A 55,158-nucleotide genomic window follows, 5' to 3' on the forward strand; every position below is an offset into this window, starting at 1 on the left:
CGTCCGGATCGCCGCCATCGCCCTGATCATCGCCGGCGTGCTGGGTTTGCTCTACGGCAACTTCAGCTACACCAAGGAAACCCATGACGTGAAGCTGGGGCCGATCGAGCTGTCGGTGAAGGAAAAACAGACCGTAAACGTGCCGGGCTGGGCCGGCGCGGCCGCGATCGCGCTCGGCGTGGTGCTGCTGGTGATCGGCGGCCGCAAACCCTGAGGCCCGCGCCTCGCGCTCAAGCACGCGGGTTGGCAAAGAAGAAGCGCAGCATCTCGGCGCTGGCGTCCGGTCCCTGCGGGTCGGTGTAGGACCCGTCGGCACGGCCGCCCGACCAAGCATGGCCGGCGCCATGCACCACCCAGTGTTCTGCACGCGGGCGACCCTGCGAGTCGCGGTAGACGTCGCGGGTGTAGGCCCGTCCCTGAGAGCCGCGCTCACGCCGAGAAGCCGCCATGCCGGCCGCAGCGATCTGCTCACCGTTGCTCGGATGAACGGTGGCGTCCCGGTCGCCGTGAAAAACAATAATCGGTGGGCTGTCGAGCGCAGGCGCAGGAGTGTCGCCGGCGCCGCTTCGCATCGCAGCCAGCGCCGACGGCAGATCGCTCGCCGCCCCCGCCGGCAGCCCGGAATGCACGCCCACGGCGGCGAACAGCTCCGGGTAACAGGAGCCCAGGATTGCCGCCATCGCGCCCCCGGCAGACAGCCCGGCCACATAGACACGCCGAGCGTCGACACCGTACTGCTGCATCACTTGCCGGGTCATGCCGGCAAGCAGCGCCGGCTCGCCGCTGCCGCGACGCTGATGATTGCGCTTGAACCAGTTCCAGCAGCCGGAGCTGTTGGCGTGCTTCGTCTGCGCCGGGTAGAGGACCAGGAAACCCTGCGCCCGCGCGGCCTCATTCATGCCAGTGCCGCGCGCGAAATCATCCGGATCCTGGCTGCAACCATGCAGCATCAGCACCAGGGGCAAGGACTGACCCTGCTGATAGCCCGGCGGCACATAGAGCTTGTAGGCCCGGGTACCGGCCGCCCCGGTGTAGCTGCCGGGTAGAAACTGTTGGCCAAAGGCTGGCTCGGCAGGCTCGGCCGGCCGGTTCGACTCGGGCAGCGCCTCAGGCCACACCTCGCGCGCCTCGACGTCGATGACATCGCCCTGATCTGTGCGCGCAGTCGCAACGGTCGCCGACGGCACAGCAGCGCCCAGCGCCGACTGGATGAGCGCGGTGGCGGCCCGCAGATCGCCAGCCCGGGTCAGGCGCGTGGCCTCGGTCATCAGATGGCCGAACGATGGAGTCATGCGAAGAGTCTCGGTTAGGTCAGCGGATACGGCCGGCCAGCGCCGCCTTGACCGCCGGGCTAGCATGCAAAGCGCCAAGCACGGTGATGGATTCGATGGCCGCCAGCGCGAGTTCCGGGCTGACGTCCGTCGCAATGCTGGCAAGGCCGAGCACACGAATCTGCAAGGTCTGACCGGCGGCCTGCAGCGCGCGGAAATCGTCCGCGCTGAAGTGCTGGATGCCCAGCACCAGGGTCTTGCGCGCCACCGACTGCCTGACTGCCTCGGCATGCGTAGCCAGTTGGTTGCGGATCGCCGCCCGGATCAGGTCGCTGCGGTTGGCATAAAAGCCTTCCTGCACCAAAAGGTCGATCTGACCCAGGTCGACAAAGCCGAGATTGATGGTGATCTTCTCGTCAACGGGTCGGCCAGGAGCCAAGGAGGAAGCGCTGCGTGCGGGCATATACCCATACTAGCACCATCCACTTGGATGTTTATCCTGAATTTTCTAGCGCAGACGAATCTCCGCGCTTTCACCCAGCGAGGCGGGCGGCTTGCCGGTGACGACCGCCTTGGCCATGGTGTAGAGCTGGGTCAGCTTGCTTTCCTTCATGTCCCAGTAATGGGCGTGGATGATCTTGACCTCGACCAGGGCCAGATCCGGGTCATCAACCCCGCCGGGAAACCAAGCCAAGGCCAGCGGCGACCAGAGCTCGCGAGCCTTGGCCATATCGCTGACCACGCGCGCGCTGCCCGAGACCGAGACATAGCAGTCCTGATCCGGGTCGGCGTAGGCCAAGTTGACCATGGCCTCGTTGGCCAGCTCCCCAACCGGCTCGCCGCTGCGTGACATGAAGAACCACAGGCAGTCATCGTCTTCCAGCTTTTGGTTCTGCGTAGTCATCGGCCGCGAGTGCAGATGGCTGTTGTCGTGCAGGGTCGTGAACATCGCGAAGCGGATGTCCTTGATCAGGTCCCACAGCTGTTGGCGGGGTGTTAGGTCAGTGCTCATGAGCGCTCTTTCGCTGAATATCGGTGCATGGTTTTCAGTCCCAGTAGCCGGTCCGGCCATGGGCTTGGTGAAGCCGCTCCTCGAACTCGCGATTCAGCAGCACGCTGTCGTCGTATTCGGGGCTGTTCTTGATCTGCTCGCGCGTTAGCTGGGTGTAGACGGTCTTTTCACTCCACTCGATGCGGTCGATCCAGTGCGTGGCGATCAGCACCTTTTTGCCGCCAGGCCACCAGTTGCGCGTATCGACCACCAGATAGCGAATCGCCCAGGAGGCCTCATCGAAGATGAAGTCCTTGACATGGCCCAGGCTGCCGTCGAGCGCATGGATGTCGTAGCCGCTGACATTGGCACTGCTGCGCAGATGCACGTCCTCCGGGGCCAGGTCTTGCTCGGCGAGCTCGATCTCGGCCTGGGTCTGCAGGCCGGCCGGCGGCAACACCGGAAGTGCCTCCATCGCCCATAGGCCTACACCGCCCCAGTACTGCGGATAGTTGTAGTAGTCCAGATAGACCCGCTCATGGCGGCGTGAGACCGGCTTGTGGGTATCGATGCCTGGGCTTTTTTCGACCTGCTCGCGAGTGAGTCCGACTTGGATCTGCTTGACCCGGCCCAGCGGCGGTTGCACCGCATAAGGGGAGATCAGCACCTCGCGCCCGGCCAGCCAGGAGCCGGTATCGACCACCAGATAACGAATGGTCCAGGCCTGATCGTCGAAATAGGCTTCCTTGACCTCACCGACCTCTCCGTCGGCAGCGCTGAGCGTGGATCCGCTGAGTTGGCTGATGCTGTTCAACATGGCAACACTCCTTGATCGCTGTGATGCCGACAGCTTGCCGCGCATCGGCGCCGCTGCCTGTAGGACAGCCGGCCCTTGCCATGCCGGAAAACCACGCTAGGCCAGATGCGCCGCCAGATGCTCGACCAGCAGCCGCAGCCGCTGCGGCATGAAACGCTGGCTGGGCATCACCGCATGCAGCGGCAGCTCTTCACCGATCCAGTCAGGGAACAGCTCGACCAGGGCGCCGCTGGCCAGGCTGGCGCGCACATCGAGCTCGCTCTTGCAGATCACGCCGCGGCCCTCCAGCGCCCAGCGATGGGCCAACGCGCCGTCGTCGCAGCTGCGCCGCCCGCGCACCCGCACCAACAGCGGTGCCGCATCGGGCTGCTTGCGCGGGCGCAAGCGCCATTCCTGCTCGATGCGGTTACGAATCTTCATCGTCAGGCAGTCATGTGTTGCCAGCTCGCTGGGATGCTCCGGCCGGCCGGCGCGCGCCAAATAGGCCGGTGCAGCCACCACACAGCGCCGCGCCGCGCACAGGCGCCGGGCCACCAGGCGCGAGTCGGCCAGCTCGCCATAGCGTAGCGCCAAGTCGACATCGTCGCGCACCACATCGAGCAGCGAGTCGCTGACGCTGAGCTGCAGCTCCAGCCCGGGATGCTGGTCGAGGAAGTCATCCAGCAGCGGCAGCAATACCTGACGCGTCAGATCGCTCGACGCGCTCACGCGCAGCCTGCCGCGCAGAAGCGCGCGCGAGGTCGCGCCGGGGTCGCGCTCGTCCAGCAGGGCCACGCCCTCTTCCAGCAGCTCCAGCGCCCGCTGGCCGTAGTCGCGCAGCCGTTCGCCGGCGGCGCTTAGGCGCAGCGCCCGCGTGCTGCGCTCGACCAGGCGCACGCCCAGCCGGGTTTCCAGCTTCTTCAGCATCGCGCTGGCGGCCGCCGGCGTGATCTGCAGCGCCCGCGAAGCGGCAGTCAGGCTGCCGCCGCGCGCGCATTCGATGAGCAGGCGCAACTCGTCGGTATTTTCAATTTTCATTTGAAACTGAATCTCATTAAAGCGACTTTTTAAGAAAGCCGCCAAGCCTCACCATAACAGCCATCGCAACATTTTCCGAAGGAGTTCCCCATGCAAGCCATCGGCTATTTCAAGGCTCTGCCCATTGCCGCCGCCGAGTCCCTACTCGATCTCGAACTGCCCGCGCCGACGCCCGGCCCGCTCGATCTGCTGGTCGAGATCAGCGCCATCGCGGTCAACCCGGTCGACGCCAAGGTGCGCGCCAGCCGTAACAGCGCCGACGGCCACACGCCGGTGCTGCTGGGCTGGGACGCGGTGGGCATCGTGCGCGGCCTGGGCGCGGAGGTGCAGGGTTTCGCCCTCGGTGACCGCGTCTGGTATGCCGGCGACATCACGCGCGCCGGCAGCTATGCGCAGTTCCAGACGGTGGACCATCGCATCGCCGCGCTGGCCCCGCGCAGTGCCAGCGACGCCGAGGCCGCCGCGCTGCCGCTGACCGGCATCACCGCCTGGGAGCTGCTGTTTGATCGGCTTGAAGTGCAGGCCCGGCCCGAGCGACCGGTCAGCCTGCTGGTGACCGGCGCGGCCGGCGGCGTGGGCTCCATCCTCGTGCAGTTGGCGCGCGCGCTGCCGCATCTGACCGTGATCGCCACGGCTTCGCGGCCCGAGTCCGCCGCCTGGCTGCGCGAGCTGGGCGCCCATCATGTGATCGACCACAGCCAGCCACTGGCCGCGCAGGTCGCCGCGCTGGGCGCCGCGCCGCTGCGCTATGTGGCCAGCCTGACCCACACGCCGCAGCATTTCGGCCAGTTGGTCGATGCGCTGGAGCCGCAGGGCCGGCTGGCCTTGATCGACGACTTCGCGCCGGAGCAGCTCAATGTGATGGCACTGAAGGGCAAGAGCCTGTCGCTGCACTGGGAGATGATGTTCACCCGCTCGATGCACACCACCCACGACATCGCCGCGCAGGGCCGGCTGCTGGCCGAACTGGCCCGCCGCATCGACGCTGGCGAGCTGCGCAGCACGCTGGGCCAGATGGTCGGCACGATCAACGCTGAGAACCTGAAAAAGGCCCATGCGCTGATCGAGAGCCAGCGTAGCATCGGCAAGCTGGTGCTGGCCGGTTTCTAAACGCCGCTAAACCTCGCTCAGCGCCGCCACCTGATCGCGAATCAGGTGGCCGGCAATTGAGAAGCGCGGCGGGATGCCGGGCAAGGCGTCCAGCGGGAACCAGCGCGCGTCCTCAATCTCGCCGGCCTGCGGCACGATCTCGCCGTCCACCCACTCGGCCGTGTAGGCCACCATCAGGCTGTGCGGGAAGGGCCAGCTCTGGCTGCCGTAGTAGCGCAGATTCGCGACCCGCACGCCGACCTCCTCGGCCACCTCGCGGTGCACACAGTCCTCCAGCGATTCGCCGGCCTCGACAAAGCCGGCCAGCGCGCTGTAGAAGCCCGGCGCATAGCCGGGCGAGCGCGCCAACAGCAGCTCGGGGCCATCCGGCAGGCGGCGCCACACCAGACACATCATTGCCGGGCTCAGCCGCGGGTAGCAGACATGGGCGCACGCCGGGCAGCGCCGAGCCCGTTCATGCGCCATCGTTTCGGTCGCCGTGCCACAGACGCCACAGAAGCGATGAGTCCGCTCCCACTCCAGCACCTGGGCCGCACGCCCGGCCAGTTGCATTAGCGGCTCGGGCAGCGTCATCATCGCGGCGCGCAGCGGCATCGCCTCGAAGCCTGGCGGTGCCTCGGCCAGCTGCAGCACCCAGCAATCGCGATCGTCCAGCCGACCGAGGTAATGGCGGCGCCCCTGCACCGGCTCGAACAGGGCCGCCGGCTGCGGGCTCAGCATCTGCTCGCGCAGCAGCAGGCGGCCTCCAACAAAGACGAAGTACCAGGCTTCGGCGGTGCTGGCTGCGGGGTCGGCGGGCGAGGCGGCAGGAAAAACGGCGGCGTGGAATTGCATGGGAATGGACTTTATTCGCAAGTCCCGGACTCGGCAGCCCACCTGCCATGTGCTTTATGAAAATACGTCCCTGACGTACACTCATGCATGCTCACGATCGACGAAACGCCGACCTTTGTCGTCGAAGCGGCGAAGCTCTGGAGCATCGAAGAGAGATTGACGCTTTTTGCATGGATCGCGCATGAGCCTTGAGGCCGGCGTTGTCATTTCCGGCAGCGGCGGTTGCCGGAAGCTACGCTGGTCAAGACCCGGCATGGGCAAGCAGGGCGGTACTCGTGTCATCTACTTTTGTCGTCTTGAGTCGGGTGAGTTGTGCATGCTGCTCGTGTATCCCAAGGCTGCGAAAGACGATATCCCTGGCTTCATCCTGAAGCAAATTCGAAAGGAGATTGAAGATGACCGCACGTAAGACCAAGACGGCCACGCCATCTGGCGAGGAACTGGGGCTCAGGCTTTTGCAGTCGGTTCGGGAAATGAAGGCGCGCCAGTTCGCCCGCGTGACCGAGACCGAAGTCAACGAGGTCGTCCAAGCCCGGCAAAGCACCGGCCTGTCGCAGGCGGGGTTTGCTTCTGCTCTGAGCATCTCGAAGCGAACGCTGCAGGAGTGGGAGCAAGGTCGGCGGGCTCCGTCTGGCGCCGCGCAGGCGCTCATTCGCATCGCAAGAAAGCACCCCGAGGTGGTGCGCGAGGCGCTCGCCTGAGCGCCCTCGCAAACGCGGGCATCGCATAGCCGCCCCACGGCGCCGCTCCCTCACCGCATTTGGCAGATATGAAACTCTGTGCGCGCGCCGGTGACGATGAGATACACCGGGTCATGCATTTGTTCCCCGACCTGGATCGATTCGTTTTTGACCCTTCCTCGACAAGCTACGAGAAAGTGGCAATCTCCGTCTTTGACGGATGGCTTGGGCCTGACAGATTGCATATGCTCGAACGCGATAGCCGGGAGCGAGCGGAGAGAAAGCAGAAGCTCCTTTCACATTAAAGCAGGGACGACCCAAACGTGCTGTGGTTCAAATCTATGCAAAAGGCGAAACCCGTCATCGAGTGGGCTGTCGAGTGCGGATTGCAGCAGATCGCATATGACAGCCAGCTTCAGCTTTGATGTCGTCCTTCGGCCGATCGCATGCCAGGCATGCCTGGCCATCAAACCTCCGCACCCAACCCTAGCCGGCCCACCGAAATCTCGTATGCGCCGCCCTCCCCCTGCATGCAGCTGACCGGCCAAGCCCACCAACTCCCCTGCCCCCAATGTGCCGCGCCGATGGCGCATCTGAACCTGGCCGGCCATGGCAGCGCGAGCGTGCCGGTGGAGCATTGCGCACCGTGCCGGCTGGTCTGGTTCGATCGGCTGGAATCGGTGCAGCTGGCCGGCCTGGGCTGGATCGCGCTGCTGCGCGAGTTGCAGGAGCCGCAGGGATCGAGCGCGCCGCTGCCGGCGCCGCGTGCTGCCAAGCTGGCCTGCCCGCTATGCCGTGTCACGCTCAAACCGGTGCACAACAGCACCCGCTTCGGCCGCTTCCCGGCGCTGGAATGCGTGCGCTGCGGCGGCCATCTGCACAGCCATGCCGGCATGCTGGCCGAGCGCGGTCTGGTGCGGCCGCTGCTGCCGGCTGACCGCCGGGTGCTGCAGCAAGAGCGCCGCGCGCTGTGCTGCCTGAACTGCGGAGCGCCGGCCGAAGGGCGCGAAGAGGCCTGCCGTTATTGCGACAGCCCGCTGCTGATGCTAGACCTGCCGCGTCTGACCCAGGCACTGCGGCTGGGACCAGGCCGCGACCCACAGACCGGCGAGCGCCAGCGCCCTGCCGCGCTATGGGCCTGGGCCTGCCATGGCTGCGGTGCGGCGCTGGACCCGAGTCGCCACACGGCCTGCACCCAATGCGGCCATGCGGTGCTGGCGCCTTCGCTGCTGGACCTGACGCCGTTGCTGGACCGGGTGGAGGCCGAATGGCGGGCCGATATCGCGGCCAAGACGCCCCGTCCCCCACGCCAGGCAAGGCAAGTGCGTGACTGGCGCGACACCGGCCTGGCGCGGCTGCTGCACAGGCTGCAGCCGGACGAGGATGAGCGAGGCACGCTGGCCTGGCAGGCAGCGCTGTGTCTGGGCCTGCTGCTGGCCTGGTGGTGGTTTGCATCCTGACCCTCCGATGTCGATGACCCGGCGGGCCGACAGCTAGCGCAGCGGAGCCAGCACCCCCGACTTGGTCAGATCGGCGAACACCTGTTCAGCGAAATCGCCGGCATGGAAGTCATCGAGGCTCTGTTGTGTACGCGCATAGCGATAACTATGCTTGAACTCGGCGGTGGTCACGACCGTGATGGCGGCGGCCATGGCTTCATGGCCTGGCTTGGGGTCGATGCGAAACAACGCAATATCGAAGCGAAAGTGGCGGCCGGCTCCATCCTCGGCAATCTGGTGCGAGACCTGGATCAGACGATTGCAGCGCTGCTCCGCTAGCTGGGCCAGCACCAGATCCTCCGCCTTGCCCGTGCGCTGCGTCGGCACGGTGAAGCGGATCACTCGGTACTGCCTGTCCCTCAGCAAGCGCTCATGCAGCTCAGCGGTGAGCGTCGCATTGATACGGTCCCAGATGGCCGTGGCCTGCTCATCCGCGAACAGGCTGCCGATGCCGCCCCCGGCCAGCACTGCGCAGCCGGTCGGCAAAGTCAGGTAGGAGGGGATGGCCGCCGAGCCCCCGCGCGGCGCGGCGGCGCTGGTGGCGGCGTCAGGCGTCGCGCATCCTCCCAGCACAAGCCCCAGCGCAAGCATCGAAGCCGCTCGGGCGATGATCGCGCCAGAGCCATCCGCGAACCGGGTCCTCACGGCTTGTCTGTCTGGACGGACTTGAACCAGGCGTTCCAATCCTCGGGGAACAGACAGGTCTCGAAGACGAACTGCCTCAGCTGATACTCGTCGTCATCGGACTGCACCCGGTAGACCATAGGCACCAGCTTGTCGATCAAGGCCCCGGGATAGACGGCCTGTGAACTGCGGCTCAAGAGGTTCTTGATGCGGCCACCGGCCTCGTCCTGCGGCCGCGCCCCGGCCCTCTCCGCATTCACGAAGAAGACGATGTCCTGCCTAGCCAGACAGACCGGTGCGGCCTTGAGATCCTCCACGAGATCCATGCCTTCGCGCTTGGCACATTGGTAGAACTTCCGGGCCGCAAAGCCCCCGTGGTCCCTGCTGGCGGATCGATCAATCTCGGCATAGACCTCCTTGATCGTCGCTACCGAGAAGTCGCCGTTGGACTTCACATCCAGCTGTGACTGCTGGGACATGTTGAGGTGCATGGCATTGCGGGCGATCACCAGCGCCGTGAAGGCCTCCGCCTCGCAGCGCTGGAACTCTGGGCGGTCCATCAGCAGGGTTGCAGCGCCGACCGAGGCGCTGCAAAGCGCCAGCGGCAGCAGGACCAGGGATGTGAGGAAGAGTCTCATGATGAAAAAGGGCTGGGCGTCAAGGCCAAGCAGTCTCGCAGACCCGCGCGCTCAGAAATGAATGCCCTTCATCATCTGCTGCAGCGCGATCGCCTCGGCCGAGAGCTGAGGCTTGCCGCCCTTCTCGCCCTTGGCCGCATCGCTGTCCGGGAACATGCGGAAGCTGGTGTTCATCGCGATCTGCGCCACCCGCGGCGCCAGCGCATGCATCAGCTGGCCGGTGATGCCCAGCCGAGTCGCGATGCGCACTGGCTTGGCGATGCAGGCCTGGGCGATCATGTCGGCGGCCTCCTCTGGCGCCAGGGTCGGCACATTGTTGTAGATCTTGGTCGGCGCAATCATCGGCGTGCGCACCAGCGGCATATTGATGGTCGTAAAGGTGATGCCCTGGTCGGCGAACTCACTGGAGGCGCAGCGGGTCCAAGCATCGAGCGCGGCCTTGCTGGCCACATAGGCCGAGAAGCGCGGTGCATTGGTCAGCACGCCAATGCTGGAGATATTGACCACATGCCCCTTCTTCTTGGCCACCATGCCCGGAAGCAGGCCCATAGTCACGCGCAGGCAGCCGAAGTAGTTCAGCTGCATCGTGCGCTCGTAGTCGTGGAAGCGCTCGTAGCTGCCCTCGATGGCGCGGCGGATCGAGCGGCCGGCGTTGTTGATCAGAAAGTCGACACCGCCAAAATTCGTGGCAATCCAGGCCATCAGCTCGGCGCAGCTCTGCTCGTTGGCGATATCGGCCGAGAAGCTATGTACCTGGGCCTTGGGGCCGGCGAAGCTGCGGATCTCCTGCTCGGCCTCGGCCAACTTGGCCGCGTCACGCGCGCAGATCAGCGTGATCGCCCCCGCCTCGGCGAACTTCATCGCCGCGGCAAGGCCGATGCCCGAAGAGCCGCCGGTCACCAACACCACCTTGCCGGCGGTCGCCCCTTTTAGGCTGCGGTCAATGAAGAGGTCGGGGTCGAGATGACGCTCCCAGTAGTCCCACAGCCGCCAGGCATAGTCCTTCAGGTTCGGGCAGGCAATACCTGACCCCTTCAGCGCGGCGGCGGTCTCGCGGCAGTCGAAGCGGGTCGGGTAATTGATGAAAGTCAACATATCCTCGGGCAGGCCCAGATCCTTCATCACCGCATTGCGGATGCGCCGCACCGGTGCCAGCGCCATCAAGCCCTTCTTGACGCTCTTGGGGATGAAGCCCAGGAGCGCGGCGTTGACGAACAAATTCATCTTCGGCGCATGGGCAGCCTTGGAGAAGATGTCCAACACATCGCCGACGCGGTAGCCCACCGGGTCGACCAGATGGAAGCAGGCGCCGCTCTTCTTGGCCTGCTGGTGGCTGATGTGGTCCAACGCGTTGACGACGAAGTCCACCGGCACGATATTGACCCGCCCGCCCTCCAGGCCCACCGAGGGCATCCAGGGCGGCAGAATCTGGCGCAGGCGCTGGATCAGCTTGAAGAAGTAGTAGGGGCCGTCGATCTTGTCGGCCTCGCCGGTGGCCGAGTCGCCCACCACCATGGCCGGTCGGTAAACGGTCCAGGGCCTTTTGCACTCCTTGCGCACGATCTTCTCGCTCTCGTGCTTGGTCATGAAATAGGGGTGATCCAGGCCCTCGGCCTCCTCGAACATATCCTCGCGGAACACGCCCTCATACAGTCCGGCCGCCGCGATCGACGAGACGTGGTGGACATGGCCGGCCTCGATGGCCTGAGCGAACTCGACCAGCGCGCGGGTGCCGTCGATATTGGCCCTCACCTGCTCGTCCTCGGGCGCGGCCAGGTCGTAGATCGCGGCCAAGTGATAGACATGGTCGACCTTGCCCTTCAGCGCCTTGATCTGATCGGCCGCCACGCCCAGCTTCTTCGAGTTCAGATCACCGAACACCGGCAGCGCACGCGTCTTGCTGACGCCCCAGAACTCCAGCAGCGCCGGCACCTTGTCGCGGCTCTCCTCGCGCAGCAAGAAGTGGACCGTGCTGCCGCGCCGCGCCAGCAGTTTCTTGACCAGGCGTTTGCCGATGAAGCCGGTGGCGCCGGTGACGAAATACTGCATGCTGTGTCTCCATTGGGATGTTTGCGGCCATTCTTGACCAACTGCGCCGGGCCGCCGCTGCGCGCTTTCCCGAGGGTGGGCGATAGAGCGCACTCACTAGGATTGGCCGCTGCGGCCGCCTCTTGCGGCCCTATAGTGAAGCCACCCTCCACAGACATAGGACCGCAGACCATGGTCAAGAAGCTTCAGAAGATGGCCGCCAAGAACAAGGCCGGCTCCAACGGCGCTATCCCTGGCATCCCGGCCGGCCTGCTGGACAGCCAGTTGGCCCAGTCTGTCAAGGACTCGGCTCAGCAGATCTGGGCCGCCGGCCTGGGCGCGTTCGCCAAGGCCCAGGGCGAAGGCGGCAAAGTCTTCGAAGCTCTGGTCAAGGAAGGCCTTACCCTGCAGAAGAAGACCCAGAGCGCCGCGGAGGAAAAGCTCGGCGCCGTCACCAGCAAGATGAGCGGCATGGCTGGTGAGGTCGGAGCCAAGGCCGGCCAGCAATGGGACAAGCTCGAATCGATCTTCGAGGAACGGGTCGCCAGCGCGCTCAAGCGTCTGGGCGTGCCGACCGCCAAAGACATCGACGCGCTGATCGCCCGCATTGACGCATTGAGTGAAGCGACCGGTGCCAAGCCGTCGGCCCGAAAGGCCGCGGCCAAGCCGGCGGCCAAGGCCGTCGCCAAGCCCGCTCCCAAGGCTGCACCCAAGGCCGCCGCGAAGACAGCCGCCAAGAAGCCGGTTGCGAAAAAGGCCGCTGGGACCAAGGCAACACCTGCCCCCGCCCCCAAGCCCATCCCGCGCAAGCGCGCCGCCAAGCCGGCCGCTGCCGCGCAGGCCTGAGCGCGCTAGCCGCCGCTCACTGATCGCGCACTGTCCATGCCCGCATCGAAGCGCCGCGCCGCCAGGCGCGGCACCGCACGCATAGGCCTGGCCCTGGCAGGCGGTGGGCCGCTGGGCGCCATCTACGAGATCGGCGCACTGTGCGCACTCGAAGAGGCGATTGACGGGCTGGACTTCAGCGCCTGCGATGGCTATATCGGCGTCAGCGCCGGTGGCTTCATCGCGGCCGGCCTAGTCAACGGGCTGACGCCGCGCGAGCTCTGCGCCGCCTTTATCGAAAACGATGCTGACGCCCCGGTCAGCTTCGAGCCCAGCCTGCTGCTGCGCCCCGCCTGGGACGAGTACCTGGCGCGGCTGCGCAGTCTACCGGGCCTGTTGGGTCAGGCGCTGTGGCAGACCGCCGTACAGGGCCGCTCGCTGTTGGCCGCCTTCGAGCGGCTGGGCCGCGCGCTGCCGACCGGACTGCTCAGCGGCGACGTGATGGCCGAGCAGTTGCGCAGCCAGTTCAGTCGGCCAGGCCGCAGCGACGATTTCCGCCAGTTGCGGCGCCCGCTGGTGCTGGTGGCCACCGATCTGGACAGCGGCGAGGCGGTGCCCTTCGGCACGCCCGGCTACGACCACGTGCCGATCTCGCGCGCGGTGCAGGCCAGCGCGGCGTTGCCGGGGCTGTTCCCGCCGGTCGAGATCGAAGGCCGCCATTTCGTCGATGGCGCGTTGAAGAAGACCATCCATGCCTCGGTGCTGTTGGACCGTGGGCTGGACTTGCTGATCTGCCTGAACCCTTTGGTGCCATACCAGGCCGGCTTTGACGAGCACGCGCGCATCCCACGCATCGCCGATGGCGGCCTGCCCCTGGTGCTGAGCCAGACTCTGCGCGCGCTGATCCATTCGCGCCTGGAGCTGGGGCTCAAGCGCTACGAGCTGAGCCATCCGGACACCGACATCGTGCTGTTCGAGCCCGATCCACGTGACGCCGAGATGTTCTTGGCCAACACCTTCAGCTATGCACAGCGCCGCCATCTGGCCGAGCATGCCTACCAGGCCACCCGTAGCGCGCTGCTGCAACGCTATGCCAAGTTGGCCCCCAAGCTGGCCCAGCAAGGCCTGACCCTCAAGCGCTCCGTGCTGCAGGACCACCAGCGCCGCCTGCTGGCGCCGAGCCGCCTCACGCCCACCGAGGCGGCACTTCAGCGCCTGCGCGACACGCTGGGCCGGCTCGAAGAACGCACCGCGGCGTGATCTGCGTCACGGCCAGGGGCTGAACCCCCTGCGCGCAGGGGGATGGCAGGGGCCGAGCCGGCTGCAACACTGCATGCCATGCGCTGCAACAACATGCAGCAAGCCTTCAGCCCTTCGGAGAAACCATGCGCAAAGCCCTCATCGCCGCCCTGCTCGCCAGCCCCCTGCTGGCTCTGGCATCGCCGGTCAACCTGGTCAACAACGGCAGCTTCGAAACTGAGGTCAAGTCCAACGGCCAATGGTCGAACTACAGCAGCCTGACCGGCTGGAACGCTGGCGCCCGTGGCGTGGAGCTGCGCAACAATGTCGCCGGGAGCGCGCTGGACGGCAGCAATTTTGTCGAGCTCGACACCACCGGCAATAGCTGGATCAGCCAGACCATCGCCACAGTGGCCGGCCAGTGGTACGCGCTGGAGTTTGCCTACTCGAACCGCGCTGGCGTAGCCGCCGCCAGCAATGGCCTGGCCTGGAGCTTCGGCGACGCCTCGGGTATCGCCGACCCGCAAGCCCAGATCAGTGGCAGCCATCAATGGCAGGCCTTCAGCACCCTGGTGCAAGCCAGCGGCTCCAGCATGGTGCTGCGTTTTGATGCACTGGGCAGCAGCGACTCGCTAGGCAGCTCGCTGGACCGCGTCTCGGTCACCAGCGCCGTGCCCGAGCCCGAAAGCTATGCACTGATGCTGGCCGGCCTGGGCGCGATGGCCCTGGTGGCACGCCGCCGCCGCGCACAGCAATAACACCCTATTGACCAGACGCGCTGCGGGGTAGAGACCGTTGCGCTCAAGCACAAGGGCGCCTCGGCGCCCTTGTTGGTTTGCGCTCGGACTTCAGCCCAGATAGCGGGACTCGAGATGCGCCTTGAAATGGGCCGGGTTCAAGGTTTCGCCGCTGGCGCGCCGCACCAGCTCCGGCGTCTCCCAGCGGCTGCCTTGGCTCCAGATATTGGTTTTGAGCCAGTCGAACACCGGCACCAAGTCGCCGGCGGCGACACGGGCGTCGAGCTCGGGCATGGTGCGGCGCATGGTCGCGAACCACTGCGCCGCATACATCGCGCCTAGCGTGTAGCAGGGGAAGTAGCCAAACAGACCGGCACCCCAATGCACATCCTGCATTGGCCCGTTGCGGTAGTTGCCGCGCGTGTCCAGACCCAGCAGCTCCATCATCTTGGCGTCCCACATCGCCGGGATGTCCTCGCACTCGATCTGCCCTTCGATCAGTGCGCGCTCGATTTCGTAGCGCAGGATGATGTGGGCCGGATAGGTCACCTCGTCGGCATCGACGCGGATGAAGCCCGGCGCGACGCGCGTCAGCAGGCGGTTCAGATTCTGCGGCGCAAATGCCGGCTGCTCGCCCAGATGGCGGCTCACCAGCGGGCTCAACAGGCCGGCAAAAGCCGGATGGCTGCCCAGTTGCATCTCAAAGGACAGGCTCTGGCTCTCATGCAAGCCCATCGAGCGCGCCCGCGCCACGGGTTGGCCCAGCCACTCGCGCGGCAGGTTCTGCTCGTAGCGGCCGTGGCCGGTCTCGTGGATGGTGCCGGTCAGGCTGGGCAGAAAGCTGTCCTCGCGATAGCGCGTAGTCATCCGTACATCCTCGGGCACACCGCCGCAGAAGGGATGAGCGCTTTCGTCGAGCCGGCCGGCCTCGAAGTCAAAACCCATCAGCCGCATTGCGTCCTGGCCCAGCGCACGTTGGGCCGCTGTCGGGAACGGCCCCTGCGGCTGCAGCACCGTTTCGCCAGCCTGCTTGACCTGCACGGCGCGGATCAGGCCCGGCAGCCACTGGCGCAGCTCGCCGAACACACGATCCACCTCGGACGAACGCATGCCCGGCTCATACTGGTCCATCAAGGCGTCATAGCGACCCATCCCGGTGCTGTCGGCCAGCAGCTGCGCTTCCTGGCGGGCCAGGCGCACGACCTCTCGCAAATTCTCCAGATAGCCTGCCCAATCGTTGGCCGGGCGCTGGCTACGCCAGGCATGCTCGCATCGCGAGATCGCCAGGCTCTTAGCCTCGACCAGGGACTGGGGCAATGCGTTCGAGCTCATCCAGGCACGCCGCATCTCGCGCAGATTTGCTTGCTGCAGTTCGTCCAGCGGCTCGGTGGCCGCAGCATCCAGCAGGCTTTTGAGCGCCGGCTCGGTGGCCAGTTGGTGCATCAGCCCGCCCATCTCGGCCAGCGCCAGCGAACGGGCCTCATTGCCCTTGGCCGGCATATTGGCCGACTGGTCCCAGGAGGCGATGGCTTGCAGATGAGCCAGGTGGTGCAGGCGCTGGTGGCGCTGGCGCAGATCGTCGTAGGCAGTGGTGGTGCTCATGTTGTCGAGTGGGGCTGGTGGGTCGAGAGGGTGCAAACAGGGGCCGGTGGGCGCCACAGGCATTGTCAGGGAAACACCCAAAGCAGGGCCGCCGTCATGACGAAGTAGCGGCCGAACTTGCCGATCGCCATGTAGAACACGCAGGGCCAGAACGGCAGCCGCAGCCAACCGGCCACCGCGCACAGCGGGTCGCCGACAAGGGGCAACCAGCTCAGCAGGCAGGCCTTGGCGCCGAAGCGTTCCAGCCATTGCAGCGCGCGGGCTCGCGCCGGCGGGTGGTGCGCGGCCCGTTCGTAGAGCCGCTCGGCCCCTAAGCCCATCCACCAGCTGATCGCGCCGCCAACAGTGTTGCCGGCGGTGGCCACGAGCACGGCCGGCCAGAACATTTCGGGGTTGAACTTGACCAGGCCGAACACCGCCGGCTCCGAGCCCATCGGCAGCAAGGTGGCCGACACCAGAGCGATGATGAAGATCGCCGACAGGCCGACCTTGGGCAGCGCCAGCGCCGCCAACAAGGCGGCCATCAGCTCTTGCATCCAGATTTCCATGCGGCGATTATCCAGGGCGCCCAGCGCACCGATGCAAGCAAACGGGGGTAATCGTCGGCTTGCGGGATCGGGGCCGACATTGCAGACTCCCGCCAGGGATGCCGTCCGCGTGTCTGTGATAGAAAGGTCGACAAGACTCGGCCCGCCCGCTGATGCGGGCAGCGCAGCGGATCATGTCGTTGAGGATCGATGAAGGCCATGTTCTCCACCCTGCCGCGTGCATCCGATACCCGCCACCGGGGGGTATCGATGCTGCTGCTCGCCCTTGTGACGACCTTGTTCGCCGCGCGCGAGGTCAATGCCAACGAGAGCTGCAAGCAGCTGCTGGCCTCCGGCAATCCGCAGTACCCGCCCTATCTGTGGCGCGACCCTGAAGACGAGTCACGCCTGATCGGCGCCAACACCGAGCTGATGCAGATGCTGAGCAAGGAACTGGGGCTGCCCATCGAGGTTCGCTATATCGGCCCTTGGGGCCGGGTGCAGGAGGAATCGCGGGCCGGGCGTATCGATCTGATCGCTGGCGCCTTCTTCACGCTGCCGCGCACCGAGTACATGGATTATTTCCACCCGGCCTTCCGCGAGACCCGCTCGGTCGTCTGGACGCGCGAGGCCAGCCGGCTGAACTATCGGCGCTGGAGCGATCTGGCCCCGCTGCAAGGCGTGACCGTGATCAACAATAGCTTCGGCGAGGAGTTCGACCGCTATGCCAAGGAAAGCCTGAAGATCAGCCAGGTAGCGAGCCTAGAGCAAGCCATCCAGATGCTGCAGCGCTCGCGGGCCGACTACCTGGTGTACGAGGACGCCCCGGCCGCCGCCTATCTGGCCAAGATGAATATCGCCGACATGAAGGCGCTGACGCCGGCAGTGGCCAACGAGAATCTCTACCTGACCCTCTCGCATCGCTCAGCCTGCAACAGCGGCGAGATGCGCGGGCGGATTGCGCGCGCGATGTACAAGTTGGCCCGCCAGGGTGTGATGAATGCCCTGATTGAGAAGAATATCCAGCTCTGGCGGCGCCAAAATCAGTAGCATCGGTCGAGCTGGTCGGTCATGGCAAGGGCAGCGGAGGTATAATTCTGCCTCATTTTTGAGCAGAACCTCCCTCATCCTTTATGCACATCGGCCCTTACGCCTTGCCGAACAAGCTGTTCGTCGCGCCGATGGCAGGCGTCACTGATCGGCCGTTTCGCCAGCTCTGCAGGCGTCTGGGCGCGGGATACGCAGTCAGCGAGATGGTGACCTCGCGCAAGGATCTGTGGAACAGCCTGAAGACCTCGCGCCGCGCAAATCATGAGGGTGAGGCCGCGCCGATCGCGGTGCAGATCGCCGGCACCGATGCTGCCATGATGGCCGAGGCAGCGGCCTACAACATCGATCGCGGGGCCCAGATCATCGACATCAATATGGGTTGCCCGGCCAAGAAGGTCTGCAACAAATGGGCCGGTTCGGCGCTGATGCAGGACGAGGCGCTGGCGCTGCAGATCATCAGCGCGGTGGTGGCAGCCTCGGCGCCGCAGGGCGTGCCGGTGACCTTGAAGATGCGCACCGGCTGGTGCGACAGCGAGCGCAATGCATTGAGCATCGCTCGCGCCGCCGAGAGCGCCGGCGTCGCGATGGTGACCGTGCACGGTCGCACCCGCGAGCAGGGCTACAAGGGCATGGCCGAGTACGACACGATTGCTGCCGTCAAGGCCGCGCTGCGCATACCGGTGGTCGCCAACGGCGATATCGACTCGCCGCAGAAGGCCGAGCAGGTGCTCGCCTACACAGGCGCTGACGCGCTGATGATTGGTCGTGCGGCCCAGGGCCGGCCATGGATCTTCCGCGAGATCGCCCACTATCTGGCCACTGGCCAGGAGCTGCCAGCACCCGAGGTGCTGCAGGCCCGTGACTGGCTGCTCGAGCATCTGCAGGACCACTACAGTCTCTACGGCGAGTTGACCGGCATGCGCACCGCGCGCAAGCACATCGGCTGGGCCCTGCGCGGCCTGCCTGGCGGCGAGGCGTTCCGCCAAAAAATGAATCTCCTGGAGAGCTGCGAAGCCCAGATCAGCGCCCTCGGCGACTGGCTGGGCGAGCTCGCCACCCGCTACGACAGGTTGCCCGTGCTCGCCATCGAGGCCGCCAACGACGAAGAAGAACTGAGGCTGCAGGCATGACCCCGAAACCGATTGACGCCTGCGTGCGCGAGAACCTGGAAGTCTATTTCCGCGATCTGGACGGCGAGACCCCTCACTCGATGTACGAGATGCTGATCGGCCTGGTCGAGAAGCCTTTGCTGGACGTCGTGATGAAACAGGCCGACGGCAACCAGAGCAAGGCCGCCGAATGGCTGGGCATCAACCGCAACACACTGCGCCGCAAGTTGACCGAGCACAAATTGCTCTAGTCCTTGCCGGACAGGCCGCCGCCGCGCTGCGGCAAGCGCTGTCCCCAACCGACTGAGTGACTCCTGAATCCAATCCCCCTGAGTACACCCCATGACCCAATTGACCGCCCTGATCTCGGTATCCGACAAGACCGGCATCCTTGAGTTCGCCCAAGCGCTGCATGCCTTGAACGTCAAGCTGCTGTCCACCGGCGGCACCGCCAAGCTGCTGGCCGAAGCAGGTCTGCCCGTCACCGAGGTTGCCGAGCACACCGGCTTTCCCGAGATGCTGGACGGCCGCGTCAAGACCCTGCACCCGAAGATCCACGGCGGCCTGCTGGCGCGCCGTGACCTGCCCGAGCATGTTGCCGCGATTCAGGCCCACGGCATCGACACCATCGACATCCTGGCCGTCAACCTCTACCCGTTTGAGGCCACCGTTGCAAAGCCCGGCTGCACCCTGGAAGACGCGATAGAGAACATCGACATCGGTGGCCCGGCAATGGTGCGCAGCGCGGCCAAGAACTGGAAGGACGTCACGGTGCTGACCGAGGCCTCGCAGTATGCGGGCGTGCTGGCCGAGCTGAAGTCCGAGGGCAAGACCAGCGACAAGACCCGCTTTGCCTGCTCGGTGGCAGCTTTCAATCGCATTGCCCAGTACGACGCCGCGATCAGCAACTACCTGAGCGCCATCAAGGAGGACGGCAGCCACCAAGCCTTCCCCGACCAAATGAACAGCAGCTTTGTCAAGGTGCAGGACCTGCGCTACGGAGAGAACTCGCACCAGAGCGCCGCGCTGTACCGCGACCTGCATCCCGCGCCCGGCTCGCTGGTGACCGGCAAACAGCTGCAGGGCAAGGAGCTCTCGTACAACAATATTGCCGACGCCGACGCGGCCTGGGAGTGCGTGAAGAGCTTCTCCATACCCGCTTGCGTGATCGTCAAGCACGCCAACCCCTGCGGTGTGGCCGTCGCAGCCAATGCCGCGGAGGCCTATGCCAAGGCCTTCAAGACCGACCCGACCAGCGCCTTCGGCGGCATCATTGCCTTCAACCAAGTGGTCGATAAGGCGGCGGCTGAGCTGGTCGTCAAGCAGTTCGTCGAGGTGCTAATGGCGCCCGGCTTTACCGAGGAAGCGCTGGCGATCTTCGCGCCCAAGGCCAATGTGCGCCTGCTGCAGATCGCGCTGCCCACCGGTGGCACGACGCCCTGGCAGCAAGGCCGCAATGCGATGGACAGCAAGCGGGTTGGCTCCGGCATCCTGATCCAGAGCGCCGACAACCATTTCCTGCAGAAGTCCGATCTGAAGGTTGTCACGACCTTGCAGCCGACGGCCCAGCAACTCGATGATCTGATGTTCGCCTGGACCGTGGGGCAGTACGTCAAGAGCAATGCCATCGTGTTCTGCGCCGGCGGCATGACGCTGGGCGTTGGCGCTGGCCAGATGAGCCGCATCGACAGCGCCCGCATCGCCGCGATCAAGGCCGAGAACGCCGGCCTGAGCCTGTCGGGCTCGGTGGTCGCCAGCGACGCCTTTTTCCCCTTCCGCGACGGCCTCGATGTGCTGGCCGATGCCGGCGCCTCCTGCGTGATCCAGCCGGGCGGCTCGATGCGCGACGAGGAAGTGATCGCCGCCGCCAATGAGCGCGGCGTTGCGATGGTGTTCACAGGCGTGCGCCACTTCCGGCATTGACTGACGGCCACTCCCCGAGCGCCGCGCGCTTCGGGAGTGGATCAACCTACCGGCAGCGCCGTCTCGTACTTGACCTCGCGCAGCACCACATTGCTGCGCACGCTGGCAACTCCTGGCACCTTGAAGATCTGCGACTGCAGGAACTGGTCGTAGGCTTTCATGTCCGGCACTACGACCTTGATCACATAGTCGGCCTCTCCGGTGATGCCGTGACATTCGATGATCTCGCGGCTAGCGCGCACCAGGCGCTCGAAGTTCTCGACAGCGCCTTCGCTGTGCCGCACCAGGCTGACATTGGCCAGCACGCAGATATTGAGCCCAAGCTTCTCGCGGTCCACGAGGGCCACATGGCGGCGTATCACGCCGCTGTCCTCCAACTCCTTGACGCGTCGCCACACGGGCGTGGCCGACAACCCGACCTTCTCCGCCAGCTGCTGGGTGCTCTGTCGGCCGTCGGCCTGCAGGGCCTCCAGAATCTGCTTTGTCGCCCGATCGAAACGTTCAATTTCCATTTCAGCCACCTTTGAGTTGAATTCTCTCATTGACGAGCTTGACAGTAGCAAAGAGAGGAACAAACACTTGGGCTGCTGACCAAGAATCTCCCCCCAAGCTTTAAAGCAACAGAGCCGCCAGGAGACAGATAGCATGCCCAGCACCGACCTCATTGCCCCGCCGCCCGCGCTGCGCGACTACAAGCTCTCCGACAACCTCGGTGCCAAAAGCGGCCAGGTCTTCATGACCGGCACCCAGGCCCTGGTGCGACTGCTGCTGGCGCAAAAAGCCCTGGACGAGCGAGCCGGCCTGAAGACGGCCGGTTTCGTCTCCGGCTACCGCGGGAGCCCGCTGGGCATGGTGGACCAGCAGCTGTGGAAGGCGAAGAAATTCCTCGAAGCGGCCCAGATCAACTTCCTGCCCGCGATCAACGAGGACCTGGCCGCCACTGCATGCCTGGGTGTACAGCGGGTCGCGCTGGATCCGAAGCGCACAGTCGATGGCGTGTTCGCGATGTGGTACGGCAAGGGGCCGGGCGTTGACCGCTCCGGCGATGCGCTCAAGCATGGCAATGTCTACGGCAGCTCCAGCCAGGGTGGTGTGCTGGTGGTGTGCGGTGACGACCATGGCTGCGTGTCCTCCTCGACGCCGCACCAAAGCGATCTGGCGCTTCAGGCCTGGAGCATGCCGCTGGTGCATCCGGCCAATGTGGCCGAGTACCTGGAGTTCGGCCTCTACGGCTGGGCGCTCTCGCGCTTCTCTGGCGCCTGGGTCGGATTCAAGGCCATCTCCGAGGTGGTCGAGTCCGGCATGACCGTCGATCTGGACAGCGTGCCGCTGGATTTCGAGCTGCCCATTGATCACAAGCCAGCGACGAACCTTCACATCCGCAGCGTCGACCTGCCCTCGCTGGAACTGGAGTCGCGACTGGAACACAAGCTGGCCGCGGTGCGTGCTTTCAGCAAACTGAACTCGATCGACAAGCACATCGTCGCTAGCCCCAGCGCCACCCTGGGCATCGTCACGGTGGGCAAGGCCCACTACGACTTCATGGAGGTGCTGCGCCGCCTGGACCTGGACCCGAATGCGCTGGCCGCGGCCGGCGTGCGGGTCTACAAGGTGGGTCTGGTCTACCCGCTGGAGACCACGCGCATGGCCGAATTCGCCCAAGGGCTGACCGATATGCTGGTGATCGAGGAAAAGGCCCCGGTGGTCGAGCGCCAGATCAAGGAACTGCTCTACCACCTGCCCGACGCGCAGCGCCCCCATGTGATCGGCAAGACCGACGAGCATGGCGCGGCCGTGCTCTCAAGCCTCGGCGAGCTGCGCCCCTCGCGCATCATGTCGACCGTGGCCGAGTGGCTGGCGCGGCTGAACCCGGCGCTGGACCGTCGCCATCTGGTGGTCGATTTCCTGACCCCTTGTCTGCTCAGCAATGCGGCCGATGGCGTGCGCCGCCAGCCCTACTTCTGTTCGGGCTGCCCGCACAACACATCGACAAAATTGCCGGATGGCTCCAGGGCGCTGGCCGGCATCGGCTGCCACTTCATGGCCAGCTGGATGGAGCGCGGGACCTCAGGCCTGATACAGATGGGGGCCGAGGGCGTGGACTGGGCCGCGGCCTCGCGTTTCACGACCGAGAAGCATGTGTTCCAGAACCTCGGCGACGGCACCTACTACCACTCCGGCTATCTGGCGATCCGCCAGGCCATCGCCGCCAAGACCAACATCACCTACAAGATTCTCTACAACGACGCGGTCGCGATGACCGGCGGCCAGCCGGTCGACGGCCAGACCAGCGTGCCGCAGATAGCGCGCCAGGTCGAGGCTGAAGGCGTCAAGCGCCTGGTGGTCGTCTCCGACGAGATCGGCAAGTACGAGGGCCATCACGGGCTCTTCCCGGCCGGCACCACCTTCTTTGATCGCAGCGAACTGGACAAGGTCCAGCGCGAGCTGCGCGAGATCGAGGGTGTGACGGTGCTGATCTACGACCAGACCTGTGCCGCCGAAAAGCGCCGGCGCCGAAAGAAGAAGGAATTCCCCGATCCGCCCAAGCGCATCTTCATCAACGAACAGGTCTGTGAAGGCTGTGGCGACTGCGGCCAAGCCTCGAACTGCCTGTCGGTCGTGCCGGTCGAGACCGATTTTGGCCGCAAGCGCGCGATTGAGCAAAGCAGCTGCAACAAGGACTTTTCCTGCGTCAATGGCTTTTGCCCCAGCTTTGTCTCGGTGCATGGCGCGCAGCTGAAGAAGAAGGTCGGCTCGGGCTATACCGCGCAAGACCTGGCTCGGGAAATAGCCGCCATCGGCACACCCGCCGCCTGGGACTGGACCGGCCCCTTCGACCTGCTGGTCACCGGCGTCGGCGGCACTGGCGTCGTTACTGTGGGCGCGCTGGTCTCGATGGCCGCACATCTGGAAGGCAAGCAGGCCTCGGTGCTGGACTTCATGGGCTTTGCGCAAAAGGGCGGCTCGGTGTTGAGTTTCGTGCGCTTGGCGCCGACTCAGGACCTGCTGAACCAGGTCCGCATCGACACCCAGCAGGCCGATGTGCTCTTGGCCTGCGATATGGTGGTCGGCGCCAGCCCCGACGCGCTGGGCACCGTCAAGCCCGGTCGCACCGTGATCCTGGCCAACACGCACGAGCTGCCAACGGCGGCCTTTGTCCGCAACCCCGACGCGAGCCTGCAGGGCGAGTCTTTGCTGGCCAAGATGCGACATGCGGTGGCCGATGACACCCTCTTGTCCACCATCGACGCGCAGGCCATCGCGCAGCAGCTGATGGGCGACACCATGCCCAGCAACATCATCATGCTGGGCGCCTGCTACCAGCGCGGCCTGATCCCGCTCAGCGAAGCGGCGCTGATGCGCGCGATCGAGCTCAACGGTGTCGCGGTTGAGGGCAACAAGACCGCCTTCGCGCTGGGCCGCCTGGCCATCGCCGCGCCGGACGCGATCAAGCGCCTCGGTGGCGACAAGGCGCAACCGGTGCAGCTGATGCTGGGCCAGGACAAACTCGATGGCCCTGATGGTCTGATCGCGCGTCGCGTCGCGCACCTGACGGCCTATCAGGATGCCGCCTATGCGAAGCGCTATCAGGCCCTGGTCGATAAAGTGCGTGCGGCCGAGGCGACTCTGGGCGAAGCCGGCAAGGCCGAGCGGCTGAGCAAAGCTGTCGCCCGTTACTACGCGAAGCTCCTGGCGATTAAAGACGAGTGGGAGGTGGCCCGGCTCTACACCGACGGCAAGTTCGAGGCCAGCATGCGCGCGCAGTTTGACAACTGGGAGCGCCTGTCCTTCCATATGGCGCCGCCGCTGCTGTCAAAACCTGGCCCCGACGGGCGGGCCAAGAAGGTCGAACTGGGCTCATGGACCTTCAAAGCCTTGAAGATCATGGCCAAGCTCAAGGGTCTGCGCGGCACACCGCTGGACGTCTTCGGCAGGACCGAGGAACGCCGACTGGAGCGCCAGCTCATCGCCGACTACGAGGCCTTGGTCGACGAGCTGCTGGCCACGCTCAGCGCCGAGAAACTGGAGCTGGCCGTCAAGCTAGCCCGGCTGCCGGAGTCCATCCGCGGCTACGGCCATGTCAAGCTGGCCAATGTCGTGACGGTGCGGGCCCAGCAGAAGGAACTGCTGGACCGCTTCCACGGCCGGGTGACCGAGGCGCCGGTGCAGATTGTCAAGGTGGCCGAGCGGGTCAAGAGCGTGGCAGAGCTGTGACACGCTCCGTCTAGAGCCGTGTCAACCCTCCGGGGCAAAGAACCAGCGCCCCACCAAGGCGCCATCCTTGCTTCCGAGAAGGACCCGCAGCTCTTTGGTCCGGATGTGATAACTCGGCCCACCCCAGCAGGTTGCTCCCTGTTTGGCCGCCGCCACCGTCCCCGCCCGCAGGGCCGGGACGCCTGTGCGCTTGAACTGGCCATCGTGCAAGCGGCACCAGTCGCCGTATTTGTGAAGGAACAGAAAGTAGGCGTTCGGTAAACCCGCTGCCGAGCCCGCCTCAACGACTTTCGACTCCGGAGGACCTACCGAGCGGAACTCGGGGAAATCCGGAACAGCCAGGCCCGACGCATTGCCAAATGTTGTTTCTGCTGAGAAGGCAAGGCCTGATCCGTAGTCAACATCGTCGGATGCTTCCACTGCGGGCATCCCCAGCCAGAACTCGCTGCTCGCATCGGCGGCGTTGCGCTGAGACAGTATCAGCACCGGGCCTGAAGGTGTACGGGCAGCGCGCAGGCGGCGGACTTCTCCGCCTCGATCCACCAGTTCCAACTCCTCACCGACGATGGCGACATCCCAACGCCGCAGCAGGGCCTCAGGGCATTGCGCGACCGCAGTCGGCACGGCACTGGCGCAAACCTCCATGGCGCCGTTCCTGAACTGGGCGGTCCAGGCAAAGGCGTCCAGAGACTGCCCCTGCTTGTCCGCCTTCGAGCCCAGCAGGTTGTAGATCCGTCCCTCCAGTTCCGTCATCTGGCTCACAAAATGGCTACCCCCCAGAAAAGGCCGGCGACCTGTTCCCAGATCGAGCGCGCCTGTGAGGAGGCCAACACCCGGAAAAAGGCTGCCAGCTAGCATTGGATTTACACCGACTTCATCGCGCTCGCGCAACCACAAGTGGCCTGTCACATCCACCATGATGTTGACTCGCCGGTCTATCCGTTCATTGGTGAATCGCAGGCTTCGCTCGCCCCAAAGAGAATACGCAAGTCGGTACTGCTCTCCGTCCAACCCGAAGACAACGTAGCGCCCTTCTTCGTTGTTGACGTTCGCCTGTCGATGCTCGGCACGGTTGTTGGCCGGGGACATCTCCCCCGGCGCAAACACGTCGCTGCTGAGGAAATTGGTCTCTTCTCGGTCGATTTGGCGCGGCCGGTAGCGCGCCACCAGAGTGAGCATCGCCCCTTTGGGCAGCCGCTCCAGGTTAATGCGCTCGTTCAATTCGGCAGGGCACTGGGCACCTGAAGTGGCACTGCAACTGGCACCCAGCCAGTCCATGCCCGAAGCGGCCATCTGCCGCCACTCGACACTGCGCGCCTCATCCTGTCCGTCGTTGCTGAGGGTCAGCTCATGGCTCAACACCTCGTCCCCAGCTTCGATGGAAGTGACTGGCGCCTTGACGGCCACGCTCAGGTCCGCAGCATAGGCCTGAATTTCCTGACGCCAGCTGTCGGCACCCGCCTCTGCAGCAGTGCGCATCAACCAGTTGTTGCTGACCCGCCCACTGAATCCCGGCGCAATCCGCAAACGCTGCTGCACCCGCAGGCTTGCCCCGGGCGCCAGCTCGGCGATCGCAAGGCTGCCATCCGCGCGAACCGCACAGGGAGACGGCGTCCCCTCGCAGCTCAGCGGCAAATGCAAGACATGGGTGCCTGGCTCGACGGCCAGCAGCACCTGACGTGCGGCGGCGCTCCCCGTGTTGCGCAGCGTCAGCCACTGCGTTTGTACGGCGCCACTGGGGACCATGGTCACCGCTTCGGAGGTCGACGACCCGATCTCCAAACGTGCGGCCCGTGTTGGCTCGGCTTCGCCTCCGCCGCAAGCCATCACTGCGGCAGCGCAGACAAGCGCGGCCAGCACCGGCTCGGTACGGTTGCTCATCTTGCTCTCTCCCTCACAGCTTTTTATAGCCATCGATTCTATCGATGCGATCAACAACGGCTCCGCCGCCAGACTCCGGCCTAGCGTCGAGACGATGCCCCCCAATGTGGGATTCCCAGGCGGCGAGCGGCGGTCACAATGCGCGCTCAATAAACCACCCGACCCAGGACCGACACGATGCCGCTGCAACGATTTCTCCGCCCGTCCGCCATTGCTTTCGTGCTGGCCCTGAGCCTCGCGGCCTGCGGCAAGCAAGGTGTCGAGCTCGGCCAAGGGGGCTCCATCGTCTCGGGCTCTGGCGGCCCGCAGGGCGCGAGCAATGCAGCCAAGGAGTTACTGAAATGCGAAGCGCCGGTGGCCGTGGTCGCGCTGCAGGAGAACCAGGGTGGTTATACCGGCATCGGCCGTGGCGGTCTGCCGGAGTCGCCGCTGCCGCTGGTGCGCGTGCTGATGCAGCAAAGCGGCTGCTTTCGCATCGTCGACCGCAATGCCGGGCTGAAGGCCACGGTGCGCGAGCAGGAGCTCAAGGATGCAGGTGTGCTGCGCGCTGACGGCGATGTCAAGAAGGGCCGCGGCATCATGGCTCAGTACAGCGTGATGCCCAGCCTGGTCTTCTCCGAGCAGGACGCCGGCCGCCAGCTGGGCGGCGTCATCGCGGCCATCCCCGGTCTCAACAAGCTGGCCGGTGCGGCCGAACAGGTCAAGCTCAAGGAGGCGCAGGTCGTGCTGCTGCTGACCGATAACGAGACTACCGAGCAGCTGTCCTCGGCCACCGGCTCGGCGCGCACCACTGATCTGGGCATCGGCGGCTTTGCGATCGGCGCCGGTGGCGGCCTGGGCGGTATGGGCTGGAGCAATACCAACGAAGGCAAGGTGATCGCGGCTGCCTTCCTCGATGCACACAACCAGTTGGTGACGCAGCTGCGCACACTGGTGGCCAAGGAACTGCCCGAGCCGGTCGCGACCAGGCCGAAAAAGGGCTAAAGAGCGCCCTCGTGCCCGGACTTACCTCAACATCGCCGACATCGCCGACAGGCTGTTGAGCATGCGCACCGCCGCCTCGACGGTCGGCGCCTCGAAGGCCAGCTCGTCGCCGCCCAGGCGGCGCAGCGTCGGCCATTGGCAGAACAGATCGGCCAGTGCGGTGGTCTGGGTCTGCAGGCGCACGGTGACAGCGCCGCTGATCACCAAGGGATTGGCCAGAGGCTGCGACAGCGCGCGCTTGACGCCTTCGCGTATCGCCGCGCAGGCCGCACTGGGCGACAGGCTGACACCGCTGCTGAAGCCGTGGGCACGCTTGGTCTGCACGAACACCGTGTCGGGGAACAAGGCTTTGTGCTCGGCGATAAAGACATCGTCCCCGCTGGCCATCGCGACCGGCACGCCGTACTCGCCGGCGAGCGCGCCGTAAATACCCATCTCGCCGAGCTCCTGCTCGTTGACGAACACGCGGGCGAAGGCGAAGCTGTTGATCGTATGGGCCAGCACGCCCGGGCCCTGCGCGCGGCCGTGATAGCCAATCATGCAGACGGCAGTGACGCCCGCCTCCTCGACACCGGCCACCATGCTCAGATAGCGGGGCTTGCCCAGCACCGCCTGCGCGCGCGCATCGAGCAGATCGGGCAGCAGATTGCGGAAACCGCCGTGCGAGTCGTTGACCAGTACCTCGCTCGCGCCAGCCTCGAAGGCGCCGGCAATGGCCGCATTGGCCTCGTCCGTCATCAGGCGGCGGGCGCGCTCGTACTCGGAGTTGCCAGCACGGGTCTGCTCGGGGTGGAAGACGCCGGCGGCGCCCTCGATATCGGTGGAGATCAGGATTTTCATGGGCGTGTCTTCAGCAGATCGGACAGGGCTGCGCGGTGATGGCCGGTGCGGCCGGTGACGGCCTCGGCACGGAACAGCGCATGCAGGATGGCCTGCTCGGTGCTGTCGGCCGCCGCCTGGAACAGCTCATCCAGGCGCGCATCGTGCAGCAGGGCCACGGCGGGCATGGGCCGCAGCGGATCCTGCGGCAGGGTGTAGCCCGTCGAGAACGCCAGCGCGATATCGCCGCTGCCATGGCCAAACACCGAGCCGGTGCGGGCCAGGCCGGCGCCGGCGCGCAGCGCCAGGCGGCGCAGCTGGCGCGCATCCAGCGGTGCATCGGTCGCCAGCAGCATGATGATGGAGCCCTTCTCGGGGCAAGTCTCGGCACGGGGCTGCAAGTCGCCAAGGACTTGGCCGGCCACGGTCAGCTGCTCGGGTCGGCCGTAGTTGGCCAGCACCAGCGCGCCGACCCGGTACTTGCCGCAGCAGCGCGACGCAGTGCCGATGCCACCCTTCAGGCCGAAGCTGGACATGCCACGCCCGGCGCCTACCGAGCCCTGCTCGAAGCGCACATCGGCCGCGGCCATCGCCTGCAGATAGTGCGCCTCGGTGATGGCCAGGCGCTGGATGTCGTTCAGATAGCCGTCATTGCACTCAAACACCAGCGGGTTCACGGTGGGCAGGCGCCGCCCGGTCTCGGGATTGGCTGCGATGCAGGCGCGGATCTGCGCCTGCGCCACCGCCGCGACCGAGAAGGTATTGGTCAGCGCGATCGGCGTCTCCAGCACACCGAGCTCCTCGACCTGGACCAGGCCGATGCTCTTGCCGAAGCCGTTGATCACCGCCGCCGCAGCCGGCACCCGCTCGCGAAACGGGTCACCGGCATGCGGGCGCACGACCGTGACCCCGGTCTGCAGATCGCCATCGGCCAGCGTGCAATGGCCGACCGTGACGCCGGCCACATCGCTGATCGCGTCCAGCGGGCCGGACGGCAGACTGCCGATGCGGGGCGCTTGATTCATATCACTTGCGGTCGATCTTGGGGTCGAGCGCGTCGCGCAGGCCGTCGCCCAGCAGATTGAAGGCCAGCACGGTCAGAAAGATCGCCAGGCTGGGGAACAGCGCGACGTGCGGCGCGTTGACCATGTCGGCGCGCGCCTCGTTGAGCATCGCACCCCATTCAGGCGTTGGCGGCTGCGCGCCCATGCCGAGAAAAGAAAGGCTGGCAGCGGTGATGATCGAAGTGCCCAGGCGCATCGTGAAGTAGACGACGATGGACGATATCGTGCCCGGCAGGATGTGGCGCACGATGATGGTCCAGTCGTTGGCGCCGATGCTGCGCACCGCCTCGACATAGGTCATCTGCTTGAGCACCAGGGTATTGCCCCGCACCAGGCGGGCAAAGGCCGGCACGCTGAAGACCGAGACTGCGACCACGACGTTGATCATGCTGCTGCCCAGGATCGCGACCACGCCCAGCGCCAGCAAGATGCCGGGGAAGGCGAACAGCACGTCCGAGATGCGCATCACGATGCGGTCCCACCAGCCCTCGTAATAGCCGGCCAGCAGGCCCAGGGCCGTGCCGATCAAGCCACCGATCGCGACCGACAGAAAGCCGGTGGCCAGCGAGATGCGCGCACCCAGGAGGATGCGACTGAAGATATCGCGGCCCAGCGGGTCGACGCCCAGCCAGTGCACGGCGGACGGTCCCTCGTTGAGCCGGTCGTAGTCGAAGAAATTCTCGGCGTCATAGGGGGCGATCCAGGGCGCGAACAAGGCCACCAGGATCAACAGCGCGACGAAGACCAGCGCGGCCATCGCCACGTGTTGCTTGCGGAACTTGCGCCAGAACTCGGTCCAGGGCGTGCGCACGCCTTCGGCGCTGGGGATTGAGGTCGTGGTGCTCATATCACTTGTAGCGGATGGTCGGGTTGATATAGCCATAGAGCAGATCCACGATCAGATTGATCAGGATGAATTCCAACGAGAACAGCAGCACGAGGGTTTGGATCACCGGATAGTCGCGCTGCGTCACCGAGTCGACCAGCAAACGGCCCAGGCCCGGCCAGTTGAAGACGGCCTCAACGACGATGGAGCCGCCCAGCAGAAAACCGAACTGCAGACCCATCATGGTGACCACCGGGATCAGCGCATTGCGCAGGCAATGCTTGGCGATGACCTTGCGCTCGTTCAGGCCCTTGGCCCGCGCGGTGCGCACAAAGTCCTCCTGGATCACCTCGACGAAGGAGGCGCGGGTGAAGCGGGCCATCACCGCCGCCACCGCCGCACCCAGGGTCAGCGAGGGCAGAATGTAGTGTTTCCAGCTGTCGGCTCCCACCGTGGGCAGCCAACCCAGCTGGACCGAGAAGATCTGCATCAAGAGCATGCCTAAAGCGAAAGCCGGGAAGGAGATGCCCGAGACTGCGATCGTCATGCCCAGCCGGTCCGGCCATTGGTTGCGATAGACGGCAGAGACAATGCCTATGGTCATGCCGAAGATGACGGCCCAGACCATGCTACTGACGGTCAACAGCAGCGTGGGCATGAAGCGCTCGGCGATTTCGGTGGCGACCGGACGGCGCGTGCGCATCGAAGTGCCGAACTCGCCGGTCAGCATATGGCCGAAGTAGCTGACGAACTGCTCGTGCAGCGGCTTGTCCAGGCCCAGCTCCTGGCGCACCAGAGCCACGGTCTGCTCGTCGGCATCCTGGCCGGCCGCCAGCCGCGCCGGGTCGCCGGGCAGCATGTGCACGAACAGGAACACCAGCACCGCGACGATCAGCAAGGTGGGAATGAGTCCCAGCAGCCGTTTCAAGAAATAGTTCAGCATGATGGCAAAGGCCAGTCAGAGAGAAGGCCCGCGCCGCCTCGGATGAGGGGCGCGGGCGGGCACGACCATTACTCGGAGATTTACTCGGAGACCGCGATCTCGGTCGAGTTGATGTTGCCGTCAGGCATCACGAAGATGCCGGACAGGCGCTTGGCCGTCGCGTACAGGTTCTTCTCGGTGACCAGGGGTGCCCACGGCGCGTCCTTCATCAACTGTTCCTGGGCGGTGCGGTAGAACTGCGCCTTCTCGCCATCGTCCACCGACTTCAGCGCCTTAGCGATGGCCTCATCGACCACAGGGCTGCTGTAGTAGGAGGCGTTGTTCAGCTTCGGCGGCCACGACTCGGTGGCCAGCAGCGGACGCAGGGCCCAGTCGGCCTCTCCGGTCGACGAGGACCAGCCGGCGTAGTACATGCGCACCTTGGCGGTCTTGGGATCCTGCGCGTTCTGCACCCACTCGACGCGCTGGCCAGGCTCCAGCGCCTGGACCTGCACCTTGATACCGACCTGGGCCAACTGCTGCTGCAGGAACTGGATCGTCTTCTGCGCGGTAGTCGTCGTGTAGGCGCTCCAGATCACCGATTCGAAACCGTTCGGATAGCCGGCTTCCTTCAGCAGCTCGCGTGCCTTCTTCGGGTCATAGGGCCAGGGTGCCATCTTGTGGGCATACAGCACGCCATTGGGTACATAACCCTCGGCCGGCACCGCATAGCCGTTGAACGCGACCTTGGCCAATGCTTCCTTGTTGATCGCGTAGTTGATGGCCTGGCGCACCTTCAGATTGTCGAAGGGCTTTTGCAGCATGTTGAAGCTGAGGTAGCGCGTGATGATGGACGGTGCAGTCGTCACCTTCAGCTTGGCGTTCTTCTCCAACGCGGCCGCCTGCTCGTAGGGCAGCGGCGAAGCAAAGTCGGCCTCACCGGTTTGCAGCATCGCGGCGCGGGTGTTGTTCTCCAGCACCGGCTTCCAGGTGATGCTGTCGACCTTCGGATAGCCCTTGTTCCAGTAGCCGTCGAACTTCTTGCCCTTGACGAAGTCGGTCTGCTTCCACTCGACGAAGACAAAGGGGCCGGTGCCGACCGGGTTGAAGGCAATGTCCTTGTTGCCGTATTTCTTCAGCGCGGTGGGCGAAATCATCGCTGCCGAAGCATGGGCCAGCGAGTTGATGAAGGGACCGAAGGGCTCCTTCAGGGTGATGCGCACGGCAAGCGGGCCGGTGGCCTCGACTTTGTCAATGCGGTTGAACTGATTGAAGCGGGCCAGCTTGTTCTCGGGGTTCATCACCCGGTCCAAGGTGACCTTGACTGCCTCGGCATTGAAGTCGGTGCCGTCGTGGAACTTGACGCCGGGGCGCAGCTTGAATTCATAGACCAGACCGTCCTTGGAGACGGTGTGGCTCAGCGCCAGCACATTGCGCACCTTCAGGTCCTTGTCGAACTCGAACAGGCCCTGGTAGAAGGACTTGGTGACCGCCGTGGTCAGCGTGGTGTTGGTCTGGTAGGGGTCCAGGGTCTCGGGTTGGCCGCCGATGGCCAGCACCACATCCTTGGCGGCTAGGGCCGAAGCGCCGGCGCTCAACAGGCCGGCGGCGAGGAAGCAGCGGCCGAGCGCGCTGATGCGGTAGGTATTCATCATCTGAAGACTCCTGTGGGGTAAAGGGGAAGGAAAGTCGATTCGATTCAGTACACGCCGACGCTGTGGCGCGCGACGAAATGGCCGGGCGAGATCTCGACCAGGGGCGCCACCACCGGCTCGTCGCCGACCTGACGCACCGGGCTGGGAATCTCGCCGCTGAGCAGCTCGCGGCTGCGGCTGCGCCGCGTCGGGTCGGCCACCGGCACCGCCGCCATCAGCTTGCGGGTGTAGGGATGCTGCGGGTTCTCGAAGATCGCGCGGCGTGGTCCGATCTCGACGATTTGGCCCAGATACATCACCGCGACGCGGTGGCTGACCCGCTCGACCACGGCCATGTCGTGCGAGATGAAGAGGAAGGCGATGCCCAGCTCGCGCTGCAGGTCCAGCATCAGATTGACGATCTGCGCCTGGATGGACACATCCAGCGCTGACACCGCCTCGTCGGCGATCACCACCTTCGGATTCAGCGCCAGGGCCCGGGCAATCGCGATGCGCTGGCGCTGGCCGCCGGAGAACTCGTGCGGGTAGCGCTGAGCCTGCTCGGGCGTCAACCCGACCTTCTGCATCAGCCAGTCGACCCGGGCCTGGGCCTCGGCGCCCGTGGCGATCTTGTGCACCAGCAAGGGCTCCATGATGGAGAAACCCACCGTGACCCGCGGGTCCAGCGAGGCGAACGGGTCCTGGAAGATGAACTGGATATTGCGGCGCAGGGTCTGCAGCGCGGCGGTCGGCAGCTCGCGGATGTTCTGGCCGCCGAACTCGATCGCGCCGCTCTGGCTCTCGACCAGCCGAAGCAGTGAGCGGCCGGTGGTCGACTTGCCGCAGCCCGACTCGCCGACCAGGGCCAGAGTCTCGCCGGGACGCAGATCAAAGCTGACTTGCTCCACCGCATGAACGCGGCGCGTCACGCGGCTCATCAGGCCGCTGCGCATATCGAAACGGGTCACGAGATTCTTGACACGCAAGATGGGCTCGGCCTGGGCGTTGACCGTGTCCTGCGGCAGCGCCGGCTCCGCCGGCGCACTGTCATCGGTGCGTAGCAGCTCGAACTTCAGCGGCAGGTCCAGCCCTTGCATCGCTCCCAGGCGCGGCACGGCCGACAGCAAGGCTCTCGTATACCGGTGCTGCGGCGCTGCAAACAAGGCCTCGGATGCGCCCTCCTCGACCTTGTCGCCCCGGTACATCACCAGCACCCGGTCGGCCACCTCAGCGACCACGCCCATATCGTGGGTGATGAAGACCACGCCCATCTGCATTTCCTGCTGCAGCTCGCGGATCAGCTGCAGGATCTGCGCCTGGATGGTCACGTCCAGCGCCGTAGTCGGCTCATCGGCAATCAGCAGTGCCGGCTTGCAGGAGAGCGCCATCGCGATCATCACCCGCTGGCGCATGCCGCCCGAGAGCTGGTGCGGGTAGCGGTCCAAGACATTGCGGGCCTCGGGGATGCGCACCAACTCCAGCATGCGCAGCGCCTCGGCGCGCGAGGCCGCAGCGCTCTTGCCCTGGTGCTCCTGAATGGCCTCGGCAATCTGGTCGCCCGCCGTGAACACCGGGTTCAGCGAGGTCATCGGCTCTTGGAAGATCATCGCAATGTCGGCGCCGCGGATGCTGCGCATCGTCGCGTCGCGTGCCGTCGCCAGGTCCAGGATGCTGCCGTTGCGACGACGGAAGGCCATGCTGCCGTTGACGATACGGCCGCCGCCATGCTCGACCAGGCGCATCAGCGCCAGAGAGGTGACCGACTTGCCCGACCCCGATTCGCCGACGATGGCCAGGGTCTCGCCACGGTCCACATGGAAACTCAGGTTCTTGACCGCATCGACGGTGCGCTCGGAGGTCGAGAAGCGCACCGACAGATCATTGACGCAGACGACACGCTGCTCGGGCAGGATCAGGGCGCTGGACTGGGCGGGAGCTTCGAGCACGGAGGTGGACATAGGAGAAGACTTACTCGAAAAGGTTCAGCGGAAGATCGCTGTTTGCGGCGCGGCATCGCCGATCCGCATCTGACCGCGGTACATGCCCTCGGTATTGAAAGGCAGGCTGACATTGCCCTGGGCGTCGACGGCGATCAGTCCGCCGCGGCCCTCGATGGCCGACAGCGACTGCATCACCGCCGCTTCGGCAGCGGCCTCCAGCGACTGGCCGCCATAGGCCATGCGGGCACAAAGCTCATAGGCGGTTGCGGCGCGGATGAACATCTCGCCGGTGCCGGTGCAGGAGACCGCGGCCGTGCGGTTATCGGCATAGGTACCGGCGCCAATGAGCGGCGAATCTCCGACGCGGCCAGGCCGCTTGTTGGTCATGCCGCCGGTCGAGGTGGCGGCGGCCAGATTGCCGTGAACGTCGAGAGCCACCGCGCCGACGGTGCCGAACTTGCGGCTCTCGTCCAGCGGCGCGGCGTTGTTCGCGGCTCCGTCGTGGTCCAGCACGGTCACCGAGCTGGCCTTCGCGCGGTACAGCTGCTCGCGGCGCGCCTCGGTCGAGAAGTAGTCCGGGCTGACCATCTCCATCCCCAGCCCCTGGGCAAAGGCCTCGGCGCCGGCACCGACCAGCAGCACATGCTCACTGCACTCCATCACCGCACGGGCGGCACGCAGGGGGCGCTTGATATGGCTGACGCAGGCGATGGCACCAGCCTTCAGCGTCGCGCCGTCCATCACGGCGGCGTCCAGCTCATGGGTCTCGGCACTGGTGAACACTGCGCCGTGGCCGGCGTTGAACAAAGGGCAGTCTTCCAGCAGGTCGACCGCAAGGCTGACCGCATCCAGCGCCGTGCCCCCGTTGGCCAGCACTTGCTCGCCGGCGCGCAGGATGGCAGCCAGAGCCTCGTGATAGGCGGCCTCCTGAGCAGGGCTGATGTTGTTGCGGCTCAGCGTGCCGGCGCCGCCGTGGATGGCGATGGTGGCTTTAGGGCTCATGGATAGGGTGCTCACTTAGCGGTCTTCTTCTTTGTGTTGACGGGGGCGGCGGAGGCGGTCGCTCGCAGCTTGCTGGCATGGCTTCCTTCAAGCCACGGCAGTACCGATTCGGTCAGCTGGGTGGCGGCTTGCAGCGAGCCCTTAGCGCTGTGCGCGACGGCGCTACACAAAGCCTCGATCAGCACCAGCACGCCGGCCTCGGAGTTCGCGAAGTACTGGCTGTGGGTCTGGGCATACAAGGCCACCGAGGCCAGCGGTGCCAGCGGCGACGCTGGACTGTCGGTCAGCGCCAGCAACGGCAGGCCGGCGGCGCGAACCCGGCCAGCCAGCATCACGGTGTCGGAGAAATAACGCGGGAAACTGATCGCGATCACCAGGTCCTCGCTCGTCAGCCGGCCCAGCCGCCGCGCCGCGTAGGACGAGCTTTCAATGCTGGCCAGCAGTTGCACGTTGTCGCAGTAAAGTTCCAGACTGCGCTGCAGCAAGCCGCCCAGCCAGCTGCTGGCGCCATAGCCGACGATGGCGATGCGACGTGCCTTCAAGATCGCATCGACGGCCTGGGTGCAGCTCTGCACATCGAGTGCAGCGCGCGTGGCCTCGATATTGCCGGCCATATCGACCAGCGCGCTGTCGAACACATCGGCCACCGTGGCCGGCCTCTCCAGCTTGCTACGCAGCTTCTCGACCGGAGCCAGCGCGGTCTCGAAGCCCAGCACCAGCGCGGCCCGGAACTGCGGATAGCCATCAAAGGCCAGCGCCCGCGCAAAGCGGTTGGCAGTAGCCACCGACACGCCGACGGTCTCGGCCAGCTCGTCGATGGGCATCGTCGCGACCTTCAGCGGATGGGCCAGCACGTACTCGGCCACCCGGGCGTGCGAACGCGTCAGCGAAGGCATCGCCCGCGCAATGCGCTGGGCCATCGAGGGATTGCCGGGGAAGGTCGCCATCTGCCTGCCTGGGAGTCGGGTGGAAGGTTCACGGATGAATGCATCACGATTGATCGTGAATTTTCATTCATCGCGATCATAGCGACATTTTTTGATCAAACGCAAATACGTGAACACTTGATGACGGCGGGCGCGCGCAGCGCACAAGACGTAAAAAAACCGGCCCTCGGGCCGGTCTGTCGGGAGCGCGTGAACACTCAGCGCAGCAGCACTTCGACGCGCCGCGCCTGGCGCGGGCTACCGCTGCCGGTGGCCAGTTCGGGCTTGCTCAGCTCGATTCGGCCCTCGCCAACGCCCAGGCTCAGCAGCGCCTCGCGCACGGCCATCGCGCGCTGCTTGGCCAACTCGGCATTCATCGCCGCGTCGCCGCTGGCATCGTGGTAGCCGCTGACCACCAGCGTCTTGCCTTCGGCCAGCGCCTGGGTCAGCTGAGTCAGCGCCTCGTTGGCGCCACCGGCCAGTTCAGCGCTGGCGCTCGCGAAGAAGAACTTGACAACACCGTTCTCGACCAGGATCGCGGCCACATCCTCCTCGACCAGGACGGCCGCCGGCTGCTGTGCAGGCTTGGCCATGCTGCGACTCTTGTGCACCCCGAAGCCGATGACCAGCGCCACCACCAAGGCCACGATGATCCCTACCAGGCGCAGGGCCACGCCCTCGTTCTCGTCAAAAAGCGCGTTCGTCGTCATGAGTTTTCCTCAGCGAATGGAGCCCGGATTCTAGACGCCGGACCATGACAAATCGCGAGCCCGGCGCCGCGCGGCTCAGACCCGGCTGCGGGCTCGGTGATGCAGGGCCGTGGCCGCTTGCTCCATGCCCTCGATGTGTTCTCGCATCTGGCGCAGCCCCCTGTCGACAGCGCCGCTTTGCCCCAGCGCGCGCTCGCGCTGCTTCAGTCGCTCAGCCAGCTGGCGCGCCTTGGCCCGCAGTCGGGCCCGCTGGCGCTCCAGCTCGCCCTTGCTCAGGCAACTCCATTTGGGTCTTCTCTCGACCATATCGCTATCACTCCTTCGCACCCACTGTGCGACGGCCAGCCGGACTCGACCAGCGCGATGCGACCAACTGCCAAAAACGAGGCATGGAAACGCCTGCCTCGGCCCTGCGCCGGATCAGCGCTAGCCGCTGCCAGAGCGCCAGAGCGCCAGATTCGCGCGATGGCACACGGTGAGCGCGTACGACTCGCCAGGCGATCAGCACGCACCTGGATCAGCAGCGGATCAAGCACAGGGGTCGCAGCAACCTTTTGAAATGTCCGCAGACCCGCCGCCAGCCCTCGCTCCCAAGCATGGGTGTAAGGTAGCCCGATCGGGGCTGGCGCACAGCGGCGTTTGTGCGAGGCTGGATCTAGGCATAGTCAGCAGTAGGAGTGCACAGGTGAGCAAGATGAACTTTCGTATCGAAAAAGACAGCATGGGCGAGATGCAGGTGCCCGCCGACGCCCTCTACGGCGCGCAGACCCAGCGCGCGGTGCAGAACTTCCAGATCAGCGGGCCGATGCCGGCGCGCTTCATCGCGGCGCTGCTGCAGGTCAAGCTGGCTGCCGCCCGCGCCAATGTGGCGCTGGGCCAGTTGCCGGCCGAGATCGGCGAGGCCATCGAGATGTCGGGCGTCGAGCTGATGGCCGACGCCGATTTCATGCGCCACTTCCCGGTCGACGTGTTCCAGACCGGCTCGGGCACCAGCAGCAATATGAACGCCAACGAGGTGCTGGCCACGCTGGCCGGTCGCAAGCTCGGCAAAGCCGTCAGCGCGAACGACCATGTCAACGCCGGCCAGAGCAGCAATGACTCGATTCCCTCGGCCCTGCACATCAGCGCGGCACTGGCGCTGCACAATGAGCTGCTGCCGGCGCTCGGTGCCCTGCTCGACGCACTGCGCGCCAAGAGCGCCAGCGACGGCCACCATATCAAGACCGGCCGCACCCATCTGATGGATGCGATGCCGGTGCGCCTGTCCCAAGTGCTCGACGGCTGGGCCGCGCAGATCGAGGCGCAGATCGCCCAGCTGCAAGGCCTGCAGCCCCGTGTTCAGGCGCTGGCCCAGGGCGGCACGGCGGTGGGCACCGGCATCAACGCCCATCCCGACTTCGCCGCACGTTTCTGCACCGAGCTCAGCAGCCTCACCGGCCTGAGCTTCACGACCGCGCCCGACTTCTTCGCCGCGATGGGCTCGCAGGACACGGCCGTGGCTCTTTCTGGCGCGCTCAAGGGCCTGGCCGTCAGCCTGATGAAGATCGCCAACGACCTGCGCTGGATGAACTCCGGCCCACTGGCCGGGCTGGCCGAGATCGAGCTGGAGGCGCTGCAGCCTGGCTCGTCCATCATGCCGGGTAAGGTCAACCCGGTGATCCCGGAAGCGGTCGCAATGGCGGCGGCGCAGGTGATCGGCCATGACGCGGCGATCACGATCGCCGGCCAGAGCGGCAACTTCGAGCTCAACGTGATGCTGCCGCTGGTTGCCCACAACCTGTTGGACAGTCTGCATCTGCTGGCCAAGACCAGCGCGCTGCTGGGCGAGCGCGCGATCGCGAGCTTCAAGGTCAATGCCCCGGGCCTGCAGCAGGCGCTCTCGCGCAACCCCATCTTGGTCACGGCGCTGAACCCGGTGATCGGCTATCTCAAGGCCGCCGAGATCGCCAAGCAGGCCTACAAGCAGGGCCGGCCGGTCATCGACGTCGCAGCCGAGCTGACCGAGCTGTCGCGCGCCGAGCTGGAGCAGTTGCTGGACCCGGCCAAGCTCACGCAGGGCGGGCTTTAGCAGCCTGGGGCCAGCAGCGGCGTCGCCGCCTCCACCGGCGCCAGCAGCCGCGGCCAGATGCGCGGCCCGAACTCGCGTCGGAAGGCGGCGAAATGGCCCAGGCTCGTCAGCTCCACATCGGCCGGCGCCAGCGTGTGGCGCTGAACCTGGGCGGTGCTGAAGCGAGCGGCCAAGGCATCGACCGCCTGGGCCGGGCCGAAAACCGGGTCATCGGTGATGTTCCATAGATGCACCGGCCCGGTGAAGCGGTGGTAGCCCAGCTCGGCCTGCAGGCTGGGATCGCTGAACATGAAGCCGCGCCGCCGGCCCCAGGCCGCCCATTCCAGCGCCGCGCCCTTGGGAAGGCCCTGGGCGCGGCGCGCCCCCATCAGCCAGCCGGGCGCCTGGCCCAGCAGATGGCCGGCGGCAGGCAGCATCGCGTGGAAGAACAGCCAGGCCTTGGCCTTGTGGATGCCGCTCCAGAAGCGCCAGTCGGCCGCCTGGGCAGCCACGCCCAGGATGGCATCGGCCTGCTCGTAGTCGGGCGCCAGCCCGATCGCATTGCCGCCAAAGGAATGGCCGACCAGCAGCAGGCCCAGCGCACGGCCCTGTGCCTCTTGTTCCATCAGGCGGCGGCGCAGCACCGCTCGTAGCGCGGCGCCCATGTCCAGTTGGGCCCAGTCGCGCAGCCGGGCGCGCTCCTGGCGCAGCGGTCCTTGCAGCGAGTCGCCGATGCCGCGGTAGTCGTAGCTGAGCACGGCATAGCCGCGCTGTGCCAGCCACTCGCCAAAGCCGCGATAGAAGCCGCGCGCCACCGCCGTGGCAGGGCTGATCAGCGCAATCGCGCGCGGCGCCCCGGCCGGCTCGAACCAGGTGGCGGCCAGCAAGCGGCCATCAGCGCAGCGCAGCTGCAGCGTGCGTTGGCGCACCAGCGGCTCGGCAGCAGGGGTGCCGGCGGCCAGCGCAGGGGTGTTGAGCATGAGGGCTTGAGGCATTGATCGAGTCTATGTTGGCAACAATTCATTGACTAGATCAGTCGATATCATCACATTGCTTCCATGAAGTTGACAAAAGACCTCGGCACCACGTCTATGGGCAAGCCAGGGCGCGAGAGTGCGCTGGATGCCAATGCGCTGGAGCTGTTCGCCCGCATCGTCCAGGCCGGCAGCTTTGCCGAGGCTGCACGTCAGTTGGGGCTGACGCGTGCGGCGGTCAGCCGCCGGGTCGCGGCGATCGAGGCGGCGGTGGGCGTCGCGCTCTTCGTGCGCAGCACGCGCAGCCTGGCGCTGACCGATTCGGGCCGGCGCCTGCATGCGCGCGCCAAGGCCGTACGCGAGGCCGCCGAGGCCGCGCGCATGGCGCTCAAGCATCAGCGCGGCCAGTTGGGCGGCACCTTGCGCATCAGCGCCACCACCAGCTTCGGCCGCCATGTGTTGGCGCCGCTGCTGGCGCGCTTCCAATCCCTGCACCCGGCGCTGCGCTACGAACTCCTGTTCACCGACCGGCGCGTCGACCTGCTGCGCGAGGGGCTGGACCTGGCCTTTCGCATCACCGACCGCCCGCCGCAGGACTGGGTGGCCCAGCCGCTGCGGCGCTTTGCGGTGCGGCTCTATGGCCTGCCTGGTCTGCGGCTCGAGGCGCCCGAGCAGATCGTCGCCCTGCCCTGCCTGCTGCTGGGCCAGCATGAGGACCCGCGCGCCAGCCTGTGGCTGGGACCACAGGGCCGACGCTGCGAGCTGATGCTGCAGGCCAGCGCCTGGGGCTCGGACCTGGAGTCGCTGCTGGCGTTGGCCCGCCATGGCGCCGGTGTCGTGCCGGCACCGGACTTCTGCGTGCCGGCCGGCGACGCGCTGGTCGACCTGCTGCCCGGCTGGCGCCTGCTGGTGCCCGAGGGCGAGTGGGTGCAGGCGCTGAGCCTGCCGGCGCCCGGTGCGTCGGAGACCGCGCGGGCGCTGGTGGCATTTGTGAGGGCACAGCTAGCCAGCGCCAGCGACTCTTGAAACCCGGCGAGCCGTTCCTATTTCGGGTATCGACCGGCCATCGCTGGTTTTCCGGCCGGTGCACACCACTGAATGGAGGACATGCCATGTATGAATCGATGATGTTGAACTATCCGGGCTCCCTGTTCGGGCAGTTCGAGCGCCTGCGTCGTGAGCTCGACGATGTGTTTGGTGCTCCAGGCCTGCCCAACAGCATCCGCGCCGTCGCACAGGGCAGCGTGCCGGCGGTGAATATGGGACGCACGCCCACCAGCTTCGAGATCTACGCCTTCGCTCCCGGTCTCGCGGCCGACAAGATCGAGGTCACGGTGGATCGCGGCGTGCTGCGTATTGCCGGTGAGCGGCCCTCGGAAATCCCTGCCGGCAGCCCCAAGCTCAGCGTCTACACGCGCGAGCGCAGCAGCGGCCGTTTCAGCCGCGCCGTAGCCCTGCCCGACGACGTCGACCCGGCCCATGTCAGCGCCAGCTACCGGGACGGCGTCCTGCAGATCAGCATCGCCCGCCGCGAGTCGGCGCAGGCCCGCCGCATCACCGTGCAGTGAGCACAAGAAGGAGTCACCATCATGAGCAAGACCACTCAAGCCAGCCAACCCTCTCAGGAACAAGAGCGTACGGTGCAACCAGCGGTCGATGTCTTTGAGGACGAGGCCGGCATCACTCTGCTGGCGGATATGCCGGGCGTGCCGCGTGAGCGGCTCGAAATCCGGGTCGAGGGCGACGCACTGCTGATCGAAGGCAGCGTGCAGCCGGCCACGCCCGAGGGCCTGGAAGCTGTCTACGCCGAGCTGCGCATCCCGCGCTACCGGCGCAGCTTCACGCTGAGCCGCGAGCTCGACAGCGCCAAGATCGACGCCAGTATCAAGGACGGCGTGCTGACGCTGCGCATCCCCAAGCAGGCGCATGCGCAGCCGCGCCGCATCGAAGTGTCGGCCGGCTGAGGCCAGGGGCCCGTCAGCCCAGGGCGCGTCCGATCAGGATCTTCTGCACCTCGGACGTGCCCTCGTAGATCTGGCAAACGCGCACATCGCGGTAGATGCGCTCGACGGGGAAGTCGCTGACATAGCCGTAGCCGCCGTGCACCTGGATCGCGTCGGAGCAGACCCGCTCGGCCATCTCGGTGGCGAAGAGCTTAGCCATTGCCGCTTCCTTCAGGCAGGGCTGGCCGGCGTCCTTGAGGCTGGCGGCATGCCAGATCAGCTGGCGCGCGGCCTCGATCTGGGTGGCCATATCGGCCAGCTTGAACTGGATGGCCTGGTGGTTGAAGATGGGCTGGCCGAAGGAGACGCGGTCCTTGCTGTACTTCAGTGCGGCCTCGAAGGCCGCGCGCGCCATGCCCACCGCCTGTGAGGCGATGCCGATGCGACCGCCCTCCAGGCCCGACAGCGCGATCTTCAGGCCCTGGCCCTCCTCGCCCAGCCGGTTGGCGGCGGGGATGCGGCAGTTCTCGAACAGGATCTGCGCGGTGTCGCTGGCGTGCTGGCCCATCTTGTCTTCGATGCGCGCGACCGTGTAGCCGGGCGTGGCGGTCGGCACCAGGAAGGCGCTGATGCCCTTCTTGCCGGCAGCCTTGTCGGTGACGGCCATCACGATGGCAACATCGCCGTTCTTGCCGCTGGTGATGAACTGCTTGACGCCGTTGATCACATAGTCGTCACCATCACGCACGGCCGTGGTCTTCAAGCCGCCGGCCTCGGAGCCCACATGCGGCTCGGTCAGGCAGAAAGCGCCCAGCATCTCGCCGCGCGCCAGGGGCTTGAGAAAGCGCTGTTTCTGATCCTCGTTGCCGAAAGCCATCAGGATCGAGCAGACCGGACAGTTGTTGACGCTGACCACGGTCGAGGTCGCGCCGTCACCTGCGCCGATCTCCTCGAGGATGATGGACAGCGCCAGATAGTCCAGGCCGGCGCCGTCGTACTCGGTCGGCACGGCCACGCCGTAGCACCCCAGCTCGGCCAGGCCCTTGAGCTCGGCGGCCGGGAAGTGATGGCTCTTGTCCCATTCGGCCGCCTTGGGCGCGATCTGGTCTTGCACATAGGCGCGCACGGCGTCCTGCACGGCACGGTGGTCGTCGGAGAGGATCATGGGGGTCACCAGGCCAGGGGCTGGCCGTCATAGTTGAAGAAACTGCCGCTGTCGGCGGGCGTCAGCCCGGCCAGCACCTCACGCATGCCTGCCACGCTGGTGGCCGCGTCGATGTCGGCGCCTTCGCCGCCCATCTCGGTGCGCACCCAGCCGGGATGGAAGCTGCACAGCAGGGCCTGGCCGGCCAGCGCCAGCGAGGCGTCCTTCATCACCGAGTTCAAGGCGGCTTTGGAGGCACGGTAAAGCCAGCCGGCATGCGCGGTGCGCAGGCCGATCGACCCCATGCGCGAGGACAGCACGCCGATCCGCGCGCCGGGTGCAAGCGCGTCCAGCAGCTGCGGCAGCACCCGCATCGCCCCCAGCACATTGGTGTGCATCACCTGGTCGAACTCGGACTCAGTGGGGGTGTCCAGGCCCAGATGACGCGGGCCATAAACGCCGGCATTGATCACCACCGTGTCGAACTGGTAGCCGTCGATCTGCCAGGCCAGGCCCGAGGCGCTGGCGGTGTCGGCGACATCAAGCCTCAGCGCGGTGGCGCCGAGCTCGCGCAAGGCGGCCAGAGCCGGCTCGCTGCGCGCCGTGGCCACCACCCGATCGCCGGCGGCACGGTGCTGACGCACGAACTCCAGGCCGATGCCGCGTGAGGCACCGATTAGCAAGACATTGGCCATTCCGACTCCGATCTGTGCTCCGCGACAGCGGGGCTTTTGTATTGTGCCGCAGGCATACTCGCGCCCTTGCCGACCTCGCCCATGAATCCAGACACGACCGCCGCCCCCTCGCCGCCGAGCCTGCGCTTGCTGGGCGGCTTCGAATTGCTAGACGCCCAGGGCCGGCCGCTGGCCCTGCCTTATGACAAGGCGCGCGCGCTGCTGGCCATGCTCTGTCTGCACAGCGGCCCACTGGAGCGCGAGCCGCTGGCCGAGCTGCTCTGGCCCGACTCCGAGCCGGCCCAGGCGCGCGCCAACTTGCGACGCGCGCTGTTCGATCTGCGGCACTGCCTTGCCCGCCTCTGGCCTGACCGGTCGGCCGAGATGCTGCACAGCGACAAGAAGCGGCTGCAGCTCGGCGACACCCTGCCCTGGCATATCGACTGCCGGGAGTTCAGTCTGGCCCAGCTGGACGCCACCACCCCCACGCTCGCCGCCCGCCGCAACGCCTTGCAGCGGGCGGCGGCGCTGTATCGCGGCCCGCTGCTGGCCGGCCTGAGCCTGGACGATGCGCCCGGCTTCGAGGCCTGGCTGGCACCGCGCCGCGAGGCGCTGCAACGCCAGGCCCTGCAAAGCCTGGCGGCACTCGCCGAGCTGCTGGAGCAGCAGGGTGAGATGGCCGAGGCCCTGGCCTGCGGGCGCCGCAGCCTGGCCCTGGATCCCTGGTGCGAGCCGGCGCTGCGCAGCTGCATGCGCGCGCTGGCGCTGCAGCAACCCGCTCAGGCGCTGGCGATGTTCGAGCAATTCAGCGCCCAGTTGCAACTGGAACTCGGGCTGGGCCCGCAGCCCGAGACGCTGGAGCTGGCCCAGCGCCTGCGCCGGCCGGTCGTGCCGGCACCGGCAGCCACGCAAGGTGCGCAGCGCCGGCGGGTGGTGGTGCTGGCCTGCGAATGGGAGGCCCCTATGGACGCCGACGACGCCGAGACGCTGAGCGCCCAGCTGATGAGGCAGCTGGAGCGGGCGCGCGCCGCGCTTCGGGCCCAAGGCGCCTGGGTGCAGCGCGCCGAGGGCGGCGAGCTGCTGGCCTTTTTCGGCCATCCGCGTGCGCTGGAGCAGGCGCCGCGCCTAGCACTGGACGCCGCACTGGCGATGCTGGCCCCGACCGCAGACGAGGCCGGGCTGGCACCACGCCTGGGCCTGCATGTGGGCTGGGTGCACAGCCTGCCGGACCAGGCCTCGCCCGACAGCGTCGGCACCCTTTCGCGCGAGGCGCGCCGCCTGGCCTGGCTGGCCCGGCCGGGCACGGCCCGGGTCAGCGCCGAGCTGTGCCAGCAAAGCCTGAGCCACCATCGTTTCATGGCCGCCGAGGCCGACGGCAGCGCCGCGCTGCGCGAGGCACTGGGCGCGGGCACCCAACCGGCCAGCCTGCAGCCCATGGTCGGCCGCGACACCGAACTGGCCGAGCTGCTGGGCCATTGGGCCGCCGCCCAGCAGCAGCCCCGCGCGATCTGGATCCAGGGAGAGCCGGGCCTGGGCAAGACCCGACTGCTGCAGGCCCTGCAAAGCGAGATCGACACGGGCAGCGGCGTCGCAACACGCCGGCTGCAGCTGTTCTGCCGGCCGGAGTTCGGCCACAGCCCCTGGCATCCGGTGGTGACCGCATTGCAGCGCAGCCTTGGACCACTGTCGGACCGGCCCCGCGCGCTGGCCGCGCTGAAGGCGCTGCTGCGGCGGGCCGGCCTCGACCCCAATGCCTGCATCGACGCGCTGAGCCAGCTGCTCCTGCCCCAGCCGCCCCAGCCCGACCCGGCCCCGCGGAACAAACGCGAGCTGCAGACGCTGCTGCTCGCCATGTTCGAGGGCCTGGCCCAGGGTCGGCCCCAGCTGGTGACGATGGAAGATCTGCACTGGGCCGACCCCTCGACGCTGGAGTTGCTGGCTCTTTATCTGCAACAGGCGGCGCGCGGTCCCGATCTGATCGTGATGAGCTCGCGCGAGCCACCACCGCTGGCACTGGTCGGCGAGCTGCAGCAGGTATTGAGCCTGCAGCCGCTGCCAGCGCCCGAGATGCAGCGGCTGATCGAGCAGCTGGAGCTGGTGCCGGACGGTGCGCCGGCACGCCAGCAGGTGTTGCAGCGCGCCCAGGGCGTACCGCTGTTTGCCCAGGAACTGGCCCGCTCGCTGCGACTGACACCGCAGGAGCGGGTGCCCGCCACGCTGTGGGACCTGCTGGCCGCGCGGCTGGACCGCCTGCCCGCCGAGGCCCGGCGGCTGGCCCAATGCGCTGCGGTTCTGGGCAGTGGCTGGGACGAAGCCCTGCTGCTGGCCATGCAGGACGATCAGGGCCGGGGGTCGCTGTCGGCCGGTCTGGGCCAACTGGCCCGCGACGGCCTGTTGCAGGCCGGCACCGACGGTTGTTGGCATTTCCGCCATGCGCTGATACGGGACGCGGCCTATGAATCGCTGGGCGGCCGCGAGCGGCGCGCCCTGCATCGCCGCGCGGCCAACGCGCTGATGGGCTTGTTCGCAAGCCGGGCGGCCGACGAACCCGAGCTGCTGGCCCACCATCTGCAGGCCAGCGGCGATCCGGCCGCCGCCCACTACTGGCTGCAGGCCGGGCGCCGCGCCGCTAACCAGTCGGCCCACGTCGAGGCCCGCCATCTGCTGGAGCAGGGCCTGCAGGCGCTGGCCGCAGCCGATGCGCCGCCGGGTCTGGTCCAGCGCCTGCAGCCGCCGCTTCTGCTGCAGTTGGGCACCAGCCTACTGGCACTGGAGGGCTATGGCTCACCCGCAGCCCGCCTGTGCTTCGAGCGAGCGCTGGCCGCCAGTGCCGCCGACGCCGGTACAGGGCAGCGTTTCCAGGCTCTGTGGGGCCTGTGGCTGGGCAGCCGCAGCGGTCCCGGCGAGTCCCCCGCGGCACTGCAGCTGGCCGAGCAGCTGCAGTGCGAAGCCCGGCGCAGCGGCGACCCCGCCGCCGCAGTGCAGGCGGGCTATGCGCTGGGCAACAACCTGTTCTTCCTCGGCCAGCTGAAGGCGGCCAGCAATGCGCTAAGGGCCGCTGCCGAGGCCGGCGAGTCATTGCCCCCCGGGCCGCTGCTGGCGCGCTACGGCGAGCATGGCGGCATTGCCGCCCGTGCAATGCTGAGCTGGCCCCTGGCCCTGCAGGGCCAGGTGGAGGCAGCCCAGGCACAGGCCAGCCAGGCCCTGTCGCAGGCGCGGGCGCTGGGCCATGCCCAGACCCTGGCCTTCGCGTTGACCATGGCGGCGGTCCTGCATCGCCATCTGCGCCAGCCCGGCGACGCCCTGCCCCTGTGCCAGGAGCTGCTGGCGGTGGCCGACAAGCATGGGCTGGCACTGTGGCAGGCGGTCGGCGCCCTGGTGCTGGGCTGGGTTCGGGCAGAGGGCGGCGACCCCGAGGGCCTGCTGCCGATACGCCAGGCGGTAGCCGCCTCGGCCGTGGCCATGCCAAGCACCGAACCGACCTTTCTGTCCTTTCTGATCGAGGCCCTGCTGCGCCTGGGTCGGCACGAGGAGGCATTAGCGCGGACCGACGAGGCCATGAGCAAGGCCCATGAGCGCCAGGAGCTCTACCTGCTGCCCGAGCTATGGCGCATGCGGGCCCAGGCCCTTCAGGCCGGCGGCGCCGCCACGCCCGCCGTCCATGCCGCGCTGGACCAGGCATTTGCGGTGGCCCGGCAGATGGGCGCCGAGCTGCTGTGGCAGCGCAGCGCCGCCCAGCAGCGCGACTGGCTGGGCGGCGCCGGCAGACCCTAGCGCGGCGGGAGGGCGCCAGCCGATTCAACGCTGATTCAACGCCGGCCCCCGAACATGGTTGCCTGCCCCGACCACGGGGCGCAAACCCAGCCGAGGCCGCCCATGATTTCTTCGCATCTGCCACTGCCCGCCCGCCGGCCGGCCGCCTGGGCATGAAGACGGCCCCCTGGCGGCGGCGCTGCTCACTGGCCCTGAGCGGCCTGGCCCTATGCGGCCCGGCGGCAGCCAGCGAGGACACGGCCGCCGGGCCGCTGCGCTTCTCGGGCTTTGCCACCCTGGGTATGGCCCACAACGACAACGCCACAGCCGGCGCCACCACCTCCTTCTCGCAACTCAAGCCGGTACAGCAGGGCTGGTCGGCCAATATGGACACCGTCCTGGGCCTGCAGCTGGAGTGGCAGCCGGCCGGCGGCACGACGCTGCAGCTGCAGGGCGTGGCCCGGGCCGGCGAGGACATGCGGCCGCGCCTGCGCATCGCCGCCCTGCGCCAGCAGCTGGGCCATGGCCTGAGCCTGAACCTGGGGCGCCTGCGCAGCCCGCTGTTCTTTGACTCCAGCATTGCCGAGATCGGCTATGCCAATCTGACCGTGCGGCCGGCGCCGGCCATCTACGGCGTGGTCAACAGCGTGGCCAGCCTGGACGGCGCCGATCTGCACTGGCGGCTCAACCTGGGCGACGCCAGCCTGCTGGCGCAGCTCTTCGGCGGCCGATACGACTACACCCATCGCTTCAACAACTTCAGCCCCGCTCTGTCGGCCGATGCCAGCCTGCGCGGCCTGCTCGGCTTCAGCCTCAGCGCCAATCTGCAAGACCTGACCCTGCGCGTCTCGCACACCGAGATTGACCGCTATGTGCTGCGCTCCGAACAGGTCAGCCAGATCAACAATGGCCTGAGCCAGCTCAGCGGCGCCCTGGGGCAGCTGGCACTCAACCCGCAGTTGCCGCCGCCGATGCTGGCCGCCCTGCAGGCCAAGGCGCGAGGCCTGGACGCGCTGCGCAACCCCTTTGACAATCACCCGGTCTACACCAGCATCGGCCTGGACGGGAACTGGCGGCACTGGCGGCTGCTGACCGAGCTGACCTGGATGGATCCGCACAACGACCTGGTCGGCAGCGGCCGCGGCTACAGCCTCACGCTGGCACGCAGCTTCGGCGATTTCACGCCCTATCTGAGTCTGGCCCGGCAGCAACGCTCGGCCGCCAGGTTGAACACCACAGCGCTGGCGCCGACCGGGCTGGACCCGCAGCTCGACGGTGCGCTGAACCAGCTCAAGCAGGGTTTCGACCGTGCCCAGCGGTTCGCCGACATCCGCAGCCGCTCGCTCAGCCTGGGCCTGCGCTGGGACTGGCGCGAGAACATGGCGATCAAGACCCAGCTCGACCTGGTGCGCACGCCCGATGCCGGCACGCCGGGCCCGCTGGCCGTGCCCGCCCTGCCCTTCGACAACACGCTCCGGCTGTTCAGCATCACGCTGGACCTGGTGTTCTGAGGGCAGTCCCATGCATCGCCCCGACACCCTGACCCTGATCGGCCTGCTGGCCCTGCTGTGCGCGGCGGCGCCGCCGGCCGCCGCCAGCGAGCTGTATGTCATCGCCCACAAGGACGTGGCCCTGGACAGGCTCAGCCCCGAGCGCACCACCCAGATCTTTCTGCGCCAGCAGCAGAGCTGGCCCGACGGCCAGCTGATCCAGCCCATCGACCTGCGCGAGGGCGCGCCGCTGCGCAAAAGCTTCTACAGCCAGATCAGCGGCCGCAGCCCGGGCCAGCTGCGCGCCTACTGGGCGCGCCAGAGCTTCACCGGCATGGGCCTGCCACCGCGCCAGGCCGACAGCGACGAGGAAGTCGCGCGCCTGGTGCAGGCCACGCCCGGCGCCATCGGCTACGTGACGCGCAAGCCCAGCGGCGGGGGCGTCAAGGTGCTGCTGGTGAGCGCGCTGGAATGAGCCAGGCGCCCGCAAAGGCCGGGGAGTGGCCCGCCGCGCTGCTGCGCCTGCTGGCGCCGGCCAGCTGGCTGTCGGGCCGGCTGAGCTTCTCGCGCAAGTACCTGCTGGTGGGCACGGTGATGCTGCTGACCCTGGGCCTGCTGAGCCTGCCCCTGCTGCGCCAGACCCATGAGGCAGCGCGCCGTGCCGAGCTGGAACGCCAGGGCTTGCAGGCCTTCGCGCAGCACAGCGCCTTGCTGGCCGAGCTGGTGGCGCTTCGCAGCCGGGCGATGGCGGGGACCGAGCCCGCCCGTCCCGACGCCACACTGGATCAGCGCATCGTCGCGCTGCAGCAGTGGAGCGAGCGCACCGCGCCCAGGCCCTCGGAGCTGCCGGCCCTGGCCCAGCGCCTGCAGCGGCAATGGGCCGAGCTGCGCGCACTGCCGCAAGGCGAGCAGGCCCAGCTGCGCTTTGCGGCCCACACCGGCGGCATCAACACCTTGCTGGCCCTGATCCGCGAGAACACCCGCGCCCACCGCCTGAATGTCGATGCCGAGCTGGATGCGGCGGTGGATATGCTTTGCAACCGCCTGCCCCTGCTGCTCGAGACCCTGGCCAAGCAGCAGGATGTGCTGGGGCTGCGCAGCGAGGCCATGTCGGGCTATGCACTGGGCGCGCAGGTGGTGCTCAGCGACAACGCGCCGGCGCTGCGAGCTGGCATCGCGCAGCTGCAGCAGTCGTCTGCCGTGGACCTGCAAGGTCCGCTGACCGAGCTGCTGGCGCGCATCGAACGCCAGCAGGAGGCGGTCGACAAGGTACTGGACGACGCCGATGCGCTGCAGGAGATGCGCACGCTGGCCGGCGCCAACCTGCAGCAGGCCCAGGGTCTGCTGCACAGCGCCACCACCGTCGCCGATGACCGGCTGCAGCAGCGCCTGGCCCGGCTGGAGCGCAGCCAGTGGCTGGTGGCGGCGCTGCTGGTGGCTGCTGTGGCCGCCATCGCCTATCTGTTTGCCGGCATCTATGTCTCGACCCTGGGTTCGCTGCGCCGGCTCTCGCAAGGCACCGAGGCCTTCTGTGCCGGCCGGCTCGACACCCGCATCCGCATCGACAGCCAGGACGAGCTGGTGCAGGTGGCCGGCAACTTCAACACCATGGCCACCGAGGTGGGCCGTTTGCTGCTGCTCATCCGCGAGCACAACGAGTCGCGCCAGCGCGAGCTGGAACGCCTGGTGCAGGCACGCACGCTGGAGCTGGCCGACAAGAATGACCAGCTGCATCTGGCCGCGCTGCGCGTGCAGGAGGAGCTAGCCTCGGCGCGCGAGATGCAGCAGGCCATCCTGCCGCAGAGTTTTCCCGACACGGCCGACTTTTCGGTCAGCGCCTGCATGCATCCGGCCCGCGAGCTGGGCGGCGACTTCTACGACTGCTTTGCGCTGGCCGACGGACGCTGGGGCTTTCTGGTCGCCGATGTGGCTGGCAAAGGGGTGGGCGCTGCCTTCTTCATGGCGGTATCGCGCACGGTGCTGCAGGATCTGGCCCAGTCCGGCCTGGCGCCGGCCGAGGTGCTGGCGCGCGCCAACGACTTGCTCAGCGAGCGCAATCCGATGGAGCTGTTCGTCACCGCCTGCTTCTGCCTCTACGACCCGCGTGACGGCGGTCTGGTCTATGCCAGCGCCGGCCACCCGCCGCCGCTGCTGCGCGGCGCCGATGGCCAGGTCCGGGTGTTGCCAGGCGCCTGCGATCTGGCGCTGGGCGTGCTGCCCGGCATGCGCTACCACGACCGCGAGGCGCGGCTGGCCGCTGGCGACACCTTGCTGCTCTACACGGACGGCATCACCGAGGCCTTCGCAGGCGATGGCCGGGCCTACGGCGATGAGCGTCTGCAGGCCTGGCTGCACGCCTGCCCCGGCAAATCCGCCGGTGACAAGCTGGCCGCGCTGGTGGCCGATGTGGCCGGCTTCGTCGGCAGCGCCGAGGCTTCCGACGACCTGACCGCCTTGCTGCTGTGCCGCAAGCCCCGGTCCACATCCATTGCCAAGGAGAGCTCGACATGGGCCATGCCCCTCTGCAACTGAAGAACAAGACGCTGCTGCTGCACTACCGGCTGGCGAGCCGGCTGGAGCAGATCGCCCTGCTGGCGGCCGCAGTGGAGAACGCCCTGGCCGATCGACCCGACCTGGCCTTCGCGGTGAACCTCTGCCTGGAGGAACTGATCACCAACACCATCCAGCATGGGCTGCAAGGCGCGCCGGACCGGCAGATCCAGGTGCGGCTGTCGCGCTCGGACAAATGGCTGGAGGTGATGCTGAGGGACGACGCTCCGCCCTTCGACCCCTTTGTCCAGGCCCCGGCCCCCCAGCTGGATTCCGGCGTCGACGAGCGCGCCGTGGGCGGCCTGGGCGTGCACCTGGTCAAGTCGCTGATGGACGACGTGCGCGCCTTCTATGACGGCAGCGGCAATCTGATTGTGCTGTTCAAGACATTGAAACCCGCAGAAAAGGAAGCAAGATGAGTTTCGAACACCAAGTCAGCCAACAGCAGAACACCCTGCTGCTGGCACTGAAGGGCCGCATCGACAGCGCCAGCGCCAGCGCCTTCGAGCAGGCCGTGCTGGAGCTGTTTGCCGAGCCGGGACGCCGCGCGGTGCTGGATTTTGAGACCGTGGACTACATCTCCAGTGCCGGCCTGCGCGTGGTGCTGATGGCCGCGAAACGCGCCAAGCAGGGCCAGGGTCGGTTGCTGCTGTGCGCGCTGCCCCAGCATGTGCGCGAGGTGTTCGAGATCAGCGGCTTCCTGAAGATCATCGACACGGTGGATGAGCGCGCGACCGCACTGCGTCAGCTGGCGGCCTGAGCGTTCGGCCCTACCCCGCCACCGGCCATGAGCATCTTCGTCAGCCTGTTCGCCGGGCTGGGCCTGTTCTTTATCGGCGTGCGCCTGATCAGCGCCAATCTGCGCCAGGTGATCGGTCGACGCCTGCGCCAGCTGATCGCGCGCGCCGTCACCGGCAGCAGCTCGCTGGCGCTATTCGGCCTGCTGGCCGGCGCGGTGATGCAAAGCGTCAACGCCGTTATCCATGTGCTGGTGGCCCTGGTCACCGCAGGCGCCCTGGACCGGCGCAAGGCCTTTCCCATCATCCGCTGGGCCAATCTGGGCACCTCGCTGCTGGCCCTGGTGGCGGCCATCGATCTGCACGCACTGGCCCTGTGCCTGCTGGGCCTGACCGGCATCGCCTACTACCGACAGATCGACCAGTCGACACGCTGGCGCCATGCGCTGGGCGCACTGCTGGGCCTGGGCCTGCTGTTCCTGGGCACCGACTTCATCAAGAGCGGCGCGGCGCTGCTCAAGACCGCGCCCTGGCTGCGCAGCCAGATCAGCGAGCTGAGCATTTGGCTGCTGCCCAGCTTCGCGATCGGCGCCGCAGTGGCCTGGCTGGCGCAGTCCTCGACCACAGTGGTAGTGATCACGATGAGCCTGGCGGCCGGCGGCCTGCTGGGCTGGAACGGCGGCGCGATGCTCGTGATCGGCGCGGGCCTGGGCTCGGCCGCCTCGGCCTGGAGTCTCGCCGGCCGGCTGCAGGGCAGCGCGCGCCAGTTGGTGCTGTTCCAGGTGCTGCTGCGGCTGCAGGGCCTGGGCCTGAGCCTGCTGTTCTACGCGGCCAATCGCTGGCTGCTGGATGATGCCTTCGGCTCGCTGATGGACCGGCTGGGTCTCGCACCGGCGGCCCGCCTGGCCACCCTCTATTTGGTGGTGCAGCTGCTCAGCGACCTGGCCAGCCGGGCGCTGCAGGCGCCGAGCCTGCGCCGGCTGGAGGCCTGGGCTCCGCCCTCGGTGCAGGAGGACCTGGGCCGCCCGCACTTCGTGCACGACGAGGCGCTGGATGAACCGGAGACCGCGCTGCTGCTGGCCGACAAGGAGCAGCAGCGCTTGCTGAGCTGCCTGCCCGCCTATCTGGAAGCGCTGCGCCAGGACGGCGCAACTGCGGTGGCCGCCAGCGCCCGCCAGGCCGCCGAAAGCCAAGTGCTGCGCCTGTGCGAGCAGTTCCTGCTCGAGCTGGTCGACCGCCAGCGCAGCCGCGCGGTGCTGGAACGCAGCATGGTGCTGCGCGACCGCAATCGCCTGCTGGCTTCGCTGCAGGAGTCCTTGGCCGAGCTGTACGGCACGGCCCAGTCCGCCCAGGGCTGGGCCGACGCGGCGGTGGTGCACCAGCTGCTGGACCAGCTGGTGCAGAGCCTGCACATGATGCTGCAGGCCCTGGCCGATGCCGCAGGCAGCGCCGAAGCCGAAGACCTGGCCCTGCTGCGTGCGCTCACCCATGACCGCTCCGAGCTGATGGATGGCATACGCCGCCGCCTGCAGGGCGGCGACCTCGACGCCGGCCTGCAGCAGGCCGTGTTCACCGCCACCAGCGTGTTCGAGCGTTGCGTCTGGCTGCTGCGCCGCTATGTGCTGCTGCTGGACTTGCCCCCCGGCCTTACGACCCCGAGCCCATGACCCTGTCCCGACTGCTGTCCCGCTACCTGCCCCCTTCCAAGCCGGCGCGCCGCCCCTTCGAGCTGGTATATGCGGCCGACGAGTGCCCGCCGCCGGCCGCACTGGGCCTGCTGGCGCTGCAGCATGCGGCCATCGTGCTGGCCCTGATCGCCCACGTACTGGCGGCCGCCAAGATCGCCGGCCTTTCCTTGCCGCAAACCCATTCCATCGTCGCGATGACGCTGCTGGGCATGGCCCTGGGCACGGCGGCGCAGGCCTGGGGCGGCCGGCTGGGCAGCGGCACGCTGCTGGTGTTCCAGCCCGACCCGATGATGATCACGGTGGCCGGCGCGGCCATTGCCTCGCAGGGCGTCGGGGCGCTGGTGCAGGTGACCGTGGTGACGGCGCTGGTGACCATGGGGCTGGGCCCGCTGATGCGACATCTGCGCCCGCTCTTCCCGCCGACCGTGGTGGGCACCGTGATCTGCATGGGCGGCCTGGCCCTGGTGGAACCGGCGGTGCGCAATGCGCTTGGCGTCAGCGGCAGCGGGGCTCAGTTGCAGCTGGACGGGATCAGCGCGCTGATCTCGGGCACGGCACTGTCCTGCATCGTCGCGCTGTCGGTCTGGGGCGGGCGGCGTTTCCGGCTGCTGGGCCTGCTGGTCGGCATCCTGGCCGGCCTGCTGATCGCCGAGCTGACCGGCCGGCTGGTGGGGCTGGACTGGCTCGCTGGCGCGCCGCTCATGGCCCTGCCGC

General features: G+C 67.0%; 52 protein-coding genes (2 of these 52 running past the window's edge). 26 read left to right on the forward strand and 26 right to left on the reverse strand.

Going from position 1 to position 55,158, the window contains the following annotated elements:
- Positions 1-214 carry the 3' portion of a hypothetical protein gene (locus tag OOZ63_RS16445; protein WP_266006655.1) on the forward strand. Its footprint begins 8 nt before the window's first position, so the window shows 214 of its 222 coding nt (coding positions 9-222); its start codon lies off the left edge, out of view; its stop codon occupies positions 212-214.
- Between the two features lie 16 nt (positions 215-230).
- On the opposite strand, the gene OOZ63_RS16450 is transcribed toward OOZ63_RS16445, so the two are convergent.
- The 5 genes from OOZ63_RS16450 to OOZ63_RS16470 form a co-directional block, all read right to left on the reverse strand.
- Positions 231-1,292 carry an alpha/beta hydrolase family esterase gene (locus OOZ63_RS16450; RefSeq protein ID WP_266006657.1) on the reverse strand — a complete coding sequence of 354 codons (1,062 nt, stop codon included), beginning with the start codon at positions 1,290-1,292 and terminating at the stop codon, positions 231-233.
- A gap of 19 nt (positions 1,293-1,311) precedes the next feature.
- Positions 1,312-1,734: a CopG family transcriptional regulator gene (locus tag OOZ63_RS16455; RefSeq protein ID WP_266006658.1), complete on the reverse strand. Its 423-nt coding sequence runs from the start codon at positions 1,732-1,734 to the stop codon at positions 1,312-1,314.
- Between the two features lie 45 nt (positions 1,735-1,779).
- Entirely contained in the window at positions 1,780-2,283 is a 504-nt protein-coding gene (locus OOZ63_RS16460; protein ID WP_266006659.1) for a pyridoxamine 5'-phosphate oxidase family protein, read from the reverse strand.
- A gap of 34 nt (positions 2,284-2,317) precedes the next feature.
- A complete protein-coding gene (locus OOZ63_RS16465; RefSeq protein WP_266006660.1) occupies positions 2,318-3,079 on the reverse strand; it encodes a PRC-barrel domain-containing protein in 762 nt (253 codons plus the stop codon).
- Positions 3,080-3,175: 96 nt separating this feature from the next.
- The gene (locus OOZ63_RS16470) at positions 3,176-4,096 is read right to left on the reverse strand and encodes a LysR family transcriptional regulator (protein WP_266006661.1); all 921 of its coding nucleotides are present in this window, start codon (positions 4,094-4,096) and stop codon (positions 3,176-3,178) included.
- A 90-nt stretch (positions 4,097-4,186) separates the two neighbouring features.
- On the opposite strand from OOZ63_RS16470, the gene OOZ63_RS16475 reads away from it, so the two are divergent.
- Positions 4,187-5,206, forward strand: coding sequence for a zinc-binding alcohol dehydrogenase family protein (locus OOZ63_RS16475; protein WP_266006663.1), 1,020 nt, complete (start codon positions 4,187-4,189; stop codon positions 5,204-5,206).
- Positions 5,207-5,212: 6 nt separating this feature from the next.
- Here the strand turns inward: OOZ63_RS16475 and nudC are convergent, their stop codons facing one another.
- Positions 5,213-6,040 (reverse strand): NAD(+) diphosphatase, encoded by an 828-nt coding sequence (nudC, locus tag OOZ63_RS16480; protein WP_266006664.1) that lies wholly within the window; start codon positions 6,038-6,040, stop codon positions 5,213-5,215.
- A gap of 181 nt (positions 6,041-6,221) precedes the next feature.
- Here nudC and OOZ63_RS16485 point away from each other — a divergent pair, with 181 nt between their 5' ends.
- The 3 genes from OOZ63_RS16485 (at position 6,222) to OOZ63_RS16495 (ending at position 8,180) form a co-directional block, all read left to right on the forward strand.
- Positions 6,222-6,449 carry a hypothetical protein gene (locus OOZ63_RS16485; RefSeq protein WP_266006665.1) on the forward strand — a complete coding sequence of 76 codons (228 nt, stop codon included), beginning with the start codon at positions 6,222-6,224 and terminating at the stop codon, positions 6,447-6,449.
- The gene (locus OOZ63_RS16490; protein ID WP_266006666.1) at positions 6,436-6,741 is read left to right on the forward strand and encodes a helix-turn-helix domain-containing protein; all 306 of its coding nucleotides are present in this window, start codon (positions 6,436-6,438) and stop codon (positions 6,739-6,741) included. The genes OOZ63_RS16485 and OOZ63_RS16490 overlap by 14 nt, the downstream gene beginning before the upstream one ends.
- A gap of 563 nt (positions 6,742-7,304) precedes the next feature.
- Positions 7,305-8,180 (forward strand): hypothetical protein, encoded by an 876-nt coding sequence (locus tag OOZ63_RS16495; RefSeq protein ID WP_416234742.1) that lies wholly within the window; start codon positions 7,305-7,307, stop codon positions 8,178-8,180.
- A gap of 33 nt (positions 8,181-8,213) precedes the next feature.
- Here OOZ63_RS16495 and OOZ63_RS16500 read toward each other — a convergent pair whose 3' ends face one another.
- From OOZ63_RS16500 to OOZ63_RS16510, 3 genes are read right to left on the reverse strand one after another with little or no spacing between them, the layout of a single operon-like run.
- A complete protein-coding gene (locus OOZ63_RS16500; protein ID WP_266006668.1) occupies positions 8,214-8,864 on the reverse strand; it encodes a hypothetical protein in 651 nt (216 codons plus the stop codon).
- Complete coding sequence (locus OOZ63_RS16505) at positions 8,861-9,481, reverse strand: hypothetical protein (RefSeq protein ID WP_266006669.1); 621 nt, start codon at positions 9,479-9,481, stop codon at positions 8,861-8,863. Before OOZ63_RS16505 ends, OOZ63_RS16500 begins: the two co-directional genes overlap by 4 nt.
- A gap of 51 nt (positions 9,482-9,532) precedes the next feature.
- On the reverse strand, positions 9,533-11,530 hold the full coding sequence (locus OOZ63_RS16510) for an SDR family oxidoreductase (RefSeq protein ID WP_266006670.1): 1,998 nt from the start codon (positions 11,528-11,530) through the stop codon (positions 9,533-9,535).
- Positions 11,531-11,701: 171 nt separating this feature from the next.
- On the opposite strand from OOZ63_RS16510, the gene OOZ63_RS16515 reads away from it, so the two are divergent.
- The 3 genes from OOZ63_RS16515 (at position 11,702) to OOZ63_RS16525 (ending at position 14,331) form a co-directional block, all read left to right on the forward strand.
- On the forward strand, positions 11,702-12,355 hold the full coding sequence (locus tag OOZ63_RS16515; protein WP_266006671.1) for a phasin family protein: 654 nt from the start codon (positions 11,702-11,704) through the stop codon (positions 12,353-12,355).
- Positions 12,356-12,391: 36 nt separating this feature from the next.
- A complete protein-coding gene (locus tag OOZ63_RS16520; protein ID WP_266006673.1) occupies positions 12,392-13,594 on the forward strand; it encodes a patatin-like phospholipase family protein in 1,203 nt (400 codons plus the stop codon).
- A 125-nt stretch (positions 13,595-13,719) separates the two neighbouring features.
- A complete protein-coding gene (locus OOZ63_RS16525) occupies positions 13,720-14,331 on the forward strand; it encodes a PEP-CTERM sorting domain-containing protein (RefSeq protein WP_266006674.1) in 612 nt (203 codons plus the stop codon).
- A gap of 90 nt (positions 14,332-14,421) precedes the next feature.
- Here OOZ63_RS16525 and OOZ63_RS16530 read toward each other — a convergent pair whose 3' ends face one another.
- Entirely contained in the window at positions 14,422-15,912 is a 1,491-nt protein-coding gene (locus OOZ63_RS16530) for a carboxypeptidase M32 (RefSeq protein ID WP_266006676.1), read from the reverse strand.
- Between the two features lie 65 nt (positions 15,913-15,977).
- Entirely contained in the window at positions 15,978-16,460 is a 483-nt protein-coding gene (locus OOZ63_RS16535; RefSeq protein WP_266006679.1) for a YqaA family protein, read from the reverse strand.
- A 198-nt stretch (positions 16,461-16,658) separates the two neighbouring features.
- Between OOZ63_RS16535 and OOZ63_RS16540 the strand changes: the two genes are divergently transcribed.
- The 4 genes from OOZ63_RS16540 to purH all read left to right on the forward strand — a co-directional run bounded on the left by OOZ63_RS16540 (position 16,659) and on the right by purH (position 20,521).
- Positions 16,659-17,489, forward strand: a complete 831-nt coding sequence (locus tag OOZ63_RS16540) for a substrate-binding periplasmic protein (RefSeq protein ID WP_266006681.1) — start codon at positions 16,659-16,661, stop codon at positions 17,487-17,489.
- 83 nt (positions 17,490-17,572) lie between these two features.
- Positions 17,573-18,619, forward strand: coding sequence for a tRNA dihydrouridine synthase DusB (gene dusB / locus OOZ63_RS16545; RefSeq protein ID WP_266006682.1), 1,047 nt, complete (start codon positions 17,573-17,575; stop codon positions 18,617-18,619).
- Positions 18,616-18,849, forward strand: a complete 234-nt coding sequence (locus tag OOZ63_RS16550; RefSeq protein WP_137941139.1) for a Fis family transcriptional regulator — start codon at positions 18,616-18,618, stop codon at positions 18,847-18,849. The genes dusB and OOZ63_RS16550 overlap by 4 nt, the downstream gene beginning before the upstream one ends.
- 91 nt (positions 18,850-18,940) lie before the next feature.
- Positions 18,941-20,521 (forward strand): bifunctional phosphoribosylaminoimidazolecarboxamide formyltransferase/IMP cyclohydrolase, encoded by a 1,581-nt coding sequence (purH, locus tag OOZ63_RS16555; RefSeq protein WP_266006684.1) that lies wholly within the window; start codon positions 18,941-18,943, stop codon positions 20,519-20,521.
- 41 nt (positions 20,522-20,562) lie between these two features.
- On the opposite strand, the gene OOZ63_RS16560 is transcribed toward purH, so the two are convergent.
- Entirely contained in the window at positions 20,563-21,033 is a 471-nt protein-coding gene (locus OOZ63_RS16560; RefSeq protein WP_266006685.1) for an Lrp/AsnC family transcriptional regulator, read from the reverse strand.
- 133 nt (positions 21,034-21,166) lie between these two features.
- On the opposite strand from OOZ63_RS16560, the gene OOZ63_RS16565 reads away from it, so the two are divergent.
- Positions 21,167-24,736: an indolepyruvate ferredoxin oxidoreductase family protein gene (locus tag OOZ63_RS16565; protein WP_266006686.1), complete on the forward strand. Its 3,570-nt coding sequence runs from the start codon at positions 21,167-21,169 to the stop codon at positions 24,734-24,736.
- 21 nt (positions 24,737-24,757) lie between these two features.
- Here the strand turns inward: OOZ63_RS16565 and OOZ63_RS16570 are convergent, their stop codons facing one another.
- On the reverse strand, positions 24,758-26,617 hold the full coding sequence (locus OOZ63_RS16570) for a hypothetical protein (protein WP_266006688.1): 1,860 nt from the start codon (positions 26,615-26,617) through the stop codon (positions 24,758-24,760).
- Between the two features lie 177 nt (positions 26,618-26,794).
- Between OOZ63_RS16570 and OOZ63_RS16575 the strand changes: the two genes are divergently transcribed.
- Entirely contained in the window at positions 26,795-27,601 is an 807-nt protein-coding gene (locus OOZ63_RS16575; protein WP_266006689.1) for a CsgG/HfaB family protein, read from the forward strand.
- A 21-nt stretch (positions 27,602-27,622) separates the two neighbouring features.
- On the opposite strand, the gene OOZ63_RS16580 is transcribed toward OOZ63_RS16575, so the two are convergent.
- The 10 genes from OOZ63_RS16580 to OOZ63_RS16625 all read right to left on the reverse strand — a co-directional run bounded on the left by OOZ63_RS16580 (position 27,623) and on the right by OOZ63_RS16625 (position 37,750).
- Positions 27,623-28,441 carry a M55 family metallopeptidase gene (locus tag OOZ63_RS16580; protein WP_266006690.1) on the reverse strand — a complete coding sequence of 273 codons (819 nt, stop codon included), beginning with the start codon at positions 28,439-28,441 and terminating at the stop codon, positions 27,623-27,625.
- Positions 28,438-29,445, reverse strand: a complete 1,008-nt coding sequence (locus OOZ63_RS16585; RefSeq protein WP_266006691.1) for a P1 family peptidase — start codon at positions 29,443-29,445, stop codon at positions 28,438-28,440. The genes OOZ63_RS16580 and OOZ63_RS16585 overlap by 4 nt, the downstream gene beginning before the upstream one ends.
- Position 29,446: 1 nt before the next feature.
- Positions 29,447-30,331, reverse strand: a complete 885-nt coding sequence (gene gsiD / locus OOZ63_RS16590; RefSeq protein WP_266006692.1) for a glutathione ABC transporter permease GsiD — start codon at positions 30,329-30,331, stop codon at positions 29,447-29,449.
- Between the two features lies 1 nt (position 30,332).
- Complete coding sequence (gene gsiC, locus OOZ63_RS16595; protein WP_266006693.1) at positions 30,333-31,253, reverse strand: glutathione ABC transporter permease GsiC; 921 nt, start codon at positions 31,251-31,253, stop codon at positions 30,333-30,335.
- Between the two features lie 80 nt (positions 31,254-31,333).
- On the reverse strand, positions 31,334-32,884 hold the full coding sequence (gene gsiB / locus OOZ63_RS16600; protein ID WP_416234746.1) for a glutathione ABC transporter substrate-binding protein GsiB: 1,551 nt from the start codon (positions 32,882-32,884) through the stop codon (positions 31,334-31,336).
- A 47-nt stretch (positions 32,885-32,931) separates the two neighbouring features.
- The gene (locus tag OOZ63_RS16605; protein ID WP_266006695.1) at positions 32,932-34,824 is read right to left on the reverse strand and encodes a dipeptide ABC transporter ATP-binding protein; all 1,893 of its coding nucleotides are present in this window, start codon (positions 34,822-34,824) and stop codon (positions 32,932-32,934) included.
- A 24-nt stretch (positions 34,825-34,848) separates the two neighbouring features.
- Positions 34,849-35,808, reverse strand: a complete 960-nt coding sequence (locus tag OOZ63_RS16610; RefSeq protein WP_266006696.1) for an isoaspartyl peptidase/L-asparaginase family protein — start codon at positions 35,806-35,808, stop codon at positions 34,849-34,851.
- Positions 35,809-35,819: 11 nt separating this feature from the next.
- Positions 35,820-36,755: a MurR/RpiR family transcriptional regulator gene (locus tag OOZ63_RS16615; protein ID WP_266006697.1), complete on the reverse strand. Its 936-nt coding sequence runs from the start codon at positions 36,753-36,755 to the stop codon at positions 35,820-35,822.
- 197 nt (positions 36,756-36,952) lie between these two features.
- Positions 36,953-37,444, reverse strand: a complete 492-nt coding sequence (locus OOZ63_RS16620) for an OmpA family protein (protein ID WP_266006698.1) — start codon at positions 37,442-37,444, stop codon at positions 36,953-36,955.
- 75 nt (positions 37,445-37,519) lie between these two features.
- A complete protein-coding gene (locus OOZ63_RS16625; RefSeq protein ID WP_266006699.1) occupies positions 37,520-37,750 on the reverse strand; it encodes a hypothetical protein in 231 nt (76 codons plus the stop codon).
- A gap of 388 nt (positions 37,751-38,138) precedes the next feature.
- Here OOZ63_RS16625 and OOZ63_RS16630 point away from each other — a divergent pair, with 388 nt between their 5' ends.
- Positions 38,139-39,512, forward strand: a complete 1,374-nt coding sequence (locus OOZ63_RS16630; protein ID WP_266006820.1) for a class II fumarate hydratase — start codon at positions 38,139-38,141, stop codon at positions 39,510-39,512.
- Here OOZ63_RS16630 and OOZ63_RS16635 read toward each other — a convergent pair.
- Positions 39,509-40,486 (reverse strand): serine aminopeptidase domain-containing protein, encoded by a 978-nt coding sequence (locus tag OOZ63_RS16635; protein ID WP_266006700.1) that lies wholly within the window; start codon positions 40,484-40,486, stop codon positions 39,509-39,511. The two genes, OOZ63_RS16630 and OOZ63_RS16635, sit on opposite strands and share 4 nt — an antisense overlap.
- Positions 40,487-40,549: 63 nt before the next feature.
- Here OOZ63_RS16635 and OOZ63_RS16640 point away from each other — a divergent pair, with 63 nt between their 5' ends.
- From OOZ63_RS16640 to OOZ63_RS16650, 3 genes are all read left to right on the forward strand, one after another.
- A complete protein-coding gene (locus tag OOZ63_RS16640; protein WP_266006701.1) occupies positions 40,550-41,491 on the forward strand; it encodes a LysR family transcriptional regulator in 942 nt (313 codons plus the stop codon).
- Between the two features lie 86 nt (positions 41,492-41,577).
- Complete coding sequence (locus tag OOZ63_RS16645) at positions 41,578-42,033, forward strand: Hsp20/alpha crystallin family protein (protein ID WP_266006702.1); 456 nt, start codon at positions 41,578-41,580, stop codon at positions 42,031-42,033.
- Between the two features lie 21 nt (positions 42,034-42,054).
- The gene (locus OOZ63_RS16650; RefSeq protein ID WP_266006703.1) at positions 42,055-42,429 is read left to right on the forward strand and encodes an Hsp20/alpha crystallin family protein; all 375 of its coding nucleotides are present in this window, start codon (positions 42,055-42,057) and stop codon (positions 42,427-42,429) included.
- Positions 42,430-42,442: 13 nt separating this feature from the next.
- Here OOZ63_RS16650 and OOZ63_RS16655 read toward each other — a convergent pair whose 3' ends face one another.
- Together OOZ63_RS16655 and OOZ63_RS16660 are read right to left on the reverse strand one after the other, a co-directional pair.
- Positions 42,443-43,573 (reverse strand): acyl-CoA dehydrogenase family protein, encoded by a 1,131-nt coding sequence (locus OOZ63_RS16655; RefSeq protein WP_266006704.1) that lies wholly within the window; start codon positions 43,571-43,573, stop codon positions 42,443-42,445.
- A gap of 5 nt (positions 43,574-43,578) precedes the next feature.
- Positions 43,579-44,247, reverse strand: a complete 669-nt coding sequence (locus tag OOZ63_RS16660; RefSeq protein ID WP_266006705.1) for an SDR family oxidoreductase — start codon at positions 44,245-44,247, stop codon at positions 43,579-43,581.
- An 81-nt stretch (positions 44,248-44,328) separates the two neighbouring features.
- Here OOZ63_RS16660 and OOZ63_RS16665 point away from each other — a divergent pair, with 81 nt between their 5' ends.
- The 8 genes from OOZ63_RS16665 to OOZ63_RS16700 form a co-directional block, all read left to right on the forward strand.
- Positions 44,329-48,000, forward strand: a complete 3,672-nt coding sequence (locus OOZ63_RS16665; RefSeq protein ID WP_266006706.1) for an AAA family ATPase — start codon at positions 44,329-44,331, stop codon at positions 47,998-48,000.
- A 152-nt stretch (positions 48,001-48,152) separates the two neighbouring features.
- A complete protein-coding gene (locus OOZ63_RS16670; protein ID WP_266006708.1) occupies positions 48,153-49,490 on the forward strand; it encodes a hypothetical protein in 1,338 nt (445 codons plus the stop codon).
- Between the two features lie 10 nt (positions 49,491-49,500).
- Positions 49,501-49,944 (forward strand): hypothetical protein, encoded by a 444-nt coding sequence (locus OOZ63_RS16675; RefSeq protein WP_266006709.1) that lies wholly within the window; start codon positions 49,501-49,503, stop codon positions 49,942-49,944.
- A complete protein-coding gene (locus OOZ63_RS16680; RefSeq protein ID WP_266006711.1) occupies positions 49,941-52,001 on the forward strand; it encodes a SpoIIE family protein phosphatase in 2,061 nt (686 codons plus the stop codon). The genes OOZ63_RS16675 and OOZ63_RS16680 overlap by 4 nt, the downstream gene beginning before the upstream one ends.
- Positions 51,977-52,438, forward strand: a complete 462-nt coding sequence (locus tag OOZ63_RS16685) for an ATP-binding protein (protein ID WP_266006712.1) — start codon at positions 51,977-51,979, stop codon at positions 52,436-52,438. The genes OOZ63_RS16680 and OOZ63_RS16685 overlap by 25 nt, the downstream gene beginning before the upstream one ends.
- Positions 52,435-52,779, forward strand: a complete 345-nt coding sequence (locus OOZ63_RS16690; protein WP_266006713.1) for an STAS domain-containing protein — start codon at positions 52,435-52,437, stop codon at positions 52,777-52,779. The genes OOZ63_RS16685 and OOZ63_RS16690 overlap by 4 nt, the downstream gene beginning before the upstream one ends.
- 27 nt (positions 52,780-52,806) lie before the next feature.
- Positions 52,807-54,423 carry a Na/Pi cotransporter family protein gene (locus tag OOZ63_RS16695; protein ID WP_266006715.1) on the forward strand — a complete coding sequence of 539 codons (1,617 nt, stop codon included), beginning with the start codon at positions 52,807-52,809 and terminating at the stop codon, positions 54,421-54,423.
- A protein-coding gene (locus OOZ63_RS16700) for a uracil-xanthine permease family protein (RefSeq protein WP_266006716.1) crosses the window boundary here: on the forward strand, positions 54,420-55,158 show its start. Its footprint extends 1,037 nt past the window's final position; only the first 739 of its 1,776 coding nucleotides appear in the window; it begins with the start codon at positions 54,420-54,422; the stop codon falls past the right edge of the window. Before OOZ63_RS16695 ends, OOZ63_RS16700 begins: the two co-directional genes overlap by 4 nt.

The organism is Paucibacter sp. PLA-PC-4 (genome assembly GCF_026241155.1).
Taxonomy (GTDB): Bacteria; Pseudomonadota; Gammaproteobacteria; order Burkholderiales; family Burkholderiaceae_C; genus Roseateles_E.

Excerpts from the sequence above, each read along its gene's own strand:
- OOZ63_RS16450 (WP_266006657.1), bottom strand. The coding sequence starts at position 1,292 with ATGACTCCATCGTTCGGCCATCTGATGACCGAGGCCACGCGCCTGACC.
- OOZ63_RS16455 (WP_266006658.1), bottom strand. The coding sequence starts at position 1,734 with ATGCCCGCACGCAGCGCTTCCTCCTTGGCTCCTGGCCGACCCGTTGAC.
- OOZ63_RS16460 (WP_266006659.1), bottom strand. The coding sequence starts at position 2,283 with ATGAGCACTGACCTAACACCCCGCCAACAGCTGTGGGACCTGATCAAG.
- OOZ63_RS16465 (WP_266006660.1), bottom strand. The coding sequence starts at position 3,079 with ATGTTGAACAGCATCAGCCAACTCAGCGGATCCACGCTCAGCGCTGCC.
- OOZ63_RS16470 (WP_266006661.1), bottom strand. The coding sequence starts at position 4,096 with ATGAAAATTGAAAATACCGACGAGTTGCGCCTGCTCATCGAATGCGCG.
- OOZ63_RS16475 (WP_266006663.1), top strand. The coding sequence starts at position 4,187 with ATGCAAGCCATCGGCTATTTCAAGGCTCTGCCCATTGCCGCCGCCGAG.
- nudC (WP_266006664.1), bottom strand. The coding sequence starts at position 6,040 with ATGCAATTCCACGCCGCCGTTTTTCCTGCCGCCTCGCCCGCCGACCCC.
- OOZ63_RS16485 (WP_266006665.1), top strand. The coding sequence starts at position 6,222 with ATGAGCCTTGAGGCCGGCGTTGTCATTTCCGGCAGCGGCGGTTGCCGG.
- OOZ63_RS16490 (WP_266006666.1), top strand. The coding sequence starts at position 6,436 with ATGACCGCACGTAAGACCAAGACGGCCACGCCATCTGGCGAGGAACTG.
- OOZ63_RS16495 (WP_416234742.1), top strand. The coding sequence starts at position 7,305 with ATGGCGCATCTGAACCTGGCCGGCCATGGCAGCGCGAGCGTGCCGGTG.
- OOZ63_RS16505 (WP_266006669.1), bottom strand. The coding sequence starts at position 9,481 with ATGAGACTCTTCCTCACATCCCTGGTCCTGCTGCCGCTGGCGCTTTGC.
- OOZ63_RS16510 (WP_266006670.1), bottom strand. The coding sequence starts at position 11,530 with ATGCAGTATTTCGTCACCGGCGCCACCGGCTTCATCGGCAAACGCCTG.
- OOZ63_RS16515 (WP_266006671.1), top strand. The coding sequence starts at position 11,702 with ATGGTCAAGAAGCTTCAGAAGATGGCCGCCAAGAACAAGGCCGGCTCC.
- OOZ63_RS16520 (WP_266006673.1), top strand. The coding sequence starts at position 12,392 with ATGCCCGCATCGAAGCGCCGCGCCGCCAGGCGCGGCACCGCACGCATA.
- OOZ63_RS16525 (WP_266006674.1), top strand. The coding sequence starts at position 13,720 with ATGCGCAAAGCCCTCATCGCCGCCCTGCTCGCCAGCCCCCTGCTGGCT.
- OOZ63_RS16530 (WP_266006676.1), bottom strand. The coding sequence starts at position 15,912 with ATGAGCACCACCACTGCCTACGACGATCTGCGCCAGCGCCACCAGCGC.
- OOZ63_RS16535 (WP_266006679.1), bottom strand. The coding sequence starts at position 16,460 with ATGGAAATCTGGATGCAAGAGCTGATGGCCGCCTTGTTGGCGGCGCTG.
- OOZ63_RS16540 (WP_266006681.1), top strand. The coding sequence starts at position 16,659 with ATGTTCTCCACCCTGCCGCGTGCATCCGATACCCGCCACCGGGGGGTA.
- dusB (WP_266006682.1), top strand. The coding sequence starts at position 17,573 with ATGCACATCGGCCCTTACGCCTTGCCGAACAAGCTGTTCGTCGCGCCG.
- OOZ63_RS16550 (WP_137941139.1), top strand. The coding sequence starts at position 18,616 with ATGACCCCGAAACCGATTGACGCCTGCGTGCGCGAGAACCTGGAAGTC.
- purH (WP_266006684.1), top strand. The coding sequence starts at position 18,941 with ATGACCCAATTGACCGCCCTGATCTCGGTATCCGACAAGACCGGCATC.
- OOZ63_RS16560 (WP_266006685.1), bottom strand. The coding sequence starts at position 21,033 with ATGGAAATTGAACGTTTCGATCGGGCGACAAAGCAGATTCTGGAGGCC.
- OOZ63_RS16565 (WP_266006686.1), top strand. The coding sequence starts at position 21,167 with ATGCCCAGCACCGACCTCATTGCCCCGCCGCCCGCGCTGCGCGACTAC.
- OOZ63_RS16570 (WP_266006688.1), bottom strand. The coding sequence starts at position 26,617 with ATGAGCAACCGTACCGAGCCGGTGCTGGCCGCGCTTGTCTGCGCTGCC.
- OOZ63_RS16575 (WP_266006689.1), top strand. The coding sequence starts at position 26,795 with ATGCCGCTGCAACGATTTCTCCGCCCGTCCGCCATTGCTTTCGTGCTG.
- OOZ63_RS16580 (WP_266006690.1), bottom strand. The coding sequence starts at position 28,441 with ATGAAAATCCTGATCTCCACCGATATCGAGGGCGCCGCCGGCGTCTTC.
- OOZ63_RS16585 (WP_266006691.1), bottom strand. The coding sequence starts at position 29,445 with ATGAATCAAGCGCCCCGCATCGGCAGTCTGCCGTCCGGCCCGCTGGAC.
- gsiD (WP_266006692.1), bottom strand. The coding sequence starts at position 30,331 with ATGAGCACCACGACCTCAATCCCCAGCGCCGAAGGCGTGCGCACGCCC.
- gsiC (WP_266006693.1), bottom strand. The coding sequence starts at position 31,253 with ATGCTGAACTATTTCTTGAAACGGCTGCTGGGACTCATTCCCACCTTG.
- gsiB (WP_416234746.1), bottom strand. The coding sequence starts at position 32,884 with ATGAATACCTACCGCATCAGCGCGCTCGGCCGCTGCTTCCTCGCCGCC.
- OOZ63_RS16605 (WP_266006695.1), bottom strand. The coding sequence starts at position 34,824 with ATGTCCACCTCCGTGCTCGAAGCTCCCGCCCAGTCCAGCGCCCTGATC.
- OOZ63_RS16610 (WP_266006696.1), bottom strand. The coding sequence starts at position 35,808 with ATGAGCCCTAAAGCCACCATCGCCATCCACGGCGGCGCCGGCACGCTG.
- OOZ63_RS16615 (WP_266006697.1), bottom strand. The coding sequence starts at position 36,755 with ATGGCGACCTTCCCCGGCAATCCCTCGATGGCCCAGCGCATTGCGCGG.
- OOZ63_RS16620 (WP_266006698.1), bottom strand. The coding sequence starts at position 37,444 with ATGACGACGAACGCGCTTTTTGACGAGAACGAGGGCGTGGCCCTGCGC.
- OOZ63_RS16625 (WP_266006699.1), bottom strand. The coding sequence starts at position 37,750 with ATGGTCGAGAGAAGACCCAAATGGAGTTGCCTGAGCAAGGGCGAGCTG.
- OOZ63_RS16630 (WP_266006820.1), top strand. The coding sequence starts at position 38,139 with ATGAACTTTCGTATCGAAAAAGACAGCATGGGCGAGATGCAGGTGCCC.
- OOZ63_RS16635 (WP_266006700.1), bottom strand. The coding sequence starts at position 40,486 with ATGCCTCAAGCCCTCATGCTCAACACCCCTGCGCTGGCCGCCGGCACC.
- OOZ63_RS16640 (WP_266006701.1), top strand. The coding sequence starts at position 40,550 with ATGAAGTTGACAAAAGACCTCGGCACCACGTCTATGGGCAAGCCAGGG.
- OOZ63_RS16645 (WP_266006702.1), top strand. The coding sequence starts at position 41,578 with ATGTATGAATCGATGATGTTGAACTATCCGGGCTCCCTGTTCGGGCAG.
- OOZ63_RS16650 (WP_266006703.1), top strand. The coding sequence starts at position 42,055 with ATGAGCAAGACCACTCAAGCCAGCCAACCCTCTCAGGAACAAGAGCGT.
- OOZ63_RS16655 (WP_266006704.1), bottom strand. The coding sequence starts at position 43,573 with ATGATCCTCTCCGACGACCACCGTGCCGTGCAGGACGCCGTGCGCGCC.
- OOZ63_RS16660 (WP_266006705.1), bottom strand. The coding sequence starts at position 44,247 with ATGGCCAATGTCTTGCTAATCGGTGCCTCACGCGGCATCGGCCTGGAG.
- OOZ63_RS16665 (WP_266006706.1), top strand. The coding sequence starts at position 44,329 with ATGAATCCAGACACGACCGCCGCCCCCTCGCCGCCGAGCCTGCGCTTG.
- OOZ63_RS16670 (WP_266006708.1), top strand. The coding sequence starts at position 48,153 with ATGAAGACGGCCCCCTGGCGGCGGCGCTGCTCACTGGCCCTGAGCGGC.
- OOZ63_RS16675 (WP_266006709.1), top strand. The coding sequence starts at position 49,501 with ATGCATCGCCCCGACACCCTGACCCTGATCGGCCTGCTGGCCCTGCTG.
- OOZ63_RS16680 (WP_266006711.1), top strand. The coding sequence starts at position 49,941 with ATGAGCCAGGCGCCCGCAAAGGCCGGGGAGTGGCCCGCCGCGCTGCTG.
- OOZ63_RS16685 (WP_266006712.1), top strand. The coding sequence starts at position 51,977 with ATGGGCCATGCCCCTCTGCAACTGAAGAACAAGACGCTGCTGCTGCAC.
- OOZ63_RS16690 (WP_266006713.1), top strand. The coding sequence starts at position 52,435 with ATGAGTTTCGAACACCAAGTCAGCCAACAGCAGAACACCCTGCTGCTG.
- OOZ63_RS16695 (WP_266006715.1), top strand. The coding sequence starts at position 52,807 with ATGAGCATCTTCGTCAGCCTGTTCGCCGGGCTGGGCCTGTTCTTTATC.